Origin of the sequence: Acetobacterium wieringae (assembly GCF_026646375.1) — a bacterium.
Classification (GTDB): domain Bacteria; phylum Bacillota; class Clostridia; order Eubacteriales; family Eubacteriaceae; genus Acetobacterium; species Acetobacterium wieringae_A.
Genome location: NZ_JAIPPU010000020.1, coordinates 1 through 57,671, shown reverse-complemented (window position 1 = coordinate 57,671; position 57,671 = coordinate 1). Strand labels below are relative to the sequence as shown.

Annotated in this window: 58 protein-coding genes (1 of these 58 running past the window's edge); 55 read left to right on the top strand and 3 right to left on the bottom strand. The window is 42.8% G+C overall.

Translation table 11 applies throughout. The annotated features are described in order from the left end of the window. From Q7P33_RS15845 to Q7P33_RS15590, 53 genes are all read left to right on the top strand, one after another. Positions 1-283, top strand: partial view of a hypothetical protein gene (locus tag Q7P33_RS15845; RefSeq protein ID WP_303871715.1) — the end only. The gene continues 647 nt to the left of window position 1, outside the view; 283 of the gene's 930 nt are visible here — the last part of the coding sequence; the start codon falls outside the window, past its left edge; its stop codon occupies positions 281-283. Further along, entirely contained in the window at positions 280-624 is a 345-nt protein-coding gene (locus Q7P33_RS15840) for an HNH endonuclease (RefSeq protein ID WP_303871714.1), read from the top strand. The genes Q7P33_RS15845 and Q7P33_RS15840 overlap by 4 nt, the downstream gene beginning before the upstream one ends. A 98-nt stretch (positions 625-722) precedes the next feature. Beyond that, the gene (locus tag Q7P33_RS15835; RefSeq protein WP_303871713.1) at positions 723-1,379 is read left to right on the top strand and encodes a hypothetical protein; all 657 of its coding nucleotides are present in this window, start codon (positions 723-725) and stop codon (positions 1,377-1,379) included. 115 nt (positions 1,380-1,494) lie between these two features. Further along, the gene (locus Q7P33_RS15830; RefSeq protein WP_303871712.1) at positions 1,495-1,842 is read left to right on the top strand and encodes a hypothetical protein; all 348 of its coding nucleotides are present in this window, start codon (positions 1,495-1,497) and stop codon (positions 1,840-1,842) included. Between the two features lie 30 nt (positions 1,843-1,872). Continuing rightward, a complete protein-coding gene (gene mobC, locus Q7P33_RS15825) occupies positions 1,873-2,409 on the top strand; it encodes a plasmid mobilization relaxosome protein MobC (RefSeq protein ID WP_303871711.1) in 537 nt (178 codons plus the stop codon). 71 nt (positions 2,410-2,480) lie between these two features. Then, the gene (locus Q7P33_RS15820; protein WP_303871710.1) at positions 2,481-2,912 is read left to right on the top strand and encodes a single-stranded DNA-binding protein; all 432 of its coding nucleotides are present in this window, start codon (positions 2,481-2,483) and stop codon (positions 2,910-2,912) included. A gap of 129 nt (positions 2,913-3,041) precedes the next feature. Continuing rightward, positions 3,042-3,629, top strand: coding sequence for a DUF4406 domain-containing protein (locus Q7P33_RS15815; RefSeq protein WP_303871709.1), 588 nt, complete (start codon positions 3,042-3,044; stop codon positions 3,627-3,629). A gap of 35 nt (positions 3,630-3,664) precedes the next feature. Then, the gene (locus Q7P33_RS15810; protein WP_303871708.1) at positions 3,665-4,675 is read left to right on the top strand and encodes a DUF3991 and TOPRIM domain-containing protein; all 1,011 of its coding nucleotides are present in this window, start codon (positions 3,665-3,667) and stop codon (positions 4,673-4,675) included. A 187-nt stretch (positions 4,676-4,862) separates the two neighbouring features. Then, positions 4,863-5,543 (top strand): hypothetical protein, encoded by a 681-nt coding sequence (locus Q7P33_RS15805; protein WP_303871707.1) that lies wholly within the window; start codon positions 4,863-4,865, stop codon positions 5,541-5,543. Positions 5,544-5,554: 11 nt separating this feature from the next. After that, positions 5,555-7,498, top strand: coding sequence for a VirD4-like conjugal transfer protein, CD1115 family (locus tag Q7P33_RS15800; protein WP_303871706.1), 1,944 nt, complete (start codon positions 5,555-5,557; stop codon positions 7,496-7,498). Positions 7,499-7,536: 38 nt separating this feature from the next. Continuing rightward, entirely contained in the window at positions 7,537-7,788 is a 252-nt protein-coding gene (locus Q7P33_RS15795; RefSeq protein ID WP_303871705.1) for a hypothetical protein, read from the top strand. Positions 7,789-7,849: 61 nt separating this feature from the next. Then, a complete protein-coding gene (locus Q7P33_RS15790) occupies positions 7,850-8,107 on the top strand; it encodes a hypothetical protein (RefSeq protein WP_303871704.1) in 258 nt (85 codons plus the stop codon). 76 nt (positions 8,108-8,183) lie between these two features. Further along, positions 8,184-9,002: a conjugal transfer protein TrbL family protein gene (locus Q7P33_RS15785; RefSeq protein ID WP_303871703.1), complete on the top strand. Its 819-nt coding sequence runs from the start codon at positions 8,184-8,186 to the stop codon at positions 9,000-9,002. 16 nt (positions 9,003-9,018) lie between these two features. Next, positions 9,019-9,246, top strand: a complete 228-nt coding sequence (locus Q7P33_RS15780; RefSeq protein WP_303871702.1) for a hypothetical protein — start codon at positions 9,019-9,021, stop codon at positions 9,244-9,246. A gap of 36 nt (positions 9,247-9,282) precedes the next feature. Further along, the gene (locus Q7P33_RS15775; RefSeq protein WP_303871701.1) at positions 9,283-9,603 is read left to right on the top strand and encodes a hypothetical protein; all 321 of its coding nucleotides are present in this window, start codon (positions 9,283-9,285) and stop codon (positions 9,601-9,603) included. Positions 9,604-9,608: 5 nt separating this feature from the next. Then, positions 9,609-10,202, top strand: a complete 594-nt coding sequence (locus tag Q7P33_RS15770; protein ID WP_303871700.1) for a prepilin peptidase — start codon at positions 9,609-9,611, stop codon at positions 10,200-10,202. Positions 10,203-10,216: 14 nt separating this feature from the next. Continuing rightward, entirely contained in the window at positions 10,217-10,918 is a 702-nt protein-coding gene (gene cpaB, locus Q7P33_RS15765) for a Flp pilus assembly protein CpaB (RefSeq protein ID WP_070370348.1), read from the top strand. A 31-nt stretch (positions 10,919-10,949) separates the two neighbouring features. Beyond that, positions 10,950-11,165 (top strand): hypothetical protein, encoded by a 216-nt coding sequence (locus Q7P33_RS15760; RefSeq protein WP_303871699.1) that lies wholly within the window; start codon positions 10,950-10,952, stop codon positions 11,163-11,165. Then, a complete protein-coding gene (locus Q7P33_RS15755) occupies positions 11,156-12,037 on the top strand; it encodes a hypothetical protein (protein WP_303871698.1) in 882 nt (293 codons plus the stop codon). Before Q7P33_RS15760 ends, Q7P33_RS15755 begins: the two co-directional genes overlap by 10 nt. Then, positions 12,034-13,371 carry an ATPase, T2SS/T4P/T4SS family gene (locus tag Q7P33_RS15750; RefSeq protein WP_303871697.1) on the top strand — a complete coding sequence of 446 codons (1,338 nt, stop codon included), beginning with the start codon at positions 12,034-12,036 and terminating at the stop codon, positions 13,369-13,371. The genes Q7P33_RS15755 and Q7P33_RS15750 overlap by 4 nt, the downstream gene beginning before the upstream one ends. Then, positions 13,368-14,306 (top strand): type II secretion system F family protein, encoded by a 939-nt coding sequence (locus Q7P33_RS15745; RefSeq protein ID WP_303871696.1) that lies wholly within the window; start codon positions 13,368-13,370, stop codon positions 14,304-14,306. The genes Q7P33_RS15750 and Q7P33_RS15745 overlap by 4 nt, the downstream gene beginning before the upstream one ends. A gap of 17 nt (positions 14,307-14,323) precedes the next feature. Continuing rightward, positions 14,324-15,202 (top strand): hypothetical protein, encoded by an 879-nt coding sequence (locus Q7P33_RS15740; protein ID WP_303871695.1) that lies wholly within the window; start codon positions 14,324-14,326, stop codon positions 15,200-15,202. A gap of 14 nt (positions 15,203-15,216) precedes the next feature. Next, positions 15,217-15,636: a DUF4320 family protein gene (locus Q7P33_RS15735; RefSeq protein ID WP_303871694.1), complete on the top strand. Its 420-nt coding sequence runs from the start codon at positions 15,217-15,219 to the stop codon at positions 15,634-15,636. Further along, entirely contained in the window at positions 15,633-16,193 is a 561-nt protein-coding gene (locus Q7P33_RS15730) for a hypothetical protein (protein ID WP_303871693.1), read from the top strand. The genes Q7P33_RS15735 and Q7P33_RS15730 overlap by 4 nt, the downstream gene beginning before the upstream one ends. Positions 16,194-16,246: 53 nt before the next feature. After that, positions 16,247-16,819 carry a hypothetical protein gene (locus Q7P33_RS15725; protein ID WP_303871692.1) on the top strand — a complete coding sequence of 191 codons (573 nt, stop codon included), beginning with the start codon at positions 16,247-16,249 and terminating at the stop codon, positions 16,817-16,819. Positions 16,820-16,932: 113 nt separating this feature from the next. Beyond that, a complete protein-coding gene (locus Q7P33_RS15720) occupies positions 16,933-17,868 on the top strand; it encodes a hypothetical protein (protein ID WP_303871691.1) in 936 nt (311 codons plus the stop codon). Then, positions 17,849-18,715 (top strand): Fic family protein, encoded by an 867-nt coding sequence (locus Q7P33_RS15715; protein WP_303871690.1) that lies wholly within the window; start codon positions 17,849-17,851, stop codon positions 18,713-18,715. Before Q7P33_RS15720 ends, Q7P33_RS15715 begins: the two co-directional genes overlap by 20 nt. A gap of 124 nt (positions 18,716-18,839) precedes the next feature. Then, the gene (locus tag Q7P33_RS15710; RefSeq protein ID WP_303871689.1) at positions 18,840-18,986 is read left to right on the top strand and encodes a hypothetical protein; all 147 of its coding nucleotides are present in this window, start codon (positions 18,840-18,842) and stop codon (positions 18,984-18,986) included. 129 nt (positions 18,987-19,115) lie between these two features. Continuing rightward, positions 19,116-19,640, top strand: a complete 525-nt coding sequence (locus Q7P33_RS15705; RefSeq protein ID WP_303871688.1) for a hypothetical protein — start codon at positions 19,116-19,118, stop codon at positions 19,638-19,640. Between the two features lie 69 nt (positions 19,641-19,709). After that, positions 19,710-27,350, top strand: coding sequence for an InlB B-repeat-containing protein (locus Q7P33_RS15700; protein WP_303871687.1), 7,641 nt, complete (start codon positions 19,710-19,712; stop codon positions 27,348-27,350). 287 nt (positions 27,351-27,637) lie between these two features. After that, a complete protein-coding gene (locus Q7P33_RS15695; protein ID WP_303871686.1) occupies positions 27,638-29,767 on the top strand; it encodes an InlB B-repeat-containing protein in 2,130 nt (709 codons plus the stop codon). 29 nt (positions 29,768-29,796) lie between these two features. Continuing rightward, positions 29,797-30,774, top strand: a complete 978-nt coding sequence (locus Q7P33_RS15690) for a GBS Bsp-like repeat-containing protein (protein ID WP_303871685.1) — start codon at positions 29,797-29,799, stop codon at positions 30,772-30,774. Between the two features lie 10 nt (positions 30,775-30,784). Continuing rightward, positions 30,785-31,165: an ASCH domain-containing protein gene (locus Q7P33_RS15685; protein ID WP_303871684.1), complete on the top strand. Its 381-nt coding sequence runs from the start codon at positions 30,785-30,787 to the stop codon at positions 31,163-31,165. A gap of 42 nt (positions 31,166-31,207) precedes the next feature. Further along, positions 31,208-31,516, top strand: a complete 309-nt coding sequence (locus tag Q7P33_RS15680) for a hypothetical protein (protein ID WP_303871683.1) — start codon at positions 31,208-31,210, stop codon at positions 31,514-31,516. Next, positions 31,503-31,766 (top strand): hypothetical protein, encoded by a 264-nt coding sequence (locus tag Q7P33_RS15675; RefSeq protein ID WP_303871682.1) that lies wholly within the window; start codon positions 31,503-31,505, stop codon positions 31,764-31,766. Before Q7P33_RS15680 ends, Q7P33_RS15675 begins: the two co-directional genes overlap by 14 nt. Positions 31,767-31,768: 2 nt before the next feature. Then, on the top strand, positions 31,769-33,505 hold the full coding sequence (locus Q7P33_RS15670; protein ID WP_303871681.1) for a hypothetical protein: 1,737 nt from the start codon (positions 31,769-31,771) through the stop codon (positions 33,503-33,505). Between the two features lie 116 nt (positions 33,506-33,621). Further along, positions 33,622-34,371, top strand: coding sequence for a hypothetical protein (locus tag Q7P33_RS15665; RefSeq protein ID WP_303871680.1), 750 nt, complete (start codon positions 33,622-33,624; stop codon positions 34,369-34,371). Further along, entirely contained in the window at positions 34,364-36,379 is a 2,016-nt protein-coding gene (locus Q7P33_RS15660) for a VirB4 family type IV secretion system protein (RefSeq protein WP_303871679.1), read from the top strand. The genes Q7P33_RS15665 and Q7P33_RS15660 overlap by 8 nt, the downstream gene beginning before the upstream one ends. A gap of 2 nt (positions 36,380-36,381) precedes the next feature. After that, positions 36,382-37,440, top strand: coding sequence for a peptidoglycan DD-metalloendopeptidase family protein (locus tag Q7P33_RS15655; protein WP_303871678.1), 1,059 nt, complete (start codon positions 36,382-36,384; stop codon positions 37,438-37,440). Between the two features lie 30 nt (positions 37,441-37,470). Continuing rightward, entirely contained in the window at positions 37,471-38,403 is a 933-nt protein-coding gene (locus Q7P33_RS15650) for a hypothetical protein (RefSeq protein ID WP_303871677.1), read from the top strand. Positions 38,404-38,415: 12 nt separating this feature from the next. After that, positions 38,416-39,534 (top strand): hypothetical protein, encoded by a 1,119-nt coding sequence (locus Q7P33_RS15645; protein WP_303871676.1) that lies wholly within the window; start codon positions 38,416-38,418, stop codon positions 39,532-39,534. Next, positions 39,534-39,986 (top strand): hypothetical protein, encoded by a 453-nt coding sequence (locus Q7P33_RS15640; RefSeq protein ID WP_303871675.1) that lies wholly within the window; start codon positions 39,534-39,536, stop codon positions 39,984-39,986. Before Q7P33_RS15645 ends, Q7P33_RS15640 begins: the two co-directional genes overlap by 1 nt. Positions 39,987-40,094: 108 nt before the next feature. Beyond that, a complete protein-coding gene (locus Q7P33_RS15635) occupies positions 40,095-40,418 on the top strand; it encodes a hypothetical protein (RefSeq protein WP_303871674.1) in 324 nt (107 codons plus the stop codon). Between the two features lie 4 nt (positions 40,419-40,422). Further along, the gene (locus Q7P33_RS15630) at positions 40,423-40,887 is read left to right on the top strand and encodes a DUF6710 family protein (protein ID WP_303871673.1); all 465 of its coding nucleotides are present in this window, start codon (positions 40,423-40,425) and stop codon (positions 40,885-40,887) included. A 105-nt stretch (positions 40,888-40,992) separates the two neighbouring features. Further along, a complete protein-coding gene (locus Q7P33_RS15625) occupies positions 40,993-41,835 on the top strand; it encodes a leucine-rich repeat domain-containing protein (RefSeq protein WP_303871672.1) in 843 nt (280 codons plus the stop codon). A gap of 145 nt (positions 41,836-41,980) precedes the next feature. After that, positions 41,981-42,706: a hypothetical protein gene (locus Q7P33_RS15620; RefSeq protein WP_303871671.1), complete on the top strand. Its 726-nt coding sequence runs from the start codon at positions 41,981-41,983 to the stop codon at positions 42,704-42,706. A 76-nt stretch (positions 42,707-42,782) separates the two neighbouring features. Continuing rightward, a complete protein-coding gene (locus tag Q7P33_RS15615; RefSeq protein ID WP_070370315.1) occupies positions 42,783-42,992 on the top strand; it encodes a hypothetical protein in 210 nt (69 codons plus the stop codon). Further along, positions 42,993-44,006 carry an ImmA/IrrE family metallo-endopeptidase gene (locus tag Q7P33_RS15610; protein ID WP_303871670.1) on the top strand — a complete coding sequence of 338 codons (1,014 nt, stop codon included), beginning with the start codon at positions 42,993-42,995 and terminating at the stop codon, positions 44,004-44,006. Positions 44,007-44,166: 160 nt separating this feature from the next. Then, on the top strand, positions 44,167-44,499 hold the full coding sequence (locus Q7P33_RS15605; RefSeq protein ID WP_303871669.1) for a hypothetical protein: 333 nt from the start codon (positions 44,167-44,169) through the stop codon (positions 44,497-44,499). 234 nt (positions 44,500-44,733) lie between these two features. Next, positions 44,734-44,943: a hypothetical protein gene (locus Q7P33_RS15600; RefSeq protein ID WP_303871668.1), complete on the top strand. Its 210-nt coding sequence runs from the start codon at positions 44,734-44,736 to the stop codon at positions 44,941-44,943. A 38-nt stretch (positions 44,944-44,981) separates the two neighbouring features. After that, positions 44,982-46,135 (top strand): IS3 family transposase gene (locus Q7P33_RS15595; protein ID WP_148637246.1). Its coding sequence is split into 2 segments (ribosomal slippage): positions 44,982-45,264 and positions 45,264-46,135, totalling 1,155 coding nucleotides; the frame shifts between segments, so codons are not numbered across the junction. A gap of 641 nt (positions 46,136-46,776) precedes the next feature. Further along, positions 46,777-47,151: a TnpV protein gene (locus Q7P33_RS18075; RefSeq protein ID WP_369693323.1), complete on the top strand. Its 375-nt coding sequence runs from the start codon at positions 46,777-46,779 to the stop codon at positions 47,149-47,151. Further along, positions 47,079-53,591 carry a DEAD/DEAH box helicase family protein gene (locus Q7P33_RS15590; protein WP_369693322.1) on the top strand — a complete coding sequence of 2,171 codons (6,513 nt, stop codon included), beginning with the start codon at positions 47,079-47,081 and terminating at the stop codon, positions 53,589-53,591. The genes Q7P33_RS18075 and Q7P33_RS15590 overlap by 73 nt, the downstream gene beginning before the upstream one ends. A 632-nt stretch (positions 53,592-54,223) precedes the next feature. Here Q7P33_RS15590 and Q7P33_RS15585 read toward each other — a convergent pair. The 3 genes from Q7P33_RS15585 to Q7P33_RS15575 form a co-directional block, all read right to left on the bottom strand. Then, positions 54,224-54,526: a hypothetical protein gene (locus Q7P33_RS15585; protein ID WP_303871666.1), complete on the bottom strand. Its 303-nt coding sequence runs from the start codon at positions 54,524-54,526 to the stop codon at positions 54,224-54,226. Then, positions 54,523-54,897 (bottom strand): hypothetical protein, encoded by a 375-nt coding sequence (locus Q7P33_RS15580; RefSeq protein WP_303871665.1) that lies wholly within the window; start codon positions 54,895-54,897, stop codon positions 54,523-54,525. The genes Q7P33_RS15585 and Q7P33_RS15580 overlap by 4 nt, the downstream gene beginning before the upstream one ends. 82 nt (positions 54,898-54,979) lie before the next feature. Continuing rightward, positions 54,980-55,177, bottom strand: a complete 198-nt coding sequence (locus Q7P33_RS15575) for a hypothetical protein (protein WP_303871664.1) — start codon at positions 55,175-55,177, stop codon at positions 54,980-54,982. A 187-nt stretch (positions 55,178-55,364) separates the two neighbouring features. On the opposite strand from Q7P33_RS15575, the gene Q7P33_RS15570 reads away from it, so the two are divergent. Further along, entirely contained in the window at positions 55,365-56,027 is a 663-nt protein-coding gene (locus Q7P33_RS15570) for a helix-turn-helix domain-containing protein (RefSeq protein ID WP_303871663.1), read from the top strand. Positions 56,028-56,363: 336 nt separating this feature from the next. Then, positions 56,364-57,617 (top strand): DNA polymerase IV, encoded by a 1,254-nt coding sequence (gene dinB, locus Q7P33_RS15565; RefSeq protein ID WP_303871662.1) that lies wholly within the window; start codon positions 56,364-56,366, stop codon positions 57,615-57,617. Positions 57,618-57,671: the final 54 nt, after the last annotated feature.

Below are 57,671 nucleotides of genomic sequence, written 5' to 3'. Positions count from 1 at the left end.
ATACAACCCACCGCCAAATCCTACAAAGCTGTCCGATAGTCGTGCCACTAAATACCTTTTGGACTTTGGTCATGAATGCTGGGAGCTGGATGCGCTGGAGCCTAAAGTCATAGATGAACTTATTAAGGATAATGTACTGAATTTTCGGGATGAAAAAAAATATAATCAGATCAAAAAGCAAGAAGCATTAGGAATAGAATTTTTAGAAGAAATTGCAGAGAACTTTGATCGTATTGAACTGAATTGGAAAGAGATTAAAAGCAACTATATGGGTGATTTATGAGCAGAAAAAAGTTAAATCAATCTGAAAGAAAGAGGATTTTTAATAAAACAGATGGACATTGTGCCTATTGTGGAACGGAATTGGAATTTGGTAAGATGCAGATCGATCATATTGTCCCGATCAGTCGGGGTGGTGAGGATGATGAGAAAAACATGATAGCTGCTTGCCGATCCTGTAATCATTACAAAAGTACTTTATTTCTGGAGGAATTCAGATCCGAAATCGAAAAGTGGCATCAACGGCTCATGCGGGATAGTGTTACTTATAAAAACGCAATCCGATATGGGGTGGTTGAGCATAAGTCGAAGGAAATCGTCTTTTATTTTGAAACAATTCAATGATTTGATTTTCAAAGTTTAAAAATTGGAAGTGCCTATTCTGTTTCCTCGGGAAACAAAATACCGCTGATAATTGGATTTAATAGTGGAGGAAATAATCAATGAGTAGTGATGGGCGGAGTGAAGGCGGAGATCGGTTCATATTTTTGGTTGTTATAGTAATTGCAGCTACTGGATTAATTGGTTATATAAGCAAAAGTAATGATCTCCGATACCTAAACAAACCGGTAGTTGAAAGAATTGATGAAATTATATTTTTAAACGATTCAAATATTGAGACTTCCGACTTGTATCGAATAAAGGTGAAAGATGGGTTAATCGAAATATATCATAATAGCGAGAATTATAAAGCTGTTTATAAAGTCAAAGATGCAGACTCGCTGGAATTCCAATCGCCAGATGGTGAAATAATGGTTATCAGGTACATCGACTATACTAAGCCTGAATCAATTGAACAAATTGACATCTTTAATTATGCAATCAAAGTCTTCAAAGGAACTATTTCTTTAGATGAACAGATCAAGCTGAAGCTTTCTGGTAGTAATACGGCTGAGATTGTATTAAGTAATGAAAACATGATAAATAAACTAACTAGTGGAGTTGAAAATGACGGTGCAATAGGAAAGGCAGTATTATGGTCGCTTATAATAATTGTGGGCGTCATTATCGGAGTCGTAATTGTTTTGATCGCTGTCTCAAATTACAGGTTAAAAAAAGAGCGAAAAAAAGCCGATGATAAGTGGAAAAGTATGTTTTAGCAAAACATTGATCATCATTAATGAAGGAAAAAAGACATTCGAGAATATAAAAAAATGCCAAATCTGTTTCCTCGGGAAACAGGATTAAAAAAAAATAACATAGGAGGATAAATCAATGAATGAACTGGAATTTAAAAATACCGCGGAATTTGCAAATTGGGCAAATGACAAAGAAATTTTCAGTATGGAATATCATGCCACTTTGGGTGGCAGAAAAAGCCAAAACTGCTTCGAAGCAGATATTGAAAAGAATGGTGTCTATCTTATCTGTATTGAAAAAAGCGAAAAGGAAATCTTTTTAAAAAGTTTTGATGACTTGACAGAATGGCAAGAAAAAAATGAAGTCACAGATCTGATCAACAATGGATTAAGTGATATCTATATTGGTTTTAATCAATTTGTCGCTCAAAGCGATGGCATAGAAATTCAGATTTATATCGATGCTGTTTCCTGTTCTTTATAAAATCTTGTTTCCTCGGGAAACAGGATGGAGGTGATTGAGATAAAAAAGAAGACATTATGCAGCTTACGTCTGGATAAAGGGTTGTCCCAGGACGCTCTGGCAACGATGCTGGGAGTCTCACGAAAAAAGATTTATCGGTATGAAAATGGTTTAACCATTCCCAGTGATGAAATTAAGCAGCAGCTGGGCCTGATCTTCTACCTGAGCCGGGATGATCTGGATGAAGTTATTAAAAATACCGTTGATGCTGCCAAAGAAAAAAGCCAAACTTATCCCTTCACCATCTCGTTTCGGTGTACAGCGGATATGTATGAAAAAATAGAAGCCAACGCAAAAATGGCCAACATGACAGTGGGCCAATATGTCAGAGAAACCTATGCCGGCGGGCAGTTAGTCGTTTTAGACGGACTCAAGGATTTTTCAAAGGATCTGACCAGGATCGGCACGAATCTTAATCAATTGACCAAGCTATGCCATATGGGGAAGATCAATGCCCCTGAATTAAAATCAGTACAGAAAACACTAACGGAGATTTATATCAAGCTGAATCGAATCATCAGCAAATGAGATAGATCTTTTTTTATTGGCTCATTTCTGTTTCCTCGGGAAACAGGGAAATATAAATTAAGGAGAAGTTGATGAACAAAGTAATTCTAATTGGCAGGCTGACCAGAGATCCGGAGGTGAAAAATACCACCACCGGCAATGCCGTGGCAACATTTACTCTGGCAGCGGATCGGCGCTTTAAAAACAAAGATGGACAAAAGGAAGCGGATTTTATACCCATTGTGGTGTGGGGCAAGCAGGCCGAGTTTGTCGGACAGTATTTATCCAAGGGCAGTCAAATTGGGTTGTCGGGGCGATTACAGGTGCGGAGCTATGATGGCCAGGATGGTCAGCGCCGGTACGTGACCGAAGTGGTGGCCGATGAGGTCTATTTCATTTCCACTAAGCGAAAGGAGAATAACGGCAGTAATCAAAATGGCTTGTCAACCGGAATGGGAAATGGGGTGATGGGGCTGGATGAGGATTTTCATCTAATGGATGATGAAGACGATATTCCTTTTTGAAGCGATTCTGATTAATGGGCTGCTTAAAGAAGGAGATACTTACCAGACAGATATCATAGATGATCTGTTTTTTTATGTAACGACTCAAAGCTGTTTCCTCAGGAAACAAAAATAAGGGGGATAACTGATATGAAAATGGTCTATGTGTGTTCACCGCTCAAGGCGAATGAAGAAAGAAGCATGGAAGACAATATGAATCGGGCCAAAGAATGGTGCCGGCAGGCCAGCGAATTTAATGTACTGCCACTGGCTCCCCATACCATCTTTACCCAATACCTGGACGACACCATCCCAAGCCAGCGGGATAAGGGGCTTGAAATGGGGATCGAACTGCTTAAGCAGTGCAAAGAGATCTGGGTGCATGGTAATACATTATCTGAAGGGATGATCAGTGAGATTATTTTGGCCAAAGAAATGAATAAACCGATTATTGCGAAGGATATGGATCGGGAAACCTATAAAGATTTTATGGCCTATCAGGGGGTATTTAAAGAAGCGTTTTCAAATGAACAGTGGGAAATGATATGCATTGGACTTGATGAGGGACTGAATGTATCAAGCTATGCCCGATCCAATGTGTCAGCCGATCAGATGATGGAACGGATTGATCAGTTAAAACAGGGAATCGAAACTGAACCGGCGATTATTGATATTTCCGAAAGAAATCGCTTTGAACCGGAACTGGATTATGAAGAAGACTGGGCACAGGAAGCTTAAGTCTGTTTCCCGAGGAAACAGGAAAGGAGAGAAGGATGGGGCGTTTGCCGGAGGAAGTGTTTGAAAAGGTCAAAGCGATCAGCATCGTTGATTATGCCATGGCCAATGGTTATGAACTGGTTCAGATCGGGAATCAGGTTAAAGTCAGGAATCAGGGTGGACTATTTATCGATCCCGATTTAAATCGTTGGAATCGACTGTCCGATGATTCAAAAGAAGCGTGCGGTGGGATTATTCAGTTTGTGATGTATATGGAGGGAAAAAGCATGGGTGAAGCGATCCATGAGCTGGCAGCCTTTATCAATCATCATCCCGAACCCAGTGAAGTGGCAAAAACCTATATCAAAAAAGCCAAGGAGTATAAAAAGACCAATGATGGCATCTTCAAACCACCAGAAAAATCCGCCAATTATCGGCGGATTTTTGCGTATCTGGTAAAAACCCGCTGTATTGACCCGGAGGTTGTCAATTACTATGTCAAACAACATAAAATTTATGAAGATCAAAATCATAATTGTGCCTTTTGTGGGTTTGATGAAAATGGAGTAGTTAAGAGTATTTCCCTTCGGGGAACCTATGACGTGCCAGGAAAGGAACCGTTTAAGGGGATCGTAAAAAACTCAGACAAGCACTACCCTTTTGTCCATGAAGGTAAAGGCAATCAAGTGTTGGTGTACGAAGCACCCATTGACATGCTCTCCTATCAAACCATTAAACGGCTGATTGGGGATATTACTCAGAATAAGGATGATCACTACATTGCGCTAAATGGCGTAGCGCATATTGGTCTGATTCACTATCTGAAGACACACCCGGAGATTGAGCATATTGTGACGTGTCTGGATAATGATGAACCCGGACATAAAAATACCCTGGAGTTGATTAACGCCGTTGAAGAAGTATTTCCAGGGAAGTACTCCTTTGATCTTAAGATTCCACCAGAACCGCATAAAGACTGGAATCAACTATTAGTAAGCATTTGCCAGGAGCGAGAAAACACAGCCCTTCAAACCGAAGCAGAAGATGAGTGGGTGCAGGAAGCTTGAAGGAAATCTGTTTCCTCGGGAAACAGGAAATAGAAAAACAGATGATTTAAGTCAAACGTGTTTCCCGGGGAAACACGGAAATCAGGAAATGGAGGATAAAGAATGTTATTTTTTGATACCAGTTAACAGGGACTCAATAAAAACGAAGGGAGGATGAACAGAGATTAAAAAAATAATACTACTGATATTGTTGGTTGGTATGGTGGCTGTGGTAACCAGCGGATGTTTTATAACCGATCTGGTAACGGATATCTTTAAAAAACCGGTGCTTGCCGGCGAGTGGTACAACAAGGACAGCAATACCTACATTGCACTTAATGATGATGGAAATTTTACCATGGGGTATGGCAAAGGTAACGCCAATACGGGTGGAACCTATGATTATGACAAGAAGGAAATTACCCTACATTTGGATTACTCAATCAAGGCTGATGGAACGAAGGAGGATTGGAAGCAGAGCAGCTTAACCGGTGGAACGGGTAAAATTGTCATGCCCTATGAACTTCAAGGCGATGGCACATTGAAAATAAAATCTGAAGGGGGCAATCTCACTTATGAAAAAATTGGTGGAGAGTCGATAGATACCAATTTAGAAAATTTAGTTGGAACCTGGGACTATGAAAAAGGCGGTCTTCAATTGATTTTGTCAGACGATGGCAGCTATACCATATGTGATGACTATGCCATATCGGATGATGATACAAAAAAGGACAGTCCTGATCAGGGGAGTTATACATTTTCAGATGGAGTATTAACACTGACAATAAATGGATCATCCCACGATTTCCAGGCAGAGCTGGTGATGAAGGATCGGCTCAGGCTGGAGAATGAAACCGGAACATTTTATTATGTCCGGGTTAAGGAATAGGTGGTGATATTGTGAAATTAAAAATTGTCCGTGGAATGATGGCAGGATTCATCTTTGTGCTGCTGGCCATCGGAAGTCTGTTTTTTATACGGACCATTGATGGATTTATGACGGGACAGGGGATTTTACCCTTTAACGTTCCCTTAAAGGAAGTGTTTGACGCTGTTCTTGCAAGCGAGAATACATTTCACATGTATCTTTTGTGTCTGGCCTTTGCCCTGTTTATGGCAGTGGCTTTTTTTATTGGCCAAAGCAAGACCTATAAGAGTGAGCTAATCAGTATAACCCCAGATATTCAAACCCCCCGGCCGGCAGGACAGAATCAGCATGGTTCGGCCCGGTGGCTGGATCCCAACAAGAAGGATCGGGCCTTTGATTACGTGGTCATCCGAAAGAAGAATCCCTTTATACAATTTTTGTTACGCAGCGGAAAGGAGGAAAGAAGACAGATTAAAAAGGGAAATTACTGGTTTGAAGAAAAAAATAGAGAAAATAAAAAAACCTTTAAAATGGGTGGCCTGGTGCTTGGAAAAGATGATCAAGTGTTGGGAAATGAAAAAATCTATTTCATAGGAGAAGATGTTCACGGGTTAATGATTGGATCCACACGATGTGGAAAAACTCGAACCCTCGTCTTACAGACCATCGGGATGCTGGCATTGGCCAGAGAATCATCAATTAATTGTGATCCAAAAGGTGAGAACCACGATTACACAGCCCCCTTTCTGAAAAAATGCGGTATTGATGTATTTACACTGGATTTTAAAAATCCCCTTAAAAGTAATCACTACAACTATCTTCAATCAATAATCGATGCGGTTGAAAACGGAAATATGTCTCAGGCCATCGATTATGTCTGGGATATTACCAGTGCATTGGTTGGGGAGGCCAAGGGTGAAAAATTATGGAACAACGGCGAAGCCAGTATTATTGCCAGCTGCATTATGATTGTGGTTTTCGAAAACAAGGACAATCCGGAATATCAGAATCTGACAAACGTTTTTTATTTCATAGCCGAGATGTGTAAAGCTCCCAAACAGGGGGACGAAATGTTGTTGGCTAAATACATGAAGAAACTGAAAGTCGAAAATCCGACCCACCCGGCGTTGGGCTTAGTAGCTATTTCAGATATTGCCCCATCAAAGACCCGGGGCAGCTTCTACACCAGTGCGCTGACCACCCTTAGACTCTTTACCAATCCGCTGATCTATGAAATGACCCGTAAAACAGATTTTCGCCCCAAAGATATTGGCAGTCGACCCACGGCGGTATTTATGATTTTACCTGATGGCAAAACAACCTACTATTCACTTGCTTCGCTGTTCTGCACCCAAGTCTACAGTGCACTGTCGGATTTTGCGGATAAGCTGGGCGGACGCTTGCCGGTTCGTGTTAATTATGTACTTGATGAGTTTGGGAACTTTACCAGAATACCAGAGTTTGCCACCCAACTTTCAGTGGGTGGTGGTCGGGGAATCCGTTTTAACTTGTTTGTTCAATCATTAGCACAACTGGAAGAAAAATACGGTCGGGAGATTGCCCGGATCATCCGATCCAACTGTGAAACCTGGATTTATCTTCAGGCCGAGGATCTGGAAACGCAAAAAGAAGTTTCCGAACGACTGGGGAAATATACCACTACATCCTATTCCCTGTCATCGTCACAGCAGCATTACACTTCCAATTCCAGTCAATCGGTGAATCTGGTGGGACGGGAGCTGTTGACTGCCAATGAAGTCAGTCGGATCCGACGCCCCTACAACCTGGTCACCAGTCGGAATGATCCAGCGATTATGACATCCCCGGATATCAGCAAATGGTTATTTAATGACTTCTATGGATTAGGCAGCAAAGAACATAATAACAAACTCCGAATGATCCGCAGCGATGCCAGACCGACTCATCAGGAAAGTGGAATCCAATTATGGGGAATCTGGAAGCGCTATCAGATCTGAGTGAGCGTTTATACTTCTAAAGAAAGGAGGTGATGGCGATGTTTAAGGATTTTATATGGGTAACTGGATTAGTTAAACTTCTGACGGATATGTCATTGGCGCTGTATATTGTCTTACCAATTTTATCGTTGATTGTCATTGGCTGGAACGTAATCAAACGGCTACAGGCAGATGATCATGAAAAAATAAAGTACAAAGAGAACATGAAAACAACCCTGGTCTATCTGGTTATCGGAATGACGGTTAATGGTTTTATCACTATGCTTTTAAGCTATTTCCCGAGTTCCTGAAGGTTGTTTCCCGAGGAAACAAGGTAAAGAAATTAAAAATAAAATTAAAAGGAGTAATTTAATGGCTTTAAAATTAAAAAATGTAAAAGAAGCAGTAGTTAAACCCTTTGTGATATGGCATGCAAAGCTCGTAAACAGCGAAGTTGAAGAAATGAAGACCGATTCCGGCTCGATCATTGAGGGTGCAGGGATGTGGATTGTCGGGTTGCTTGGTGTGGCACTGTTTTTATATGGATTTCGGGATATCATTGGAAATACCATCCTACCGTCGATTACGTCAAACATTCAGGCGCTGTTTTCAAACATCCCAACATCTTAAATGCAAAGATTTAAAAAGAACGGCTATTGTTTGAACCGTTCTTTTTCTTTTTTAATCAAAGAGAGAAAGGAGAATTATGTATCCAATCTTTAAAAACTTTATCTTTGATGCAATTAACAATAGTGGCGTGATTACCGGCAGCATCAAAAGTCTGGCTGAACAGGTGTTTTACATCGATAAATATATCGGAGATGCTTCGGGACTCGATTTATCAACGGGGCTGACCCTGATTTTTTATCAACTGGCCCTTCTGTTATTGGTAATCAAGTTTTCTAAGAGTGGCTTTGAAACCTATATAACCTGGACTGGTGGCGATCCGGATAGCGATCCCATGGCGATGCTGCAACGAATGGTTAAAGCAGTCGTTATGATTGTAGCCTTCCCGATGCTCTATCAGATCTTTGCGCGGGTATGTACCGGCGTATTGTATGAAATACTCAATAGCATGAATTCAAAATTTCTGTATGAAGAAAACTATGTAGTAAGTTTGATCGAAGCCGGAACGGGGCCGTTTGCAGTGCTTTTTTTCTTTATCGGCGCACTGGTGCTCTATTTTCAGATGCTGGCCCGGGGCGTTCAAATGTGGATCATGCAGATCGGCTTTCCATTGGCCTGTGTGGGACTCATAGAAAGTGACAACGGGGTGTTTGCGCCTTTTATGATGACCTTTTTCAAGGCCGGAATTACCACCATCATTCAGCTTTCACTATTGTCACTGTCCTATATTCTGATGGCCACTGGTGATTTTATGATTGGCTTTGGTGCCCTGGCAGCGGGAATTTCCACGCCGGTCTTGCTACAACAGTTTATGGTTCATTCCGGGAATGCAAATCTATCGGGTAAGGCACTGACCATTGCCCGGGTAACGGAGGTGGCCGTGCGGTCAGTCAAATAAAAATGAAAGGAGTCGTATGGAAACCATTGATTATTTTATGGATTTAAACAATATCTATACTTTGCTTTTATATTTAATCAATGCCGGTGTTGTCTTTCGGCTGGGTTACTGTATTACCCATATGATTCATTCCCCGGATGAAAAAGGGGTTTATATAAGGCGGATCAGGAACGTTTTAATCTTCTGTGTCATTGTCAACACCCTGATCCCATTTCGGGATTTAATTCTGGCTTATATCACATAAATCTGTTTCCTCGGGAAACAGGGAAAGGAGGAATTGATGGAGTATCATGAGGAACTATATATCCCGATGGGGATTAAAGCCAACCGCCAGGTGATTGAAGGGATGGAAGTGAAGGAAATATTTTTGATGGGTGTGATGGTCTGTATCACCGTCATTCTGTGTACCCTTTACTATGTTACCTTTACCAATCCGTTTGGAACATTTTTCGGCGGTTTGGCGATCCTGTTGTCTTCCTATCTGGTGCTTAAAAAAAGCGAAAAGGATAATCAGTCCTTTCTGGATATGCTTATGCACATCATCAGCTATTACCGGGGTCGTAAGCACTATGCCTATATCCACCTAAATGAGTGGGAGTAGGAGAAATGGCATCATTCGGATTAAGTGGTGTTTTGGCTTGCTGGTTTTTAATGGGATCAGTATTAAAAAGGCAGTTTAAAAAGGCGGTTCTCCCCACAGCATTGATTGTGGCAACGCCTTTTTTATTTTTACTATTGGTGATGGATGATCCGGTGATTATTTTACGCACCGGATTATTTTGTTGTCTGATGTTTTACATCGGATACTTTGATTTTAAAACGAAGACCATTCCCCGAGTTGTCCATCCCCTGATTCTGTTTGTCGGGTGTCTTGGAATCAGCGGAGAATGGTTAGTGAGACAGGCCATCCCCGGGGCATTGACCCTGGGTATCCTGATGGCAGCTTCCGGCTGGCTGATTAAAAAAATCACCAGACAGGATCAGGCCATTGGCTTAGGAGATGTTAAGCTTGTCACCGTTTGTGGGTTTTATCTGGGCATGGATGCCGGTGTAACCGGTCTGATGATCGGATTATTTCTGAGCATCCTATGGGCTCGGGCCAGGCATCTTAAACGCAATGAAGTGTTTGCTTTTGCGCCGTTTCTATGCTCAGGCTTTATGATTGCAGTAATGTTATTAGAAAGGATGGTGTATCAGTGAAAAATGGAGGTAGAATGCTGATTGGTTTTTTTGTGGTCGTGTTTGCGTTGTTATTGGCCTTTGTGATTGTGCCTACGGGCACGGGCATGATTGGTAACACGACAACGATTGTACGGGTCAAAGAAACCATCCGGGTGGGGGATCAACTCACCGAACGGAATGTTGAGGAGGTGGAGGTTAGCGGATACAATTTACCGGCTAACGCCATCAAAAGTAAGAATGAGGTCATTGGCAAGTATTCCACCGCAAAGCTGGAATCGGGAGACTATGTACTGCAAAGCAAGCTGGTTAATGACATGATCACCAGTGGGAACTATATGAGTGCCCTGGATGGCGGAAAACAGATTGTGTCAGTGACCATTAAAGACTTTGCCAATGGCATTTCCGGAAAACTCATGCCCGGAGATGTGGTGATGATTTTAAATAATGCTGAAGCAGTGGGTAACCGCAGCACGATTTATCCGGAACTGCAATATGTCAAGGTGCTGGCAGTGACCACCCAGACCGGGGTGGATATGGGCGGAGAAAAATTATCAGATGATGCGGAGTTGCCGGCGACAGTGACCCTGCTGGTCAACAAGGCCCAGGCACAGTTGCTCACCGGCCTGGAAAAGAATGGAAACATTGTTTTTGCCCTGATGTATCGGGGGGACGAAGATACGGCCAACCAGTTTTTACAAAAACAGGAAGAAGTTTTTAAGACCGGTGGCATTTAAGCTGTTTCCCCGGGAAACAGGAAATGGAAGATTGGACGATACACAGTCTTGTTTCCTCGGGAAACAAAATGTTCAGGAAACGGAGGATTTTATGGAGCAAAGTCAGGAAAAAGCAAGTAAATATGTGGGAATGTCTTGTGATCTTGAGAGATTGAATAGATTTTTAAAAGACGAGAAGATAATTTTTATCGATCCGAAGGGCGAATATAACCCAATACCTGAAAAGGAGGTGTCGCTATGGAAGTAATCACCGTATGGGGATCCCCAGGCGGGGGGAAAACAACCCTCAGTCTGGAGCTGGCCAAGCATATCAGTGAGAAGACAAAGGAAAACGTTGTGCTGATATTCACCGAAGATCAGGCCAGTCCCTTATCCTATTTGTTTCCCAGTCTCAATAAGGAGGGTGGCTCGCTGGGAAAGATCATTACCATGGCCGGGTTTGACCAGGAAGAACTGCTAAAAACGTTGGTGAACCACCCCAAGAATAAATACCTGGCCTTTTTGGGGTATCGGAGTGAGGATTCCAAACGCAGTTATCCGGAAGTGGTGGAACCCCAGGTGATTGACCTGTTTGTCACCCTGGGCCAGAAATTCAAGTATGCCATCATCGATGGACAATCCAGCGTTCATAACGATTGGATTACCCAGTACGGCTTACGGTATGGAAAGTGTGTCATGGTTGGTGGCGGTGACTTAAAAAGCATTGCCTTTTTTAATGGAACCACCGCCATGCTTCAGGACTTTACCGGGTTTCGGGACAATGTCATCCGGGTATTGAATAACCCCTGGGATTTTGACTCCTGGCTGCTGGTGGGGGATAAATACGGGGGCGTCGATTATGCCTTTCCCTACAGTATGGATATTCAGATGGCTTATCTGGAGGAAACCTCCATCAAATCCCTTAAACAAACTAAACGGAATCGGGAGTTTGTGGATGCACTCAACCAGTTAAGCCAGGAGCTGATCAATGAAGAAGAAAGAACGGATCAAAAGAATAAAAAAAGAAAATCGGGAAATCAAAAGAAACGACCTAAAAAAGAGCGCATTAAAAAAGAAAAAACATCCAAACGTAAACTTTTTAAAATTCCTTTTAGAAAAAACAAGGAGGAAATCGAATGAACAGTCTATACAAGCGCAACCAGGAGCTGCTGGATCTGATCGGGCGGATACAACAATATATCAGCCGAACCAATTCCAAGGCGCTGGGGGATGTAAAAAAGAATGAAGCGTTGATTAAAAAAGATATCCGCAAGTACATCGAAGATCATCGGGTTTTAATCGATGGATACACCAGCATTGAGCTGCTTAACCGGATTTTTTCAGAGATGGGTGAATATGGGATCTTAACAGCTTACCTGGAAAATGAGAACAAGGAGCTGGAGGAAATAAATATCAATAGTTATGATAGCGTGGTGCTCCATTATAAAAATGGGGATGTGGTTCGTGCCCCGGAAACGTTCCTGTCAGCAGAATCAGCCAAAAACATCATGATCCGATTATTATTTCAGCAATCAGAAAAAACGTTGTCCGCTGCAACACCTGTTGTGACTGGGTACTTAAAAAATAATATTCGAATCACCGCAACCTGCCCGCCACTTATTGATGAGGAGTGCGGTGTTCAGGCTTCGATCCGTTTTGTCAATCCCAGTAAGTTAAGAAGGGATGATTTAATTAGAAAGGAAACCCTCACAGAGGAAATGTTTGATTTTATCAATCTGTGCGCTTCCAGTGGCTTGAGTGGGGTTGTGGCTGGATCGACCAGCTCCGGAAAAACGACAACCTTAGACGGAATTCTCGGAGATGTGGATAAACGCAAACGGATCATTTCCATTGAAGAAAATGTTAGAGAACTGGATTTAGTAACCCGGGATGAAAATGGGATTATCGATAATAACGTGGTTCATTGGAAAACTCACGGGACAATAAACTCGAGGGAGTTATTAAAAACAGCACTAACCTGTGATCCCGATATTATCGTCCCTCAGGAAATGAAAGGGGAAGAAGCTTATGCTGCCCAGGAAGCAGCCCGAACTGGCCATGCGGTTTTGACAACCACCCATGCTAACTCCTGCCGGGCAGCTTATACCCGGATGCTGACGCTTTGTATGCTGGATTCAACTCTGGAAGATAAGGTGCTGTACCGATTGGTATGTGAAGCCTTTACCATTGCGATATTCTGTAAACGGCTGGACGATTATTCCCGAAAGGTGATGGAGATTACCGAATGTATTGTTGATGAACACGGAGATGCAAACTTTCGGACACTGTATGACTATGAGATAGACAGCTCGGAAAAAATTTCAGATACAAAAACAATTATCAAAGGCCATTTTGTCAAGCGCAACAACATGTCAAAAAGCCTGCAACAATGGCTGATTACCAATGGCGTCCCGACTCGTACCCTGGAGCGTTTCATTGATGAGTCGTTGGGTGAGGAAGGTAAGGCGATATGAATGGGATAAGTTTTTTTATCTTTACACTGCTTCTGGTGGGCCTGTGTCTGCTATTTAATGTGTCACCCTTTGAGCTGACCAGCCGACTTATGGATCGGATCGTCAATGATAAGAGCGATATTCAATCGGTGATTAAAAAGACCGTCCGGAAAGACCGTCGAACGCCATTTCAGGGACTGACCACAACCATCCGGGAAGCCCAGATGATCTTAAAAACGACCAATCGGGAAAGTGTCTTTGCGATCCTGGTAATGGCAGCAACGATTCTTTTTATTGTGGGCCTGATTCTCGGATTACTAATGGAAAACATCCTGATATCTGCCGTTCTCGGTGTTGGAATGGCCTTGTTCCCTTTCTGGTACATCAAGCTGGCAGAAATAACCTATCGGAAGGAATTAAATGATGAACTCAACAAAACACTATCGATCATTACCACTTCCTACAGTCGATCACGCAATATTGTCAAAGCGATTGAGGAAAATTTACATCATATGAATCCACCACTGTTACCGGTGTTTGAAGCCTTTGTCTTTGATATCAGTTATATCACGGCGGATATTCCGGGAGCACTTCTGGAAATGAGTGAAAAGATCGATAACCAGATTTATAAGGAGTGGTGCCGGGCGGTGATTGCCTGCCAGGACAATCCCAACCTGATTGAAACGCTGCCGGCGATTGTCCGAAAATTTACGGATATCAAAGAAGCGAATGACGACTTTGGAACAGATATGCATACGCCTTTAAGAATTGTTCTCACCATGGTTTTTATCAATGTGGGTGTGCCGGTTCTTTTTTATTTCATCAACAGGACATGGTACCTGGCGCTTGTGGATTCATGGGGCGGTAAGATCATTCTGGCTCTTGTTTTGTTGGTTATTTTTATATCTCTCAATGCTGCCATAAAAGATATCAAACCCATTGAATACAGCAGGTAGCGAAAGGAGGTTAGATAATGAATAATACGGCCTATTTAATCAGTCTTGCCATGCTCTTTGGTTATGGGTTATTCCAGTTGGTTGGTGGTATTTTTGATGTGCCATCCCATCGTGAGATTAAAACAATCATGGCAGTTGGCAAAAAAAAGAAAGAGCGGGTCAATGTTCTGGATGCCTTTGTCTTTAAGGTATCCCACTTGATAATTCCCTATGTTCGGATCAATCCTTATAAACGTAAAAAAATGGGCAATGCCCTTAAATCCCTGGGATCACTGGATACGCCGGAAATGGTCTATAGCCGGGCTTTTGTCGAGTCGGCTATCTATGCTGGGGTTGGTTTGATTCTGGTGTTTGTTCATCCGATTTTTACCTTGATTCTGCTTTTCTATGCGATACAGCGGTTCTCGACCCAGATTGGAAAGATTGATCAGTTGATGCGGAAACGTCGTGAAAAAATCGAATGGGAATTGCCCCGGTTTGTCAATACCGTGCAACAGGAAATTAAAAAGCGACAGGATTTGCTGGCGATTCTCATTGATTTCCGCAAAAACTCTGACGGAGAACTGGGGGAAGAATTGGAAGTGACCATTGCCGATATGAAAACATCGGATTATGAAAATGCCATTTCACGACTGGATGCCCGGGTGGTCAGCTCGCTTTTATCGGATGTGACCCAGGGCTTAATCGCGGTGTTGCGGGGGGATGATATTGTTTCCTACTTTGAGCAGCTGGGGATTCAGTTGCGGTCTTTTGAAAAGAACCGGCTGAAAAAGGAAATGAACCGGCGACTGGAGAAAATTAAAAAGTACCCCTATATTTTACTTTTTACATTTCTGCTCATGGTTGTCTATGCCGTTGGTTATGACATCATGACCACACTGCCAAGTATTTTTTAGAAAGGAGGGTTCAAGTGAAAGGTAATCAGGTGAAGGTTGACAAAGGTTCAGCCATATTGGAATTTTCGATATTCTTCCTGTTGGCGATGTTTGTCTTAACCCTTATATTGGGAGTTTTACCGGTATGGACTCAATATCAGAAGCTGAACTATATCGCCCATGGAGTCTTACGGGATGCTGAGCTGGTGGGAAATACCGGGAATACAGTAATGGATACTTATGAAGATTTGCAGGCAGAAACGGGATTAAAAACAAAAGATATCAGTTTTAACGGAACAAAGTATATCGGGGGATCGAAAAATGTCCAGATTAACGATCCCATCCAGGTAACAGTGAAGTCAGATTTTGTCTGGTTCAGCAGTTTTATCGGGGGTGGTTTCACCATTGAACTGGTGGCCCCTGCCAGTGGACGTAGCGGAGTGTACTATAAATGATGGGATTGGCGAAGCTATTTAAGAAAAAAGATGCTGGGATGTCTGTTCCCATGGTTGCGGCACTACTGCTTATTTTACTGATGCTATTCTGTGCGATGTACGAGTATCTAAGGGTTGTATCCATCGTTATGCAGCTGGATCAGGCGGTGGAGCAGTCGGTTCAGGGCGTGGCGATGGAAAACTGGGACGAGGTCTATCAGGGTGTCCGGGAAGGTTATGCCGGGACATACACCAAGGCCGAGTTGACGGATGACTGGGAAGAAGTGATGAACCGGGAACAGATCCTTGCTCAAATGAAAAAAATGATCGACTTTAAAGTGGAGGGCAATACCTGGGTCAAGGAGGATGATGCTGGCAATGTGTTGTTTTCCTTAAAGCCAAAGGATACAACGGTGAAAATCACCAACACCCAGCTGGCAGCAGCGGAAGGGGATGCCCTTACCGTGGAAACCACCAATACCATCACCGTGCCCTGGCGGTTTTTGGGAGCCATGTTTAACGCTCCTCCGATTGTGGTGGAGCGGGTAACGGTATCTGGTTATACACCAAAGTTTTAGCAACGTTTTATGAATAACAAAAATCCAGAAAGGTTGGGAGGGAAATAAATGTGATGAATAATATAACGGAATTAAAGACGATGGTTCAGATAGAAGTAAATGAGGAAACACCTTGTTTACTGGCAAAAACAAAACCGCTGGTTGATATTTTAAATGAGATTCAACCCAATGATTACTGGCATACGGATTATTTTCATGCCCCATTTAACGAAAAAGACATGAAGCCGATCCTGATTAAAGGTCTGCACTACCTGGAAAGATTTCAAAAACACTACATAAAACGCTGTTACGAGGAAAAAATAATAGCCCCTTACTACACACGGGATATGATGGGACGTCAGTTTATGATGGCCTGTAAAGCTCTGATGGCCATTGAAACCGGCCAATATAAAGATGCATACCATCGTTTATGGTATTGCGTTTCGGGACACGGAATCTATCATATGGATTCATGCATCAATTTAAACGAGTATTTAATCTATCGTTCTTTAATCAGTTGTTTTATTCAATCACTGATCAATCATGAAAAGTTGATTAAAAAGGAAAAATCTGAAAAAATAAATGGTCGGAAATGGAAAGATAATCTTGTTTCCTCGGGAAACAAAATGCAAACAGGAAACAGCTAAAAAAGCAGATCGATTAATTTGGCTAAAGCGATTAAAAAAAGAAATTGAGCGAAAGGAAGTAAAAATAAATATGCTTGAATGTGTTATAATGAAGCTTAAAAAGGGGTAATGCAATGTGTGTTATTCTTGATGATCACGGGTCAACGAAGGAATCACTTCAGTTTTTTTCTGATCATATTGACGATTTTAAACCAGTAAAAAAGTTGGTCGTCTTTCGTGATAGCGAAAATTTCATTTTTACTGAATATGCAATGAAGCGATTAAATGTAAATATGGTTCTTGAAAACTGGAGTGGCGACCAGATGCATTTGAAAAATCTAAACTGTGGCTACTATGGTGATGGCCCAGGAGGAACGATTGAAGTAATATCAAAAATGGGAATTACGGACTTGAAAAGTTTTGAATATAACCACTTAGGACATCCAGGTATCGAGATTTTATTCCGGGAGGATGGAACAGTTAAGGATATAATCAATTCACAAAATGCGATTTTTTATTATCATCAGACACGAGAATATAATGAAGTTCGACTGGGTCGGAAATACATACTTGTAAATACGATTTCTCAAAAAATTTATATCCGAAACCCTCAAAAGACATGTGCTAAAGGGCTATTAACTTTGATCGATCACTCTGAATTTGAATCCATGGAATATTGGTTGGGAGATGAAAGTCCGCTTGAAGATCGCTTCAGAGCAAGTGATTATTTTGAAGGAGTAAATCAGTATAATGAGCTAACCTTTGGTGCTGACGAAGTCAATCTAGTGCTGAATGGCAAAAATTATAAGATTTGTTGTCTGGTTATTAAAAGTGAGCTAATCGATTTAATAAATTCTATCTGGCTTTATCTTAACGGAAATAAAATAATCCAGGATCATATCACTTTTAAAAAAAATAATTTTTACGATGTTAAATCAGGAGTCAGCTTTTTCGAAAAAATTGGTTGGAGTATTGGTTCAAAATTATCTAAAAACTGTGTTTACAGAAAAATTTTAAAATGTGATGAGATGAATAGAAGGTGGGGAAATCATGACGGATCAGAAATATAATGGAACTTATCAAGTGATCGAAGAAACAAAGGATCGAAGCCAAAAAGAAAAATACTGGAATATCGGTTTTGGACTGAATAAAATCGATCAGCTAAACCCTTCCGAATATCTGACCAATGAATTACTGCCGGATCATTTCAATGGGAAGCTTTCTTATCAGGAAGTGGAAAATGCCCTGGTCAATCATTATCAGACCTTACCGGAAAATGACCAGGTAAAGGGCGAGCGAGAATGCGACATTGTATCGACACGGATCGCTTCTCTGCTGGATAACGCCGGGTTTGTTCTAAGTCCGGTATCGCTTAAGGGCATTCATCGGTATCTCTTTGAAAAGATTCTGCCAGCGGAATGGGTCGGGACTTTCAGGGAGAAAAATATCTATAAAAAAGAGCCGGTTCTAGGTGGTGAGAGCGTTTCTTATGCCAACTATTTCATGATTGAAGATACCCTGGCCTATGATTTTGAGACAGAAAAAAAGAAAAATTACGTCAACATGGACAATCAACAAAAGATCAGAAGCATAAGCAGCTTTACTTCTTCCATCTGGCAGGTGCATCCCTTCCGGGAAGGAAACACCCGAACGGTGGCGGTATTTATGGTTCAGTATTTAAACGGCTTGGGTTTTCAGGTGAATAATGATCCTTTTGAAGAAAATGCGCTTTATTTCAGAAATGCCCTGGTTCGGGCCAATTATAGCAATCAAGTAAAAAACATCAGTCATACCGATGTCTATCTGGTTAAGTTCTTTGAGAATCTGCTCTTTGATCAGGATCACCCACTGCTCAATCAGGAAATGCAGCTTATTTCTGAAGATGAAAAAGAAAATGACTGGGAGCCGGAAATGTAGTTTTGTTTCCCGAGGAAACAAAATTAGAACAGGAAACAGCTTAGAAATAAAATATTGGGATTAACAGAAGGGAACAATTTACGGATTGTTCTTTTTTTATTGATTAAAAAGAAGGAGTGAAACCATGGAAATGTTATTGATCGGTTTTGGATTAATCACGGTAGTTGAAGGGTATCTCATTGTTAAGCAGCGTAGACTGCTGGATAAAAAGGAGCTGATGATTAACCGGTTGGAAACAGGGATTGAAAAAAGAAAACAGCCTGCTGGATAAATGTTTCCGATGGGAAAGAAATTTGTCGGCAATAAAAATAAATTTAAAAATATTGCAATTAAACCTTGACAGGAAGTTGATTATGGTGTATTCTGATATAATTTTTAGATGATGAAAGAGAGAGGTAAAATGATGAAAACAAATGGTGCAGCTTTAACCACCTGGTTGGCAAAAACAACGTTGAAACAGCGGATCGTTCTTGGTATTGGCGGAGTTCTGATGACTGGCATGATTGGCCTTGGCATTTATACAATTTTACCCAATAATACAGATACCTGGCAGTCCACTGCAAATGAAAAAACAGTGAAGGTACAGGATATCAATACCGAAAAGACAACGGCCGTAACCACCACCCCGGTAGAAAGCAAGGTCGTCGAAGCCCAAACCGTCACCAATGATAACAGCACCGTGGTCGAAAGCAATGTGACCACCGTTAATACCCCGGCAATTGCATCAGAGCCGGTCTACACCAGTGAAGAAACCGGTGGACATTATGAAGCTCCCCAGGACACCTATGTTGAGCCTGCTTATGAAGAACCAGCCTATGAAGCGCCGGCAGCGGAAAGCAGCGGTGGCGGATGGAATGGTGATTTAGGGGCGACACCGATTGATAGCAGTGGTGGCGAGAATGGTGGAACATTTGTCGGTAATTAATTTAATATAAGAAGCAAAAGGACAATTTACGGATTGTTCTTTTTTTATGCAGAAAATAAGGAGGAATGAATGGACGTGCGTATAAAAAGTCGCCTAAAGCCACTCTGGTTGCTGGCGTTGATTGCATTACTGACAGGTTTTTTGTGGGGAATGACACCCATGATCGCCCGGGCTGAAGATAATTCCAGTACCGTTCCCGGAAACCCGACCTATACCGAAGATGCCTTCTACTACAGCGATCAATATATGTGGAAGGTATCCTTATTCGTGGCCAAGTCGGATACGGTCAATAAGGATTCTTCCAACATGAATGAGTTTTACCGGATCGGCAATCAGGCTGTTTACATTTCACCAGTTAACAACTGGAATGGTTGGGCAGCTGGTTCCCGGCCTTCGAATATCTCCGGATTATTCTTTTCCAAGGAAAATAAAGTGGATACCTTGATGGAGCTGCAAAATAAAGGCGGGGATGTCAGTGCTCTGGATCCGGTGCAGCTTGCTTCAGGTGGTGGTGTCTATATCATGACAGATTCTGAGGTGCCATATGTTCCTCAACTAAGTGATGGTGATATTTATGATAATGGTGTTATTTATGGGGATTCAGTTGGAAATATTACAAAGGTAGCCCATTATTTCAGTGATCCTTACAAAATATTTGGCTTATTAAATTATTATGCCGGAAAACAAGGAACGACTAGAGAAGAATTAGTTAAAAATCTGGAGTTTACCATTGATGGCGAAACCCGGACCGGTTGGAACCCTGAAGGGATTTTACCAAATGTAATCAATGACAATCCCACCAATCAGGTGGAATGGCTGATCGTTTATGAGCCGGTGAGTATCGTTTATGTGAAGGATACCGCCCATCCGGGATCCTATTATGGTTATGCCTTATCAGCCACTGATTTTGCAGTTTCTCAGATCAAGCATCAGATGGACTGGCGATACGATGAAACCCGGTGGACAGCCTGGGCCGGACAACAGCCGGATGCCTGGAAGCCCAACGCCAACCGGCAGCACGTCTCCAGGTTGGCCTTTTTATTGATGGGAAACTCAGTCATTACCAATAGCACCTGGTATGGGTTGGCAGCCGGCTCCGGGGTAGACCAGAACGCTGCCATTCCTTTTAATCGCTGGTTCAGCGATCAACAGGTCAAATACGGCGGTTGGGGCATGGCTCGGGCACTTAAGCCAGCTGAATACAATAAGCCCCGGGATAACGATTTTCGGCCCAATACGGATGTTATTTTAAGTACGCCGGTTTACTCCAATATCAATGCCACCCCCGGGAGTGAGCTGACGGTGACGTACAAGATCAACGGGGAAGTGATCGGTACCGATTCACTGGTGGCTCCGATGAAAACCGAGTCCTACAGTTATTTAAAATGGCATACCCCGGACGTTAGTACAGTAACCAGTTATGATCTGGAAATGTCGATTTCACCTTATCCGGAGGGTACCATCAATTGTGGTGGGAATGAGTACACCCATCGGACGCTGACGATCCGGCCACTGGAGGAAAGCACCCCACCGGATCCGAAGGTGGGAGATACGATGCCAACCGATCTGCCGGCCAACCTGGTACCGCCAACCAGTGTACCCGGGGAAGATACGGCTGATGAAACGGTGGCGCCGGTGATCAAATCGGTCAAGGCCGTCACAGAAGCACCTTACTATAAGAATGAAACGGTCAAAATTGAAGTGGTGACCAATCGAGCCACCAAGAATCTGACCTTTACCAATACGGATAGTGGCGTCGGGAAACAATTTGGATCCGATTCCCTGGGTGACGGGATGCTGATCAGTCGGTCGGTGAATGAGCTTTCAAATGAAATCGTCTGGACGATTGAGTTTGTTCCGGCCAATCTGGGAACCAATCATTATGCGTTTAAATCCATCAATGCTGCTGCCGGCGAAAGCGAAGTGTATGCATTTGATGTGGAGGTCGTGGTGGATCCGGATCTCCCGGTTATCTATGATGTACTGATCAATCCGGTACAGGCTGTATATACCTTATACGAGGAAGTGGTTAAAACACCACTAACCTATGAGGTTTACTTTAATACCAACGGCGGGAATGAAATGGGTGCCCAGAGCGCCGAATATAACACCCTGCTGACGGAGCCGGGCCAACCGACCCGGGAAGGATATTCGTTTATAGGATGGTTTAAAGATCCTGGTTTTGCTTACCCCTGGAATTTTGAATCGGATCGGATTATGGGGGTCACCACACTCTATGCGAAGTGGGAAATAAACACCTATTTAGTCCATTTTGATCCCCAGGGAGGTTCAGATGCCTTCAGCCCGATTACGGCGGAATATGGGGCAAATATCGAGGAACCAGCACCTATTCCAACTCGCAGCAACTATACGTTTCTGGGTTGGTATAAGGATATCGGATGCAATACGCCGTGGAACTTTACCGAAGACACCATCACCGGCGATACGACCCTTTATGGGAAGTGGGATGCTACGGCCTTAACAGTTACATTTGATTCCCAGGGCGGAAGTGTGGTTGGTTCAATCAGTGCTGATTACAATATGATGATCACCAGCCCAAGCGACCCATTCAAGCCGGGCTTCACTTTTAAAGGCTGGTATCAGGACGCAGCGTGTAACACCGTTTGGACATTTGCCAGTGATCGGGTGCAGTCTGATTTAACGCTGTTTGCCAAGTGGGATGTTAATCTGTATACGGTGAGCTTTGATTCCCTGGGCGGGAGTGACGTGCCGGCACAGACAGCACAGAATGAGTCGGTCACACCAAAGCCAGTTGATCCGATCCGAAGCGGATATTCCTTCGGTGGTTGGTTTAAGGAAGATGCCTGCATAAATCCCTGGGATTTTGGGGTTGATACAGTCACCCGGGATACGACCCTATTTGCCTTATGGACAGCGGATGAAGCAGCGATTGAATTTGTCACCAATAACGGTACCGACGTACCCAAAATGGTTGGTGCCACGGATCGGGAAATTCTCGATACCAGTATGCCGATCACTGTCCGGGACGGATATACCTTTAATGGCTGGTTTGCCAGTGCTGATTTCAGTGGGGATGTTGTTACTGCACTCCCTGATAAGTATCCCATGGGTACGACGATTTATTACGCCAAGTGGACAGCAGACCCGGCTTTTATTGAGTTTGTGACCAATGGCGGTAGTGATGTTGCGACAATGACCGGTGTTACGGATCAGGCGATAGCACCGACAACCATGCCGGCAACGAGCCGAGTCGGGTATACGTTCTCCGGGTGGTTTGCGGAAGCTGACTTTAGTGGGACAGAAGTAACGGCCTTAACGGGGAAATATCCAATTGGGACGACGACTTATCACGCCAAATGGACGCCGAATCCGGCAGCGATAGAGTTTATCGTCAACGGTGGCAGCGCCGTTACTAACATGACTGGTGTAACGGATCAGGTCATTGCAGATACGACGATGCCGACAACAACCCGTGCCGGCTATACCTTTTCTGGTTGGTATCAGGAACCCGATTTCAGTGGGACAAAAGTGACTGCCTTACCAGGGCAATATCCGATTGGCATGACGACTTATTACGCCAAATGGACGCCCGATCCGGCCCATATTGAGTTTAATGTCAATGGTGGTAGTGATGTAACCACGATGACTGGGGTCACTGATCAGGTAATAGCACCGACGACAATGCCGACAACGAGCCGTGCCGGTTATATTTTTTCCGGTTGGTATCGGGAATCTGATTTTAGTGGAACGGAAGTAACGGCCTTACCAGGGCAATATCCAATTGGCACCACAACCTATTATGCCAAATGGACACCGAATCCAGCATCGATAGAGTTTGTTGTGAATGGTGGAAGTCCAGCCAGTACGATAAACGGTGTAACGGATCAGGCTATTGCAGATACGACGATGCCAACGACATCAAAAACCGGGTATACTTTTGAGAATTGGTATGAAAATGCCGATTTCAGCGGAGATCCGGTTACCGTATTACCGAGTGCATTTCCCGTGGGTACTAAAACCTACTATGCCAAATGGACTCCGATAAAATATGCAGTAAGCTTTGATTCTCAAAGTGGCAGCGCAGTGGATTCCCAGATGGTCGATTATGACACCCTGGCAGTATCACCAGCATCACCGACGCAAGCTGGATATACATTTATGGGTTGGTTCCAGGAGAGTAGCTGTACAACACCATGGAATTTCGCAACCGATAAGATCACACAGGATGTTACTTTATATGCTGGTTGGAAGCTGGGAATTCCGGATGCAAGTGTTCCGCTGGAATATTGGAGCTGGGAGCAGATTGATCAGGTGGCTGAATTGGGTCTGGGAGAGTCTTACTTTGATGTGGGAGAAGAAAAAAACATCACACTCAGCACCGGCGAAATCCTGACGCTTCAGATTTATGGGTTTAACCATGATCAACTGGCTGATGGAACGGGTAACAAGACGAATATTACGTTTGGTTTGAAGAATTTGATGGATTCTAAACGGGATATGATCAAAGCACAGTCACCAAAATCATGGCCAAATACGAATACCTACACGTGGTTAAGTGCTTCTTTAAAAAATCAATTACCAGAAAGTCTTTTAGTCATATTAAAAACGGTGAATAAGCTATCGCATTATCGAAATAGTGGAGTGACATATGAGATAGTGACACCTGATACTTTGTTTTTATTTTCAGAATCAGAATTGACAGGAAAAAGTGACAAATCTTTTGGACCGTATATTGAAGGTGAAGGCAAACAGTATCAAATTTTTAACGGAGTGACTGATTATAGAAAATTTATTGATGAAAATTGGTCTAAGACATCAAATGCTGGGTATGGCGATAATTGGTATCTAAGATCGATAGGGTCTAATTATCAAACATTTAACTTTGTTGCTGGGATGAGCGGTAACGTTTCTGATAATTATCCAATAGGTGATTCATTATTAGCTGGTATCAACTTCGGCTTTGCCATCGGCAACGCCCCCACCAATACTTATACCGTCACCTACAATAGCAACGGAGGTAGTGCCGTATCTAACGGCACCGGAACGCTTAACCAGCTCATCACAGCCCCAACCGCCCCGACTAAAACAAATATGACCTTCGGTGGCTGGTATAAAGATGCTGGATTGACCGAAAAATGGGATTTTGAGACAGATAAGATCACTGGTGCCACAACCTTGTATGCGAAGTGGCAGGCAGCAATTACCTTTGACAGCCAGGGCGGGTCGGTGGTTGCACCAGTTGTTACGGACACCTATAAGACTTTCTCAGCTCCGGCATCACCTTCCAAAGATGGTTGGGTGTTCAAAGGCTGGTTTAAAGAAGCTGGTTGCCTTTCTGCCTGGAACTTTGCTGTAGATCAGCCAACGGAAAATCGAACATTATATGCGAAGTGGGAAGCAGGATTGCCGGATGCATCGGTTCCGCTAGAGAATTGGTCATGGGATCAGATAAACCAGGTGGCGGTGTTGGGGAAGGCGCAGGATTATTTTGAGGTCGGTGAAACTAAGAATATCGTGGTGAATGGGGAGACCTTGACATTACAGATATATGGTTTTAACCATGATACGCTGGCAGATGGGACGGGTAATAAGACGAATATCACGTTTGGGTTGAAGAACTTAACCAGTACACAACGGTATATGAATCCAAACACAGTAATGAATGATTATGGCTGGAATGGATGTGATTTACGTGGATGGTTAAATGGTTGTTATACTTTGCTATCAACAGGATCATATTCATCAGAAAGCAATTCATTATTTAGTCAATTACCTATTGAGTTAAAAAGCAAGATTCAGTACGTGAAAAAAGACACTTCTGGTGGTTACAATAATCAAACAATTGTCGCTTCAACAGATAGGCTTTTTTTGTTTAGTGAAATAGAAGTATTTGGCAATAACAATAATTCTATAATGGGAGAAGGTCAAAAGTATAAAATATTTGATAACGCTTCTAATCGAAATAAAGGATGGTGGTATTTAAGATCTGCTTATGCAACGAGTAATACAAGTTTTTGTGGTTTAGATGGCAGCGGTAATCCTTATTGGTATTTCATGTACAACCAAAAGATGAATATTAACTTTGGCTTCGCCATCGGCAACGCCTCCACCAACACTTACACCGTCAATTTCGATTCACAAGGCGGTTCAGCAGTTGCCTCAACGACAGCAACTCTCAACACAACAATCACCGCACCAACAGCACCAACCAAAGCGAATGCGATTTTTGATGGGTGGTATAAGGATGCTGGTTGTACACTGAGCTGGAATTTTGCCAGTGATAAGGTAACCGGGGCTACAACGCTTTATGCGAAGTGGAAAACATTGCCGGCAGCTGGGCAACCGTTGAGTTCCTATACATGGGAACAAATTGGGATGATTGCAGATGAAGGTCTTGGGGATGTTTACTGGGATGTTGGTGATACGAAAGATTTAACGATTACTGGTACCAATGAAGTAATTACAATGCAGATTTATGGATTTGACCATGACGATTTGAGTGATGGCAATGGGAAGGCCAATATTACTTTTGGTATGAAAAATGTAATGCGTTGGAGTAATGCCTATAATACATATTTGTATCCAAATAATAATGGTGGTTGGAAGAATTGTACTATCAGAGCTAGATTAAATGGTATCGCAACCTTATATCAAGAAATTGATTACGCAGGTACATATTATAATCAATCAATATTCTACAATTTGCCTACAGCTGTTAAATCCAATATCAAGGAAGTTAAAAAATATTCTTCAAATGGAACGGGAAGTTTGTATACAACCAATGACAAATTGTTCTTATTTAGCGAAAAAGAGGTAACAGGTGGAAATACTGGCAGTTTAAATGGTGAAGGTGAACGATACGAGATATTCACAAACACGAGTTCAATGATTAAAGCAAATCCGGAAGTAAGTATTGGAAATTGCTTTTGGTTATTGAGATCACCTACTGAGAATTATTCAAATCATCTTGGTGTTATAACACCTTATGGTAGTTATTCATCGATGAGCAGTGGAGATGCTTATACATCTTTTGGTTTTTGTATGGGAAAAGCTAGAGATATTCCATTGGCCGGTACGGCATTAAAAGACTGTTCATGGCAACAGATTGCAAATGTTGCAAATGCCGGAAAAGGAGACGAATACTGGAATATTGGTGATACTAAAAACATTACGCTTTCAACCAATGAGATTTTGACCATGCAGATTTATGATTTTGATCACGACAATAAAAGTGATGGAAGCGGAAAGGCTGGAATAACGTTTGGAACGAAGAATTTGATGGGAACTCAGCAGAAAATGCGAACTGCTAATTCTAATACCGGTGGCTGGACAAATACGAATTTGAGAACATTGTTGAATGATACTGTGCTAACTAGTATGCCTGCTGATTTAAAAGAAGTAATAAAAACTGTAAATAAATTGACAACGCAAGGTGGAACAATATCAACAGCTGTTGCTACGGCTGACAAATTATTTTTGTTATCAGAGGTTGAAACCGGCTTGAATGTGCAGTCTTATAGCGGAGAAGGTACAAAATATTCGATATTTTCTGATGATTTATCCCGGTCAAAATCATTAAGTAATGGGTCAGGGCTAGAATCTGTTTACTGGTTGAGATCGCCTAAATCAAACCAGACCGCAAACTATTGTGTGATAGCAGAAGACGGCTATAGCGCTAGTCACTTACCAACATATGAGCATGGTGTGTGTTTTGCATTTTGTGTTTAGAATCTATTAATCCAGGAGGGATAAATGAATAATCGTTTAGTTGAATAGAGGGGAACGAACCATCTCAAAATTGTGATACCACGGGTTGATGGCGCTCAAAGATCGTAATCATTACGGTATAACGGCTGTTGCAAACATTGGGGTATTTTTCCAAGCAAATGGAGCTGATTTTATTTAGCAATCGCTTTTGGCTTCAAAATCTAGATAATAAAATCCAAACATTTTATGGAGTGATCAAAAAGGAATTATTGTGATCACTCCACTTTAATTTCAGAAAGGAGATATACATGAATAGTAAACGTACTATCCTTCTTGTTTCCATGGCTATCTTACTCAGCATGCCGATTTTCTCCGCAGATGTCCATGCTGAAGGTGCCAAGGCGTTTATCGGCACAGCTGGTACATCAGGAGATAATATCACCATTACGATCAGCTCCAATAAGGATGTGGATCAGATCCTGATTAACTCTGGGACGGGTGAGTTTCTTTTAACCCCACAAACCGAGTACAGTGATGAGCAGTTAAAAGGAAATAACCAGGTAATGGATTTAAATGGTGATCTTCAAGTTAATAGTGAAGATTACGACATCTTAAAGGCCCATGTTGATGGTGGCTGCAAGGATTACACCGCCAGGGAGCGGTGTCCCCATTGCGGAGCAACGGACGTGAATGATGATGGCGTCATCGATCATAAAGACCTTGAAATGCTGCAAAGCCATCTTGATGGAAACTGCCAGCTGGCGGACTGTTATTTTCATGGTACCCGGATTAATCGTAAAAATGATCCGAATGATCCAACTCGGTATATTTGGTCATTTTCCTATACCCCGACAATACGGGGAACCGATCACATGAGCTTTAAGCCACAGTCAATAACATCAACCGGCTTACGCACCGGCGAGCAAAAAGACTTGTCGGTCAAGGCCGAAGAATTTAAAAACCCGGAGATCATTCGTGCCAGCGTCTTTCCCAATCAGAATAAATACCTGATTAATACACCGGTTAAGGTCTATGCGGTTACACCGCTTGAAACGGATCAGGTCATCTTTAAAACCAACAGTGCCACCTTTATAGTCAATACTCCGGAATCCATTGATTATATAAAAGCTGAAAAAACCTGGAGTAAAACCTATAATCCGGGAACTGCCGGCAATGAAAATATTAAAATTACCGGTCAGGGACAACAGGCAGGAGGTACCTATCTGGATAGTGCGGTGTCGGTTGACTTTACCAAGCGGATCGTCGATCCCCAGGTATTGAGTACATCCAACAGTGTCCAAACCCACTCCTATTCATGGACAACCTCCAGTACCGATGCCGATGGGAAGGTGACAACCACCACCCATACCTACTACTGGTATACCATAACGGTTATGGCCACAGCCAACGCCGATACCGAGTATGTGGTATTTAACACCCCGGGAGGAGCGGTTACTGACAACAGTTATTCAGCTTCCGGCAGCAATCGGATTTTTTCAACCTCCTGGGACAGCACCAACAGCGGAGAGAGTGCATCGGCATCGGCCTATTGCTATATCAGTGAAAAACCGGTGATTAAAAACAAGTATCAGGTCAATTTTGATCCGCAAAGCGGTAGCCAGATAACCCCGATTACCACTGAGTATGATACCTTGATCACCAGGCCGGCGGATCCGGTTCGTTACGGCTATTCGTTTTCCGGATGGTACAAGGAAGCCCGATGTATCAATGCCTTTGATTTCAATCGTGACAAGATCCGGGGAACAACCACTCTTTTTGCCAAGTGGACAATCAATGATTACCAAGTCGTCTTTGACTCCCAGGGAGGCAGCGCATGTGCTTCGGTAATGACGAAATATGAGTCAACCATCAACCCACCAACTCAGCCGGCCCGAAACAATTTCGTGTTTGGAGGATGGTTCCGGGATACGAGTTTTACCAATCCCTGGAATTTTACAACCGACAAAGTTCAGGGGGACACAACACTTTATGCCAAATGGATCCCGGTCGTTTATAAAGTCACCTTTAATACCAAAGGCGGAAATGAAATCCCGGCAATCGGGGTAAATTATGACAGCACCTTGCCGGCAATTAGCCAACCGGTGCTCACCGGCTATTCATTTTCCGGTTGGTTTAAGGACAGCGGGTGTACCCAGGCATGGAACCTCGCCGGTGATCAGGTTACCGGGCCAGTGACGCTTTACGCAAAATGGTCAATCAATCAGTATCAGATCAACTTTGATTCCATGGGGGGCAGCTCAGTGGATCCGATTGTAACGAATTATAAAACCCTGATAACACCGCCCGATCCGCCAAGTCGTGACGGATTTACCTTTGTGGGCTGGTACAAGGATTTCGGGTGTACCAATCCCTGGCGGTTTGATGCCTATCCGGTATATGAAGATACGAAGCTGTATGCCAAATGGAAAGCGGATTGATTTCTTTTTCAATCACCAAGGAGGATAAAATGAATACAATGAAGCGGTTAAGCAGGGTTTTTGCCCTGCTTTATTTATTGGGATGGTTTATATTGCCAACCCCGGTTTTTGCTCACGATACCATAACAACCAATCAGATCACGGCGATTCAGGACTCGGAAAAGACCTTTACCATCACGGTTGGCCAGCTGAATGCAGCCAACGGTATTGCCGGTCTGACCTGTAAGGTCTGGAGTGCAGCCGGAAGCCAGGATGATGTGAAGACCGAAGCAATGATACAAAATGGCGATGGTTCTTATACCTATACTGTCGACATGGAAAAGGATCATAGTATTGAGGATGTGGCCAAGGTTAAGCATTATGACAAGGGCATGTATTACATTGAAATTTATGGAGTGGATAACGGCGGAGTGACCGGACTGGTGGATTCCACCTATCTTGTGATCCGATCCGATGCCAATGAATGGAAGCGCCACAGCTATGATGGCTCAAACTTTCATGTAGATACCTATCGTGCGATCCTGACAGTAACGCCAGAGATTAAAAACGGAACCCAGGAAGCCAATAGCGGGGCCAGTTTTAAATCCGGTTATGGTTATGCCCTGAATTTAAGCACAACCGTTGCCAGTAACGCCGATGTGAAAGCGGATCAGTGGTTAGCCGGGGCACAGAATGCCAGTACGGTTTTTCCGGAGTTTAATTTTAAAACCGGGGTCACGACTAACGGCAGCTTTAATCAGTTTAATCGCCTGTCCGACTGCATGGGGATTACAAATAACAGCAATCTGTCAAACTCGATGCTGGAATTAAAAACAAATCCGTTCTCGGCCAGCAGTGCCCGGGTGCATTTTACCCCGCTCTGGTTTCCGGATAATACGGAATACACGGTTTATTCAGAGATATTCGATGCCTGGACGCCGGGGGGGATGCTGGGGACTGCAACCACCAACAGCGTCAACATCAACGGAACCGTTTATGACGATTGGCAGGTTAATAATAAAAAATAAGGGGGTGCCGGTGAGAAGCAAAGAAAATGTACTCCTGTCCATAAAACCGGAGTATGCAAATGAGATTATGGACGGAAATAAGCACTATGAATACCGCAAACGGATTTTTAGAAAACCGGTCAATACCATTGTCATGTACGTGACCAGGCCGGTGGGCCTCATTACGGGGGAGTTTACCATTAAACGGATTATGGTTGATACACCGGAAAATATATGGTTGAAAACAGAAGCTTATGCAGGGATTAAAAAGAAGGATTTCGATGCCTATTTTAAGGGTCATGACAAAGCTTATGCCATTGAAATGGCGGATGTGATGGCGTATCATACCCCGATTAATCCATTTAAGGTATGGAACCATTTTGTACCACCGCAGTCATTTCGGTACATCTAAAAAAAGGGAATGTGATAAAAAAATAATTTATGGAGGGTGAGGATGAAGATAGGAACAGCAAACGACGGAAGTAAGGGGATATGTCATAGAAACCAGGTTTTTAAAGTAGGGCAAACAGTAAAAACAACCGGAACGGGACTCGATGGTGATAAATTTGATAAACACAAAAAGGTGTCAAAGCCGGGAATTGTTCTGGGCTGTTATGATTTCTTTGTCCTGGTGCAATTGCAGCATTCTAAAAAGTGTTTCTTTTATAATGAGCTGGAGGTCATTTCGATAAATGAATACCAGGATATGAGCATGAAGAAATTAAAAAATCCAATCAAGGGGCTGCACCATGGGGCGCATTAATGAAGAATATCATCGCTTTGTCGCACTGCCTTTTGTGAATGAGACATTAAAAATGGAAGTGTGTGATAAAGATCGGTGGTTATTCTATCTGGATCGAGATAATCAGAGTGTACCTTATGTAGTGATTGAAAAAGAAAAGAAAGATGATCGGGTTATTCGAACGACTCGGGATTTGATGGACGTGGAAGCGCATTTATTTTCAAACGAAAAGAATGCGCTTATTTTTATGAATAATTTTAAAGGAGAATAAAAATGGCGAATGGACAAAATCAAAGTTTGAGTGTTGGTATGGATCAGATTTTACAGCTGGGTGAGGTAACGGCCCGGATACTCTATGCCATTGTGGAATCAGAAAAAGCAAAAATGATAAAGCAGGCAGCCGGGGTGGGGCAAACAGCTGAAAAGCCTGCTGTGGGTGAAAATGGGGACGATACGAGTGCAGTCAAGTCTGAAAACCAGGTGGTTGCTGAAAATAGCAACCTTATTGATACTGATCTTCTTAACAAGCTGGATAGCGCATTTAATGAGTTTCTGCTGGTCAGCCGGCAAGTGATTAATCAAACCCTGGAACCGGTGATTGATTTAAAAAATATGGAGCAGCTGATTGACCCCAATCCGATCACCCGGGAGGAAAAAAAGTTGGCCAAAGAGATCAATGCGCTGGATCAGGCCGTGGAGCGCACCAGTAAAAGTCTGGAGCAGTTTTCCAAAGCTGCTAAGGATAGTCGGATTCCCCGGCGCACGGTGATCCGTTCCCTGGGTGAGAAGATGATCCAGCTGGATGATAAACGTATTGCAGTGGCCCAGGGGATCGAAAACTATTTTTCCAACATGACCAACCGGGCACGGATTGGTTTTGCCACCTGGATGGTCAATCAGTTTGATGGGATCAACAGCCGGTTTGAACAGATCAAAAATGTGGCCAATCAACAGATTGATGAGATTAATCGGGCCGAGAAAAATAACCCGGTTCGGGAAGCAGCAAGCGAGACCGTGGCAAATAGTCAAACGAATACCCTATCAATGGACTCCAATTCGCCGGAAATCGATAAAATCAGAGATTTGCTGCTTACCATGGAAAACACCATGTCGGATCTGATGCGGGCCATTCATGCGATTAATCAATCGCCCTCAGAAACCCGAACGGTCAGCAATGATGCCAATCCCATCATCACCAGCGAAGCAGCCAAGACCCAGGAAAATGATGAAGTAATAAAGGGGGATCAGGTATTGACTGATGCTTCGGTAACGGATCGGATCTATCATGTTGATGAGTATGGACTGATGCTTTTGGATCTTCACGACGGGTTCGATGCCGATCCCCAAAAACTGGCGGATTTCATCCAGTTTTCGACCCGGTTTCAGCAATATACCACCAAAAATCAGCAATTGATCTTTGCTCAGAATGCCAATGCCATTCAGGTAGCCAACATTCAGGATTTATTGGAAAAGGGGATACAGGTTAAGGAAGGTGTAGATCCGATAAAAGTCTTTGTTCCCAATGATGCAAAAGAAGGCCCACGGTTTGTGATGGGGTCGATTTATGATATTACTCAAACCGATTGGCCGGAAAACGACTATCCGATGATAAAAATCGGTGAGGACATGGTCGAAAATCAAAGTTTAACGGCTGGGATACTGGAATATTGCCAGGCGACGATTAAACCCAATTATGATGGTTTGGAAGGTCAACTTGAAGCCCAGGGGGTGGCTCTGATGCTGTTGGCCCACAATAACCTCAAAGCACCCGGAGAATTAAACGAAAAACTCAAAAAAACCTATCAGGCGTATCGGGAAACACTTCAAGGCTCCCCAAGCGATCAGCAGAAACGACTGGATGCGACCTTTAAATCCATGAATAAAACATTTCAGGATCATGTGGCGGAGTTGGATCAGTATTTAAGTCATCAACCGGTAACACCGGAAGAAAGCAGCCTGAAACGGGAACTGGAGGAATGGCAGGAAGAAACCTGGGAGCCGGAAATGTAATCCTGTTTCCCGAGGAAACAAAAAAATTAAGTAACGCCTGTTTCCCGAGGAAACAAAAATAGCAAAACGAATCCTGTTTCCCCGGGAAACAAAAATAGAAAGGATATGAAGACGAAATGGATAAAATCATCCCCCTTATTATTTGTTGTGCGGGTATTATCGCACTGATTGTGATGAACATCTGGAATAAAAAAAATAAGACGGTTCAGTTCAAAGGAAAGAAGAAGGAGCCGGAGCATAACAGCGTTCACGATTTTATTAACGTGAAAGACATTAAAGGAAATTTTCTTTATACCAAAGATAATAAAATCTGTGCCTATTACCGGGTGGATGCCATCTCTCTGGATTTACTGTCACAGAGTGAAAAACGCTCATTATGTAAGCAGCTGTGTGTGCAGATGGCGCCGGAATCATCCTGGCGCTTTCTTTCCGTGGAAAGGCCGGTTGATATTTTTCCGCTGGTGGAAGAATACTCCCGGATCTGGACTCAAACCACCGAGCCGGTGGTCAAGGATATTTTAGGTAAGGAAATGCTGGAGATGCATCACTTTGCCGAATCCGGCGAAATCGTTCAGCGTCAGTTCTATTTCATCATCTGGGAAGAATACGAAGATGGTATTGAACGGGATTTCCTCAAGCGGATCACCGATATTGAAAGCCGGCTGGCCAGTGGAACAATCACCGGTGAGATTTTAAAGCAGCAGGAAATTGTTAGACTGTGTAATCTGATTAATAACCCGGCCTATTGTCATCTGGAAGATATGGAATACGGAACTCAGATTACAACGATTATGGATTTATATAAAAACAGTCATGAAAGTCAATTCGTGGCAGCAGATCAAATGCAGGAGGTCGCATATGCGTAAGCACGAGAAACCAAAAGAAAGTCGGAAAGCACGGATTAAAGCCGAAAAACCGGTGAAGGACAAAGCGCCTAAAAAAGAACGGCGGTCACTTTTTGGGAATAGTGAGGAAAGTCAACCGGAACAGCCCAAGCGGGGATCTAAATTTGGGCGATCAAAAAAAGCAGCAATTACTGAAAATAAATCCCTGATGAATATTATTTCGCCCATCAACATGGAAATCAAGCCCAATGAATTGTGGATTGGCGAATACCTGGCCCGGGTGTATGGCGTGATCCAATATCCGGCGCACCGGGATTATGGGTGGTTGGGGAAACTGTCCAATATCCCCGGAACAGTCTTCTCCATTGAGTTTGATAAAATTGAGAATGCCGATTTTATTAATAATCTTAACAAGTCCGTTAATCAGCATCGGGAAAAAGCCCAGGAAGCCAATGGAAAAGATGCCCTGGCCGAGATGAATGCAATCAAGCGAGAGGAAGACTCAATCAAAATGCTCAAAAACATTGAGTTTGAACAGGAAGTGGTTGGCAGTGTGGGGATATCGGTTATGCCCATGGCCAATGACCGGGAAGTATTCAATAAGATGTGCCGAAAAGTGCAAAGCACCTTTTTAATGGAAAAAACAAAGATTCGATCCTTTCCTTATTTGCAGAAAGAAGGCTTTCGCAATCTTTTTCCAGCCTGCACCCAGGAAAAGAACGTCCAGCAGATCATTAAAACGGTCATGCCTATTTCATCCGTTCTGGGGGGCTTCCCTTTTGCCAGTTGTGGCTACAACGATCAGGAAGGGTTTCTGTATGGCAGGGACTCCACTGGAGGTCGAGTTTGTCTGAATCTCTGGAAGCGTGGTAAAGATCGCACCAACTCCAGTGTGGTGGTGCTGGGTGATGTGGGATCCGGAAAATCAACGGTTATCAAAAACATTGCTCTGATGGAGTACGCCCTGGGAACCCGGATCATTTTTATCGATCCCGAGCGGGAATACCAGGACTTATGCCGAAACCTGGGTGGTGATTGGATCAACGCCGGCGGGGATGGTAAGCACCTGATCAATCCCCTTCAAATTTTACCGTTGGAAGAAGATTTATATCTTGAGAAGGACGATGAAACAGGGAAAGATACCCAAAAAGAAAAGGATGCTCGTAAGTTTGGAGCCATGGCCCTTCACTTAAAAACGCTGGACGTCTTTTTTTCGTTGTATTTCAAAGATCTGACTGATATTACCCGAGCATTACTGAAGGACGCAGTCATTACCCTTTATAATCGCTTCAATATCTTTTGGGATACGGATGTGACCACCATGAAAAACTCCGATTTTCCGACCTTCAGGGATCTGTATGATTTATTGATTGAATTGGAAGAAGGCGAACAGGAACGGGGTATTAGCGAAAAAGCGTATACGGATTATCGGGATCTGGCCATTATCTTTAAGGATCTGGCCATTGGTGGGGATTCCTTCCTGTGGTCGGGTTACACATCCCTAAAATCGGATGCCCGGTGTGTGTGTCTGGATACCTTTGATCTAAACAACTCATCGGACACCATCAAGTCCACCCAGTATTTCAACCTGTTATCCTGGGCCTGGCAGGAAATGAGTCGGGATCGTCATGAGCGGATTCTTTTGGTTTGTGATGAATCCTATCTGATGATTGATGAACGGGTGCCGCAATCGCTGATATTTCTCAGAAATGCCATGAAGCGCTGCCGAAAATATGAGGCTGGCATTATGATTATTTCTCATGCGGTTGAGGATTTCTTAAACCCCAGCATTAAAATGTATGGCCAGGCGCTGCTGGATCAGCCCTGTTACAAGATTATGCTGGGAACCACCGGACAGAACCTTCAGGACTTGAAAAAACTCTATTTTTTAACCGAAGCCGAGCAGGAAGTCTTAACTGCCAAGCTCAGAGGAAAGGGACTCTTTATCATCGGTCGGGATCGGATCAGTATGTCCTTTGATGTGGCCGATTACAAATTTAAGTATTTTGGGGATCGGGGTGGTCGGTAGTCATGGCGATTCCAGTCATTGCCAAAGCAGCGACCGCAGTTGCATCGGACAAGAAATTAAGAAACATCGTCCTGGGAATACTGGCCGGGTTATTGGGGATGATCTTAGGACTGGTTTTAACCCTAGTATACATTCTGTCTACCCCCATCACCATGCTGACCAGTATCATTACCAATCCGGATATCCTGGCAGTTGTGCTGCAATTAAAAACCGAGTATCAATATTTATTACCGGGAAAAGCCAATGGCAATGGCCAGTTTGCCTGGCCACTGGATGCCGAATACAAACTGGATCGATCTGATGAAACAAACCTGTTCGGTGAACGGGTACATCCGATTTATGGTGATGTGCGGATGCATACCGGGATTGATATTCAAGCACCCGATGGCTCGAATTGCTATGCCATTGGTGACGGAACCGTTGTTTATGCCGGGATGAACGGCGGTTGGGGGAATACCATTATTTTAAATGTCGGAAAGGCCAAAGACGGGAAGGAAATCACCGCTTTCTACTGTCACTTAACGTCCGGATCCTGGTCAATTAATGCCGGCGATATGGTCAAACGGGGACAACAGATTGCCCTGACTGGTGCAACTGGCAGCACCCAGGGGGGACACATCCATTTTGAAATAAAAGCCGACGGTGAATATGTGGATCCGATGCTTTACATTTCCGATAGTGACGCTGCACTGTCTGGTGAAATTGATTTAAGCAAAGCAGAAATGGTAAATGCTCAGATCACGGCCTATTGTGATTATGGAACCACATCTTCCGGGACGACCACTACCGCCAACCGGACAGTTGCCGGTTATCCCAGTCTGGAATCAGGTACCCGGATTTATATTCCTGTCCGGGCCGATCAGCCAAACGGCGGGGTCTATGTGGTCGAAGATCGTGGGGGTGCTGTGGATGAAGAACGGAAGGTTATCGATATGTGGTTGCCGACCGAAGCGGAATGTCTCTCATGGGGTCGGCAATATGTGCCGATTTATGTTATACAGGAAGATAGTGCCACTAAAAAGCAAAGGATTGTTGATTTAGGGGGCTATGATTTCAGATAAGTAATTTTAAGAATAGAAAGAGGTAAAAGAATGAAAAAAGTGGAAACCAACAAGACCAAGGAAGCGAAAAGCTTCAGAGATGATATTCTCAAGTTTATGCAGACCCTCAATGGTGTAGATGATGAAAACTTAACCCCGGAAGAAGCCGAAATTCTCCGGGAATCCGTTGAGGAATTTGCATCGCAGTTCATTTATTTCCGAGAGTCCTATACCCAGAAAAATTCCCATATCCGGCACATTTCGGTGCTGATGGAAGATATCCGGGAGCTGGTTGGGGAGTCCGGAGAAAAATACGAAGAAGCTGAGGATCTGGAAGAATCCAATACGATTCTCTTTAATGCGGTTAATGAGGTCATCGGCAAGCTTAGTGAGGTGGAAAAAAATCTGGAAGAAGCTGAAAAAGAAGAAAGTGAATTCAAACGGATCGAGAGCATTGAGCGGATGTTCGTACAGGCAAACCTGAGTGTCCAGGGATCAGAAGAAACCATCAAAAAAATGGCAGATCAGATCAAAGATCAAATGGTGACGTTCCGGGAAGGCGTCGAGAGTAATGATCTTCAGCTGGCGATTATTGAAAAAAACACCATCGACTTTAAGCAGCAGTGCGATACCATCATTAAAACTTTTGAGTCGTTCAGTCAGCATTTTGACGAATCCAGAGAAGTCTCCCAAAAGAAGCTCGATGAGCTTTTTACAAATCTGGTCGAACAGGTTAATCAGACCAAGACCGATATCGTGGGAGAACGGGAAAAAGAACTGGATGCACTCACTGGCAAGTATAACGAGGCTCTGGATAAAATCGAGACAAAGAGTGATGAAGCCCTGGGAAAAATGGAAGGTTTAATGGAGCGAGTCAATACACTCTTATTTGCCGAAGGCTTTAAACAGCTCTTTTTTATGATTGGTGGTGGGTTCTCCATCATCAATTTTATCATGTTAATTGTACTGATATTCACGAAATAGGAGGAAAGAATCATGCTTTTATATGTAACCAGTAACCAGAACAATGGGATTTTTGATTTTCTGAAAAAGGAAAACGGGATGCCGATTAAAAAGTTCATCGGGGATTATGAACTTGCAGCCTTTGTGGAGAATGATCTCAGTAAATTTGCATCCTATCGCTATCTGGCGGTGGATCTGGAGTGTTTGCTTGATATTCCAGAGGGTCTATTTAAGGCAATACACGCCATTCAGGATTGGTTTGAACAGCGACTGATCATCTTTGCCCGGGAGATCACCCCGGAGCTGAAACAGGAGCTATTGAATCGGGAAGTCTATAATATCATTACCGGCGATCCCAGGGAATTTGAAGCCCAGATTCTAAAGGCAGTCAGTCGAACCGGGATCACCTACCAGGATCAGCTGCTAAATGATGAGATTCATGAAGCAGTGGCAATTGAGCAGCCGTCGATTGCAGAAATCATTAAAAGGCCGGTTGTTATCGATGACCAACCGCTGACTGAAATGCCCTTTATTGAGGCAGTTATAGCGGATCCAATGGAGCCGGAAGCACAAACGGAACCGAAGGAACAGTTTATATTTGTTGCCGGCTCCCAGCGCCGGACCGGTACCACCACCACGGCCATCCAGTTGGCCAACTATCTGGCTAATCAGGGAAAAATGGTGGCTTACATGGAAGCCAATGATCACAATCATCTCAAATCAATTATTGAAGCTTACCGCATGAAAAAAGAAGAAATCGAGGATGGGGAATGGCATCAGACCAAGGGGGTCGACTATTTCTATCGGAATGGCCTGGTCATGAAAACCTATGATTACATCATCTTTGATGTGGGGGTTTTGAATGAAGATGTGATTGAACCCTTTAGTCAGGGGCACATTAAAATTTTGTGTGGTGCTGGCAAGTGCTTTGAACGGGCAGCTTTAAATCAGGCATTGGCACACTACCAGAAGGATGAGCTGGAGGAAATCAACCTGTTATTAAATTTCACTGCCCCGGAAGAAGAAGCGACACTTAAAACCTTCTTCCCAACGGCAAAGTTTAGTCAGTATGCTCCCAATATCATGGGATGGCACGCTAATAAAGAATTGTTCAGACAGTTATTGAAAAGAAATGAGCAGGGGGTTTCGTAATGACAGCAGCCGTTAAAAAAGGGGACTTCATCCGAACCGATGGAGCCGATCAGACGGTGGTTTTGGATGTGCAGGGCAGTGATGCCCTGCTTTTTACTGGGACTCAGTTTATCAAAGCTCATGGCATCCAGATGATTGAAGGTAAATTGATCTGGGATTTCGGGAATTATTATCAGTCGATTGATCAGATACCAAAAAACTATGAAAACCTGGGTTTCCAGGATCTCAAACAGGATTTGGCCAGCATGAAGCAGACCAATGAAGCGGAAATGATTAAGGCGCTGCTGGTTGTTGAAAATCGTTTTGAGGGAACGGATCTTTTGAATCACATCCATGAGCGGTTTGAAAATGAGGGCTTTAATCTGCTAAATGATGGTTTTGATCGGGTTCATGCGGAGCTGACCCGGGAAGAAGACTATGAGCTTGACGAAGACTGGGAGCCGGAAATATAAAGGTAATCTGTTTCCCGAGGAAACAGAAAATCGGAGTGTCGAGCATTGAAGCATTTTTGTTTCCCGAGGAAACAAGAAAATCAGGAAATAAAGGAGTAATTGACAGAAATGGACACTGTTACAAAGGAATTGTTTAACACTTTCGGGAAATATAATTTTTTTACCGAACCAGAATTGAATACTGAAGCCAGAGAAGCGCTTTGCCTATTTCTCAAAAAACTCAAAAAGACAAAAAGCAGGAAGTCGTATCAAAGCGGTTATAACTACATGTTCTATTTACGATATTTGATGATCATGCGAAGGGGATTAATTGATGAAAATTACCGCATTGTGTGCAACGAACTGGGCAGTTTAATTTATCGCTTTCCACCAACGGAAACCCGAATCAAGTTAGTCATCATTGAACTGCTTGAAGAATTTCTAAAGGAGTGAGCCGATGTTTGGAAAAAAGAAACCAAAACAGCCGAAAATTTACATCGGTGGATTTAAAGAAAATTTTGACGATGCATTATTTGCCATTCAGAATGGCCTTGCCATGGAAAAGGATATTACTGGCAAAATTGCTTGTCTGGATTTTGCCCTGAAGATTTTACAGACCGACCTGAAACATTCCATTCTTTCGGAATCGATTTATAAAAAAGATATCACAGACTTAAAAGACAGTTATATCCCGTCAGTCACGCCATTAAAAACAGATGGGCAGAACTGGATCAATCAACGAACCGGTGAAATAATCAAGCCGGTTTTAGATTTTCGTATCGCCATTATGTTTGAAGTGGAAAAAATGAAATTTGAATTACAACACGAACTTGAATCCGGTTATATAAAGCCGGGAAGGCGCTGTGCTATTCCAGATGCATGGGTTTTTTTTATATGTTCAAAATGGATCGATGTCTATTAATCGTTGAATATGGGAATACAGATAATCCTGTTTCCCGAGGAAACAAAATGGCGAAAAGACTAATCCTGTTTCCCGAGGAAACAAGATATTCGAAAAGGAGAAAAAATGCAGAAAATTAAAAACGGATCATTTGCAAAGTATTTAGTTACGTTAGAAGCGCATGAAAATGACTTGCTGTTATTTAATGGGGATCAATTTATCTGGGCATTCGATGCGGAGATTGATGAAGATACCCAAAAGCCCGTGTGGGCTGCTGCCCGTTACTTTGATGATTATCGGATCGTTCCGCCATTGGCAGAAATAAAGAAGTATTACAACAATCCATTTTGTATCATAGAAGGTTTATGTTTTGCCATTGATCCAGAAAATAACCGGGCAGTGTTGCAGGGTTCAAACTTCCACGATGATGTACGACCTATTAATATTCCAATTTCACCGGTTGAGCTGGTCGAGTACCAGGGGATTTCATACCCGGTTACAGCGGTAGCGGATTGGGGATTTTACAATAATACCAGTGTAACCGATCTGATTCTACCGGATTCAATTACGGAAATCGGGAATTATGCCTTTGCCAATTCGATCATCCATGACGTGAAAATGCCGGCGGATATCAGTATGGGAAATAATATTTTTTATGGCTGTAACCATTTAAGTGAAAAAATGAAAAATTATCAGGACGGAATAAAAATTGATCAGCAACCGCAATGCAATGTATTAAGAAAAGGCGATGTTTTTCAAACCAATGCTTCCGATCAGACGGTGGTATTGGATGTAAACGGGAGCGACGCCCTGTTATTTAACGGCCGGCAATTCATTCGAGCCACCAATATTCACCAGGACGAACAGGGCTTACAGTGGGACGAAAGCCAGGTTTATGAGCAGTTTAGTGATATTTCTAAACAGCAATCGGAGCAATCGTTTGAGGATGAATGGGAGCCGGAAATGTAAATTTGTTTCCCGAGGAAACAGGAACAGAAAATAAGAGCGTGTTTCCCGAGGAAACAGGAAATGGTTGAAGATCAAAAAAGATCTCTTTTTTTATTGAAAGATTCAATGATCCGATTAAAAAATATGAATTTTCAGGAGGTAAGAAGTGGAGCGGAATGAGAGTGTAACGCAGTTCTTATGCATTGTGTATGATGGGGCCGTAGTAGAAGTGGATAGCTTGAAGGAGGGGTTGAAGCTGGCCGACGAAATGGTGTGTGAAAATGGTTCGGATATTACCATTGTGCAGAATGAGGAAGTCATCGCCAGACGGGAATGGATTGCGGAGTCAGAAGTTATTGATCCCTTTGGGGATCCGATGGATGCCGAGCGTGATCCGATTGTTTTTGAAGGGGTTGGATTTTATTCAGATTGGTTGATTGATCAAAACTACAAGGAAAATGAAATTACAAATATGACTTTTAGTGAGCTGCTAGACAGTGGTCAAATTAGAGAGAGTCAAGGCAGTCAGTATAAAACCTTTGGGGAATTACTTAACAGCAATCAAGCTTTTGACTGTGAGTTGATTATTGGGGATGTGGATATGCCGGCATCCTTTGTCTGGAATGAAGAAAGCCGCATTACTCCCTATGGCTGTGACTACTTTAAACCGTTGATGGCATGCAGTTACGAGTTGCTGGAGAATGGCAATATTTCTATTGCTGATTGTGATGAGGTAACGGGCGAAAAATTTGCTTTGGCCTGTGCCGGTTATATTTCAACTTCAGAATTTAATAAGATGTTTAGTGAAGTGGTGTTGGATGAAAAAGCGCATGATAGTACACAAGATCAAAGATATGAGGATCTTGAAGATGAGTGGGAGCCGGAAATGTAATTCTGTTTCCCGAGGAAACAAAATTAAAAAAACGAACGTCTTGTTTCCCGAGGAAACAGGCAGAAAGGAATAAAAAATGCAAGCTCTAGCAATTGAAAATGAAGTGATCGGTTATATGAATGGTAAAGCGATTGTTAAAAATGAGAATGGTGAGTGGTTTTATGTCGAAGTTCCGGAGGAATTTATTATCGCCGGCGAACAGATTGCTGATGAAGATTTAGCGCCACTGGAACTTTTACCAAAACCGGTTCAAATGGGTATTCTTAAGGAAATGGGAGATCGGTAAATGGCCAAGTATGAGAAGCGAAGTCCTGAAGATATTAAAAAAGAAATGGATCTCTATAACCAGAAAATAATTGATCTGGGTGAGTCATTCAAGCGTGATCCGGCGGTTATTGCTGAATATTTAGAGTTTTCTTCAAAGTTTTATCGTTACAGTCCCCGAAATCAGCAGCTTATTTTTTCTCAGAATGATCGGGCATCCTTTGTGGGCAGTTATCAGTTTTATAAAGAAAAAGGTTATCAGGTGCAGAAGGGTCAAAAAAGCATGAAGATCCTGGTACCGGTTAAAGCGTCTTATTTTTATCGGGATGGTGAAAATACGTCCACTCCTTTAATTAATGCGACCAAAAGTGAACGAGAGCGGATTAAGCGGGGAGAGATCGAGGTAAAATCGGTCATGCGGTTTAAACTGGGATCGGTTTTTGATATTTCTCAAACCGACTGCCCGGTAGCCGAATACCCCCGGTTAGTGAGTTTTGGAGAAGCATCTCAGGATCATGCCACCCTATATCAGCAACTTCGGAGTTATTGTGAAGATCAGGGATTTCCGGTTGAGGAAACGGCCTTACGATCGATCAAATTACGAGGTTCCTATACGCCATCTACCAATGAAATCAGATTGAATGAAAAACTCCAGGACACTCAAAAGCTCGGGACCTTTCTGCATGAAATGTCCCATGCTTTTTTAGATCATACAGTCGAAGCATTTCGTTCCGAAATAAGTGAACACCAGCATGAATTTGAAGCAGACGGCTTGACCATTATGTTTTTGAGTCGCTTTGGCCTGGAAGTCACCGAAGGAACCAAAGATCATCTGGCATCCCATTACCAGAGTTTTCTGGAACAGATCGAAGCGCTGCCGGCAGAAGAACAGAAAAAACATAGCCTGAACCTGTCCATGGACAAGATCAACAATACCTATAAAGAACATATCGGGGCGATGGAAGAACATTTGAATCAACTTAATGCCGGGGTACAGTCTGAAGACTATGAAGAAGAATGGGAGCAGGAAATGTGATTCTGTTTCCTCGGGAAACAGGATTTTAATTTATTTAATATATTTCGGCGTACAAGCATCAAAAGTTTAGCTTGACAATGATGTAAGGAGTTAAGTTGTGCAAATATAATATTTCATGCTATAATAAGAAATAATTAAAATATTTTTAAAGGAGAAAATTATGAAAATAGATATGGACATGGCTGCTGATTCGCAAATGGCGATTAATGATTATTTGCATAAAGACAGAAATAATGAGTTTCCTCACAATGCAATGGTTACAATAAAACAGGATTCAAGGGTTATCTATCATGAAACAGAATCTGTTAGGGCAAAAATCGATTCGTATAATAGTTTTGTTGATATCATTTGGAAAGAAGATGATAGAAATTTGGATGATAGATATTATTCGCATTATACAAATCAATATCAAGTAATGAAGTATGATGGTAATTTCTTGATTATTTTTGCTAAAGATCGAGAAGGAAATATGATTGAAATATCGATAGACTAAATTCAAGTCAAAATTATGTTCTTTAACTAATGAATTTAAACTCTTTTATTTTGAATAAGACCATAAAAAGATCGTATTTGTTTCGGATGAAAATGGTCTAAAAGGAGAATCCTAACAATAATCTTGTTTCCCGAGGAAACAAAATACAGGAAACACATCGCAAGGAGATCCAATCGGATCTCTTTTTTCTTTTCAATCACAATGACAAACGCATATTGACGAAAGGTGAATAGAATGAATTCAAGAGAAATACAACATTTTCCCCAAATAGCGCAAGAAAATTTTCAGACACCTGAAAACTGGATGACCTTTCTGGAACGGTCGGCCTGGCATTATAAGCATACCTTTTACAATCAGATGCTGATCGTCTTCCAACGGCCGGATGCAACCGCAGTAACCGGAATCGAGGCATGGAATAAAAAGCTCTATAATGTTCACAAATAGTTGGACACAAAATCCAGAAAATAAGATAAACTATACACATGAGTAAAAAACGACGAACCTGGACCCCTGAGGAAAAAGCAACCATCGTACTGGAAATCCTCAGAGAAGAAAATACGTTAGCTGAGATCGCAAAAAAGCATGAAGTATCTCAGCAATTGTTAAGCCGTTGGAAAACCGAATTTATCGCCAATATGTCAGCCGTCTTCAATAAGAAAAATGAAGATGTGGACAAACTCAAACAGGAGCATGAAGATGAAAAGGAGCTGCTCGTAAAGAAAATAGGCGAATTAACACTGGATGTCGATTGGCTAAAAAAAAAACAAATTCAAATCTCTCAAATGAAGAAAAAAGAGCGTTAATTGATTGGAAGCACCCTTCCTTAACCATAAAAAAACAGTGTCAACTTCTGATGCTATCGCGATCGACAGCTTATCATGTACCTGTAGATGTTTCGCCATCCAGGGATGAAATCAATATTAAAAATGCCATTGATCGTATTCATTACGAGGAACCTGCCTTTGGCGTCAGACGAATCCGGAATGAACTGCATAAACAGGGTTTTCATAACGTGGGCAGACGTCTTGTCAGACGTTATATGATGGAAATGGATATTGTCTGTTTCTATCCCGGTCCTAATCTGAGTAAGCGGGCCAAAGCTGCAAAAACCTATCCCTACCTGCTGAGAAATCTGGAAATTGACCGACCGAATCAGGTGTGGTCCATTGATATTACTTATATTGGAACTCCAAATGGATTTGTGTATTTAACCGCTATCATTGACTGGTATTCCCGCTATATTGTGGGATACACCATCAGCAACACCCTGCAAACCGATATGGTCACCCGTGTTATAAAAAATGCCGTTGAAAACTATGGCGCACCTGAGATTATTAACAGTGACCAGGGCAGTCAGTTTACGTCAAATGCCTATATTGACCTGATTAAAAGCTTCAAAACAACTAAAATCAGCATGGATGGTAAAGGCCGTGCTACCGACAATATTGCCATTGAACGGTTTTTCCGATCATATAAATGGGAACGCCTGTATTTGCTGTACCCGGAAACCGTTACTGAAGTGAAAGCTATGACAAAGGAATACATCGCTAAATATAACCACAAGCGTGGTCACCAACGATTCGATTACAAAACACCGGCAGCTGTATTCTATGAAAATATGGCATTGGCTGCCTGATCAAAATGCGAAAGGAGATTTATCTAAATATTTCTGATTTCGTGTCTTGACAAGCGTGTACATTATACTCAATCGAACGGTCAACGTCGGTGCAAAGCGAATTCTGGTGCTGGATGATCAGCTGAAGTATGAATTTAAAAACGTATTCGACGTGAGCGATACCCATAAACGCAATCCGGATGGCCCGGATTTTAAATTGTGGAGCCGGGAAAATGTGGATGAAGTCGAGATTATTAAACGAGCAACTGAACAGTATCAGGAAACACGCTCAAAGCATACGCTGCCATACTACATTATGACGGAAATGAAAGTGCGAAATAAAGATCAGTTTGAGTATTTTAAGACTGAGATCATGGATTCGAACAGACTTTATCTCAGGAATTTGGATGTGAGTGACTTTGCCACTCTGTATGATAACAGCGTAATCTATCAGATCCTTTCCCGATGTGGCTATAACCCCAGGGATTATTTTAATCCGGAAGATTTTGCACAAATAAAAAACATTAAAAACTTTAAGTCGCTGATATTTTTGGGTAATAATGTAACGAACACCACCAAACCCTTTCTCATTGAAATGGGAAAACTGGTGCAAACCATTGAAATGGAACAACTGAAAAATCAAATAGAAGGAGAACTAAAAAATGAGCAAGAACCAGGAAACATTCAAACCTATGGAATTGACCTATCACCAGGAAGGGGAGTTTCTGACCCCGGATATCAAACCCCTGACTCCACCCAGTCAGGAAATCGGGAAGTACGGGAACTTAAGGAACCAGTATCTGAAGGAATTCAAGCCGGATCTGTTGATGGAACTGATCTTCGACGACAAGATCAACGAACACCTGGTGGAAGTGGATCAGGCAGCCCAGCGCCGACTGGAGCTGATCATGGCGGGGATGATGAAAAATCATCCGGCTCCGGACAAGAAAACCCAGCCCCTGGAATGGGCGGGTTATATGAACAACCTTCAGAACCTGGCCAACGAGATCGTTCTGTCGGAACTCATTTACAACTAAGCCTGTTTAAGCCGGAACAGGAGCCAATAAAACCAAACCAACAAGCGGAGAGCCTTAAGCCCTCCGCTTTTTCTATGCCCCAGCATGATATTGATGTGATCCTTCGCAGCGCCGGCAATAAGAAAAACAGTCAATTACGCATTGTCGCCCAATACAAGAAGCAGCTGCCGGCAGAAGACAATGTGGCTTTTCTACAAGCAGAATACCGCACCGGTGGCAAAGGGTTTTACATTGATGAAAAAGAAGTGGCGGTCTGGTTTGATAAAAACGGCATTCAGATCGCCAGGGGGAACACGGTACAAAGTAATTTCATGAAAACCACCCTGTCCTGGGAACAGGTTGAAAAGCGGATCGGGGAACTCTTAGAAAATGGCCTTTATATGGGCCAGGAACAGCTTGATCAGGTCGATGGCCACGAACGCAAAGAACTGGCAGATAAACTCTGGCATCTGCATCAGGATCGATCCGGGGAATTTTTTATGGAGGATGACATTTTTCGTGGGGGTCATCCGGATAGTTCAGCTCGGATTGCTGAACTTTACACTGATCCGGAAAAATTGGATGAAATTATTAACGGACTAGACGGGTTTGTCAAAAAATATAAGGTTGACCGATCCATTTTACGTTTTCACTTCCACAAGCCGGATGAGTTATTAAGCCGACTCCGTGATTTAAAGCGGGAGCGCCGGGAGTATCAGGCGAACGGGTTTGATTACCAGGAACCGGCGATGTTTATTACTGAGGATGAAGTGGATGCGGTTTTAGGTAGTGGTAGCAGTATGTCTGGAGGAAAACAGCGGATCATCAACTATTTCACAGAAAACCACTCATCCCAGGAGAAAGCGGATTTTCTCAAAAATGAATATGGCCAGGGGGGACGATCTCATGCGCTTTCCGGAGCGGATCACAGCTGGTTAGATTACAGTGCCAAAGGGATGCTGTTACGCCGGGATGAAGCAGAAAAAAGCATCCTTTTATCCTGGCCAAAAGTGGCAAAGCGTATCGAAGAATTGATGACCCAGGGGCGCTATGTGCTTGATGAACCAAAACGGGTTAAATCAGCAGAGCAGAAACCGGAAAAACCGACAATTCCGATGGCCGATATTCATGATCTGCTAATCAACGTGACCCCGGACGACTACACCCGGCCCGTGATCTATGATTTATTATCCGAAACCAAAAATAATGCAGAGTTTGGCGAAGTGATTAAAAACACCTATTTATTCAGCGAAGTCCCGGTGCTCGGGAATCTCACGGATACCTACCGACAGCATCTTGATCAGAATGGGATTCGCTTTGAAAAGACTGCCGATCCGTCGATTGATTATTTCTTGTCCTGGTCAGAGATTGCCGGGGAAGTCAGAGAACTCATTGAAGCCGGCCAATACGTCGTGCCGGGAGCCTATCAGGAAGTGGATCCGGAACCGTATGTTGAAAGCTATGGAGAAACCAAATCATTTATAAGCTTTGATCGGGATCCGGAAGATGCTAAAGATCGGGAATTGATTGCTGTATCCGCAGCGGATCAGGATGAAGGGGATCATAGCGACCAGAAAAAAACGGAGATTAATACCCCTAAACCGGAAAACTATAAAATAACTGCTGATGTCCTGGGAGAAGGCTCACCACGACAAAAGTTCAAAGCCAATGTTTTGGCAATTCAAACCCTGCAAGCGATTGAAAAAGAAAAGCGAATGGCCACGCCGGCAGAACAGGAAATTTTATCCCGATATGTGGGTTGGGGTGGGCTGCCACAGGCATTCGATCCGGATAACATCCATTGGAAACCGGAAGTTCAGGAGTTAAAAGAATTGTTATCCGAGGATGAATACAGTTCGGCCAAGGGATCGACACTAAATGCCCATTATACAGCGCCGGTTATTATCAAAGCCATGTATGACGCACTGGAGCAGATGGGGTATTATAAAGGGAATATTCTGGAACCAGGGATGGGTGTGGGCCATTTCTTTGGCTTATTGCCGGACGCCATGAAGGATTCGAAGCTTTATGGCGTGGAGCTGGATGAGATTACCGGTCGGATCGCCAAAGCCCTTTATCCGGAAGCAAACATATCCGTGTGCGGGTTTGAGAAAACCCAATTCTCCAACAGTTTTTTTGATGTGGCCATCGGGAATGTCCCCTTTGGTGATTATCAGGTTTATGATAAAGCCTATGACAAACACAGTTTTATGATCCATGATTATTTCTTAGCCAAATCGCTGGATAAGCTACGGGATGGGGGCGTGTTAGCCTTTATCACCAGCAAAGGAACAATGGATAAGAAGTCGCCCATGGTCAGGCAGTATCTGGCTGAACGGGCGGAATTAATCGGCGCCGTGCGCCTGCCGAATAATGCCTTTAAAGCGAATGCCGGCACCGAAGTCACATCGGACATCATCTTCATGAAGAAGCGGGATCGGAAGGTTCTAGCAGCGGATGAACCCTGGGTACATCTGGGAATGGATGAAAATGGGATCCCCATGAATCAGTATTTCATTGATCATCCGGAAATGATCCTAGGGGAGATGCAAATGGTATCCGGACGGTTTGGTGATGAATCGGCCTGTTTGCCGATCCCCGGGAACGACCTGAAGCTTGCACTGGAAAAAGCCCTGGGCAATCTGGATTATCAATTTCCACAAGTGGAAATTGAAGCTGAAAACCTTATGGAAGATGACCAGGCTACCATCCCCGCCGATCCGGATGTGGCCAATTACAGTTATACCATCGTTAATGATGAACTTTACTACCGGGAAAATTCTGTAATGAACCGGATGGATAAACCCGCAGCCACAACGAGCCGGATTATGGGATTGATCGGTCTCCGGGACTGCACCCGGGAACTGATTGCCCTGCAACTTGAAAATGGTAGTAATGAGGAGATTGAAAAGAAACAGGAAGAACTACACACCTTATACGATGCCTTTTCCAAGAAACACGGTCTGATTAACGCCACCGGGAACCGTCGGGCCTTTGATGAGGATGGATCCTATTGGCTTTTATGCGCTCTGGAAGTTCTAAATGAAGATGGTACCTTCAAAGAAAAATCGGACTTCTTCTATAAGCGCACCATTCGCACCAATGAGGTGGTTACAGCCGTAGACACCTCCAATGAAGCGCTGCTGGTTTCCATCAGCGAAAAAGCCAAGGTCGATCTGGACTATATGAGCAGTTTAACCGGAAAACCCAGGGACGTTATCATTAACGATCTGGAAGGATTAATCTTCCGGGATTTTGGAAATCTTGATCCGGAGCAGCTCCCCCAAAACCTTTTCGATGCCACGGACGTTCCCTTTGTCACTGCCGATGAATACCTGTCCGGAAATGTCCGAAAGAAGCTGGATCATGTCCGTCAGCTGTTTGAAAACCTACCCAACGATCAGTCTCAAACCCTTTTACCAAACATCACTGCACTGGAAGCTGCCCAGCCCCGGGATCTGGAAGCATCGGAAATCGAAGTGCGGTTGGGAGCAACCTGGATCGATCCTTGCTATATCCAGGATTTCATGGTTGATACCTTTAAGCCGGCAACCTATCTGGTTAACAGCGGATCCATCAAGATCCATTATTCCCCCTATACCGGGGTCTGGAACGTACAAGGCAAGAATGCCGATACCTATGATAATGTCCTGGCAAATGTCACCTTTGGCACTAAACGGGCCAATGCTTATCGCATCCTGGAGGATTCCCTTAACCTGAAGGATATCCGGATTTATGACACAATCCAGAACGCTGATGGCAATGATGTCCGTGTTCTTAATAAAAACGAAACCATTCTGGCCAATCAGAAGCAGGAGCTGATTAAAGAAGCGTTCCGGGATTGGATCTTTCAGGATCCACAACGCCGGGAGGTTTTAACCAGGAAATATAATATCCTGTTTAACAGCATCAGGCCCCGGGAATACGAAGGAAGCCATGTCGTCCTTCACGGTATTTCGCCGGAGATCCGTTTGCGGGATTATCAGCTTAATGCCATTGCCCGGGGGCTGTACGGCGGAAATACCCTGCTTGGTCATTGCGTCGGTGCCGGCAAGACCTTTGAGATGACCGCCATTGCCATGGAAAGCAAGTACCTGGGTTTGTCCAACAAAGCCCTGTTCGTGGTTCCCAATCATTTAATCGGACAATGGGGAGCTGAGTTTCTGGCACTCTATCCCGGAGCCAATGTCCTGGTTGCCCGGAAAAAGGATTTTGAACCGGATAACCGCAAGAAGTTCTGTTCCCGGATCGCCACCGGTGATTATGATGCCATAATTATTGGCCATTCTCAATTCGAAAAAATCCCCCTGTCCAAAGAATTTCAGGAACAGGCCCTGGACAGTCAGATTGAGGATGTGCTAATGGCCATCGATGATGCCAAACGCAATAATGAGGAACAGTTCACCATCAAACAACTGGAAAGAACCCGGAAGTCACTGGAATTACGTCTGAACCGACTCAATGATGACACCCGAAAAGATGGCGTCATTACCTTTGAGGAATTGGGGGTTGACCGCCTGTTTGTGGACGAGGCACATTCGTACAAAAATCTCTTTTTATATACTAAGATGCGAAACGTGGCCGGCATCGGGCAGAGTGAAGCCCAAAAAGCCACCGATATGTTTAACAAATGCCAGTATCTGGATCAATTAACCCAGAACAAAGGGGTGGTCTTTGCCACCGGCACACCAATTTCGAACAGTATTACCGAATTATATACGATGATGCGTTATCTCCAGTACGACACCCTGATGGACATGGATTTAGGTCACTTCGATGCCTGGGCGTCGACCTATGCTGAAGCCATTACCGCCATCGAATTATCCCCGGAAGGAACCGGATACCGATCCAAAACCCGTCTGGCCCGGTTTTATAATCTGCCGGAGCTGATGGCTGTTTTTAAGGAGGTAGCTGATATTCAAACCCCGGATATGTTAAAACTCCCGGTACCAAAGGCCATCTATGAAGATGTGGTGATTAAACCGTCCGAACATCAGAAGGAGATGCTCATGGAGCTGGTCGCCCGGGCCGAACGGGTCCGGAATCATCAGGTGGAACCCTATGAGGATAACATGCTGAAGATAACCAATGACGGACGTAAGCTGGCTCTGGATCAGCGACTGATTAACCCGCTGCTGCCCGATCCGGAAGAATCAAAGGTGAATAAGAGTGTCGAAAATATTGTCAAAGTCTGGCAGGACAGCATGGATCAGCGTTCAGCTCAATTGGTATTTTGTGATTTATCCACGCCCAATAAAGATGGCCGGTTTAATGTCTATCAGGAGATTAAAAATAAAGCTGTTGCTAAAGGGATCCCGGAAGATGAGATTGCCTTTATCCACGATGCCGACACCGATGTGAAGAAAACGGCACTTTTTTCAAAGGTAAGAAGCGGATCCGTGCGGGTGCTGATTGGATCAACGCCAAAAATGGGCGCTGGAACCAACGTCCAAGATAAACTGATTGCCCTCCATCATTTGGATGTACCTTGGCGTCCGGCGGATATTGAACAACAGGAGGGTCGCATCCTAAGACAGGGAAACGAAAATCCGGAAGTGAAGATTTTTCGTTATATCACCGAGCAAACTTTTGACAGCTACTCGTGGCAGTTGATCGAGAATAAACAGAAATTTATCGGTCAGATCATGACCAGTAAACTTCCCGGGCGATCCTGTGAGGATGTGGATGAGCAGGCGTTATCCTATGCCGAAGTCAAAGCCCTGGCCACCGGTAATCCACTCATTAAGGAGAAGATGGATCTCGATGTAAAAGTCACCAAGCTGAAGCTGATCAAAGCCAATTTTGTCAGCCAACGTTATCGTCTGGAGGACAATATCTTAAAAGCCTATCCAAGAGATATCAGTATCCAAACCGAGCAGAAAAACGCCTTAATTGAGGATCAGAAGCTCTTTGAATCGAAACGGCCAGCCAAGGATCATTTTGAAATGACCATCGGCAATGTCTTTTATACCGATAAGAAGGAAGCCGGCACCGCCATTCTGGAGGTAATTAAAAAGCTGGAAGATTATAAACCACGGTTAATCGGCCAGTATGCCGGATTTAAAATGGCAGCCAAGTATGGCGGTTTCGATGGGGTCGATCTTTTATTCAAAAATCAGGCCACCCATACCGTCCATTTGGGCACCGATCCCCTGGGAAATATCACCCGAATCGGTCATGTCCTGGAAAGCATCCCGGATCAGATCAAAAAATGTGAAATGAATATCCAGGATACCATGGAACGGCTGGAAAACGCCAGAGATGAGGTTAAAAAGCCTTTTCCCCAGGAGCAGGAACTAAACGACTACCTGCTACGATTAAACGAGCTAAATACAATTCTCAGCGTCGAACAATCCGACCATTCCCAGGAAACCCCGGACAATGATGCAAGTATGGCGGATCATCTGGAGTATATGGAAATGTGTGCCATCGACGAAGGGGAATGGGAGCCAGAGCAATAATTTGAATCAAGCAATGATCTTAATAGAAAGGAATCGAAGAAACCGGATGGGAAAATCGACTAGTCAAGAAGTAGCAAAACCGTCAACCAGCTCCTGCATGAGCAAGCTGGTTGGATCCGATAGTAAAAGTAGAATCATTGAAATTTTTCGCAAGCTGAATATTTCTTTTCAATAACAAGGGTGTGTGTAGTAGTCACTTGATTGCTGCACACCTTTTTTGTTGTGCTTAAAATTTGATTTAAGAAGGATCTGACAGATAAATAATGAGGGTGGGGACAACGTTAGACCACCGAAAAAAGAAGCGTGGTGTGGTAGAGCCTAAATAATAAATCTATTCGGCCTTTTAATGTGCTGCTGCATTAAAATGTCGTCATTGGGGATGAGAACGTAAACCCAAGTAAAATAATCACGGTTCGGGGGAAACTTCGGGAGAGATTTTGGATTCGTTAAGGTGATAGTCACCTTTGTAGTTTGGACGAAGGATAATGAGAATCCAGTGGTCATGAAAAAACCACCTATCCAGCAGACTTTTTATTTAAGACGTAGAAATGACAAGCTTTATGCTTTTTTGCATTCAGGATTTCTACGCCCTTTTTTAGTGATTGAAAAAGAAATTTAGAGGGTTCTCTGAATTATTGGAATATAGTTTTCTTCATTTCACCGGCCCAAAAGATATAATCAATCGCTTGATAAATTAACAGCCCTTGATCAGCAAAATTAGCAATATCTTGACTACCATCAAAATAAGAGGTTTCTTTGAAATCTTTATAATCATGGATAAAATTGTTCGATAATAGATTGATAACAACGTCATTTTTTTTGTTGTTGTACTGCACCTTAGAAATTTCTTCAGCAATCTCCCATGCTTTTGTTCCTTTTTCGATTTCTTCGGTACTCAAGCGTTCCAATTTTCTCACTAATTCACATCCGTTCATTTTTCTTTTCCCGCTTTTTCAATATAATTTTTTATGAAATTTCTTAATTCAGTTACTGGTTTGGTACCGTTTTTTTCACACGCTTCCCGATAGGCTTCGAATGTTTCAACTGGAATTTTTAAGGGGATCTGCTTTAGTTTTGCCAGGTATTTTTTTTGTGCCTCATATTTAGGCAGAGTCTCTGTGTAGATTACATGCAATTCGCCATCGTCAATATCCCAATTCCAATGCTCATCCAATTGATCGCTTTCTTCTAAAAATTCTAATCGTTCTACTTCGGTTATTTTTAACAAAATGCTGACATTTTCTGTACCCATTGCGCCTGTCTGCATTGCTTTTTTTTCGATTGCGTCTTTAATTTTTTCGATCATCTTTTTCACCTTTAAATTTAATTGGCAGTTTGGGATGCCAGCCCTTAATTTGATAAGATTTATTTAGATAATAGTCTCTATTTTATCTGAAAACTGTTGGACTTCCCCAAGTACCATGAATGTTACTATACCAAACAACATCACCATTTTTATAAACTACTTTTAATCCAGCATATCCCATGTCCCATAATGTCTCAATTTCTTTGAAACGAGAAATTCCTTTGCACCATTCTTCGTCGACTTCTTCCCATTGTACACCATTCCAATATTCTTTCAACATTGTTTTCTCTCTCCTTATAAATTATTTTCGAACAACATCTTAACTTACCATAATTATATCATATAGGTACCTATATGTAAAGGGTTTTATGCGTTTCTGACTAAAAATGTATAAAATATATTATACAAAAGTATTGTTTTTATTATACTTTTGTATTATTATAAAGACATAAATTCGAGGTGATTAAATGAACAATTTACAGATGGTTGAAGCGAATGGTTTCGTCGGTATTAGGATTAAATTATTTCTCAAAGAAAAAGGGTTTAAGCAGCAAGTGTTAGTAGATTTGTTAGGGATATCGAAACATTCGGTTTCCATGGCATTAAGGGGAGAACGGATCTTTAGCTATACAGAATATCAATTAATATGCGCATGTTTAAACGTTCCGACAGATTATTTTCTAGATGATCAGAGAGAAAATTTAGAGAAAGTGGGTAATAAAATGAACGCATATCCTGAAAGAGAAGCATTAAGAGAAAAAATTAATACCGCTATGGAGACTGGCAATTCAAGTGAATTCTGCTTTAATAATGATAATGAGTATTTTTTAGCTGTTGGTATGATTGGAATGTTTTTCGGAAGGTTTGTAAGCCCAAAAATGGCGAAGTATTACCAAAGTAGATTAATTAACGCTAAAAACGATCAGGAAATTAAAGATTACCTTACAATGCTGTTTTTAAAACACTCACATGAAATCGCTCAAGGGAATAAATTTGATTTTCTTATGTCAAACATTATGTCTTGGGGACTGGATGATCAAAAAATTGATTCTGAGGCTATTACAATTGGAATCTTGACATCAATCTCAATAAGTAATCAAAAAAGAAATAAGTTCAGAGAATGGCAGTAATTTAGCCACAACAGAAGCTGTTTTTAAATTGTGTTATTAGAGTGTATATCTTACTCAAATGACCCTGCCGAACCATAACATGCAATGTTTTTAAATAGGTTATTGGCTAACTGCCATGCCGCCGAACCGTAACATAAGATGTCTTTAAATTCATGTTTGATTGAATTTAACAGTATAACCACAAACGAAGCAAATAGAAAGACAGCTGGCCACTTCCGAGTGGTCTTTTTTATTCCCAAGAAACATTGTCCATTTTTTTCTTGACGAAATAGATTAACCGGTATATCATAATAGAACGAACGTTCGTTTCATTTGGTGATTTAGTGGGGTGAAGAAATGGATCGAGTTATTTTACACAGTGATATGAATTCGTTCTATGCAGCTGTTGAATGCTTGTATAATCCAGAGATTAGAGATAAGCCGGTGGCCGTTGGTGGTAATCCGGAAAAACGTCACGGGATAATCCTGGCCAAGAATGAGAAAGCCAAAAAAGCAGGTGTTAAGACCGGAGAAGCCTTATGGCAAGCGATGGGGAAATGTCCTGGGCTTATCATTGTACCGCCGAATTATGAACGGTATCTCCGATATTCAAAGTTATCCAGGCAGATTTATAACCGCTACTCGGATCAGGTGGAGCCTTATGGTTTGGACGAATCCTGGGTCGATTGTACGAATAGTGTGAAAATACACGGATCAGGCGAAGAAATTGCCCGAAAGATCAGTGCGGAAATTAAAGATGAGCTGGGAGTGACGGTATCAATCGGAGTATCCTGGAACAAGATTTTTGCAAAGTATGGATCGGATTACAAGAAGCCGGATGCGATCACAGTAATCACCCGAGATAATTATAGAAAAATTGTCTGGGAACAGGAAGCTGGAGATCTGCTTTATGTGGGACGATCTACCAAAAAGAAATTACTGAAATATGGTATTTATACCATCGGCCAATTAGCAGAAAGTAATCTTGATTTTCTGGTTCATGTGTTTGGTAAGATGGGGGTGGTTCTATGGCGGTTTGCCAATGGTCTGGACGATAGCCCGGTTAAAAGTTTTGATGAGCATTATAATGGCAATGAACGGCTGATTAAAAGCATTGGCAACAGCATTACCACACCCAGGGACTTGACTAATTTGAAAGACGTCAAGATCATAATTTATATGCTGACCGAAAGCGTGGCCATGCGTTTAAGAGAAACCGGCTGTTATTGTCAAACTGTGGCCATTCATGTTCGAAATAAAGAGCTGCACAGCTTTACCAGGCAAATGAAGCTCCAGAAGCCATCGGATCTGACCAATGAAATTGCCAGAGCTGCTATTGATCTCTTTGTAAGAAACTATGATTTCAGTTCAGACATCCGCTCCATGGGCGTGAGGGTTACGGATATGGTACCGGATTCAACACCCATTCAACTGGATTTATTTGGCAATGAGGAATTACGGGTACGACAGGCAAGATTGGATGATACCGTGGATGGCTTGAAAAAACGCTTTGGTAATCTGGCGGTGCGACGGGCTGTGACGATTGATGATCCGATGGGGTGCCTGGATGCTAAGAAAGATCATGTTATCTATCCCATTTCATATTTTTAAAAGCTTCCTGTATAATTTAAATAGGTCAAGAGATTGACAATAAAAAATACCTCA

What these genes read in the sequence shown, in the direction of transcription:
- Q7P33_RS15840 (WP_303871714.1), top strand. Translation starts at nt 280, where the DNA reads ATGAGCAGAAAAAAGTTAAATCAATCTGAAAGAAAGAGGATTTTTAAT.
- Q7P33_RS15835 (WP_303871713.1), top strand. Translation starts at nt 723, where the DNA reads ATGAGTAGTGATGGGCGGAGTGAAGGCGGAGATCGGTTCATATTTTTG.
- Q7P33_RS15830 (WP_303871712.1), top strand. Translation starts at nt 1,495, where the DNA reads ATGAATGAACTGGAATTTAAAAATACCGCGGAATTTGCAAATTGGGCA.
- Q7P33_RS15820 (WP_303871710.1), top strand. Translation starts at nt 2,481, where the DNA reads ATGAACAAAGTAATTCTAATTGGCAGGCTGACCAGAGATCCGGAGGTG.
- Q7P33_RS15815 (WP_303871709.1), top strand. Translation starts at nt 3,042, where the DNA reads ATGAAAATGGTCTATGTGTGTTCACCGCTCAAGGCGAATGAAGAAAGA.
- Q7P33_RS15810 (WP_303871708.1), top strand. Translation starts at nt 3,665, where the DNA reads ATGGGGCGTTTGCCGGAGGAAGTGTTTGAAAAGGTCAAAGCGATCAGC.
- Q7P33_RS15795 (WP_303871705.1), top strand. Translation starts at nt 7,537, where the DNA reads ATGTTTAAGGATTTTATATGGGTAACTGGATTAGTTAAACTTCTGACG.
- Q7P33_RS15790 (WP_303871704.1), top strand. Translation starts at nt 7,850, where the DNA reads ATGGCTTTAAAATTAAAAAATGTAAAAGAAGCAGTAGTTAAACCCTTT.
- Q7P33_RS15785 (WP_303871703.1), top strand. Translation starts at nt 8,184, where the DNA reads ATGTATCCAATCTTTAAAAACTTTATCTTTGATGCAATTAACAATAGT.
- Q7P33_RS15780 (WP_303871702.1), top strand. Translation starts at nt 9,019, where the DNA reads ATGGAAACCATTGATTATTTTATGGATTTAAACAATATCTATACTTTG.
- Q7P33_RS15775 (WP_303871701.1), top strand. Translation starts at nt 9,283, where the DNA reads ATGGAGTATCATGAGGAACTATATATCCCGATGGGGATTAAAGCCAAC.
- Q7P33_RS15770 (WP_303871700.1), top strand. Translation starts at nt 9,609, where the DNA reads ATGGCATCATTCGGATTAAGTGGTGTTTTGGCTTGCTGGTTTTTAATG.
- cpaB (WP_070370348.1), top strand. Translation starts at nt 10,217, where the DNA reads ATGCTGATTGGTTTTTTTGTGGTCGTGTTTGCGTTGTTATTGGCCTTT.
- Q7P33_RS15755 (WP_303871698.1), top strand. Translation starts at nt 11,156, where the DNA reads ATGGAAGTAATCACCGTATGGGGATCCCCAGGCGGGGGGAAAACAACC.
- Q7P33_RS15750 (WP_303871697.1), top strand. Translation starts at nt 12,034, where the DNA reads ATGAACAGTCTATACAAGCGCAACCAGGAGCTGCTGGATCTGATCGGG.
- Q7P33_RS15745 (WP_303871696.1), top strand. Translation starts at nt 13,368, where the DNA reads ATGAATGGGATAAGTTTTTTTATCTTTACACTGCTTCTGGTGGGCCTG.
- Q7P33_RS15740 (WP_303871695.1), top strand. Translation starts at nt 14,324, where the DNA reads ATGAATAATACGGCCTATTTAATCAGTCTTGCCATGCTCTTTGGTTAT.
- Q7P33_RS15730 (WP_303871693.1), top strand. Translation starts at nt 15,633, where the DNA reads ATGATGGGATTGGCGAAGCTATTTAAGAAAAAAGATGCTGGGATGTCT.
- Q7P33_RS15725 (WP_303871692.1), top strand. Translation starts at nt 16,247, where the DNA reads ATGAATAATATAACGGAATTAAAGACGATGGTTCAGATAGAAGTAAAT.
- Q7P33_RS15720 (WP_303871691.1), top strand. Translation starts at nt 16,933, where the DNA reads ATGTGTGTTATTCTTGATGATCACGGGTCAACGAAGGAATCACTTCAG.
- Q7P33_RS15715 (WP_303871690.1), top strand. Translation starts at nt 17,849, where the DNA reads ATGACGGATCAGAAATATAATGGAACTTATCAAGTGATCGAAGAAACA.
- Q7P33_RS15710 (WP_303871689.1), top strand. Translation starts at nt 18,840, where the DNA reads ATGGAAATGTTATTGATCGGTTTTGGATTAATCACGGTAGTTGAAGGG.
- Q7P33_RS15705 (WP_303871688.1), top strand. Translation starts at nt 19,116, where the DNA reads ATGATGAAAACAAATGGTGCAGCTTTAACCACCTGGTTGGCAAAAACA.
- Q7P33_RS15700 (WP_303871687.1), top strand. Translation starts at nt 19,710, where the DNA reads ATGGACGTGCGTATAAAAAGTCGCCTAAAGCCACTCTGGTTGCTGGCG.
- Q7P33_RS15695 (WP_303871686.1), top strand. Translation starts at nt 27,638, where the DNA reads ATGAATAGTAAACGTACTATCCTTCTTGTTTCCATGGCTATCTTACTC.
- Q7P33_RS15690 (WP_303871685.1), top strand. Translation starts at nt 29,797, where the DNA reads ATGAATACAATGAAGCGGTTAAGCAGGGTTTTTGCCCTGCTTTATTTA.
- Q7P33_RS15680 (WP_303871683.1), top strand. Translation starts at nt 31,208, where the DNA reads ATGAAGATAGGAACAGCAAACGACGGAAGTAAGGGGATATGTCATAGA.
- Q7P33_RS15675 (WP_303871682.1), top strand. Translation starts at nt 31,503, where the DNA reads ATGGGGCGCATTAATGAAGAATATCATCGCTTTGTCGCACTGCCTTTT.
- Q7P33_RS15670 (WP_303871681.1), top strand. Translation starts at nt 31,769, where the DNA reads ATGGCGAATGGACAAAATCAAAGTTTGAGTGTTGGTATGGATCAGATT.
- Q7P33_RS15665 (WP_303871680.1), top strand. Translation starts at nt 33,622, where the DNA reads ATGGATAAAATCATCCCCCTTATTATTTGTTGTGCGGGTATTATCGCA.
- Q7P33_RS15660 (WP_303871679.1), top strand. Translation starts at nt 34,364, where the DNA reads ATGCGTAAGCACGAGAAACCAAAAGAAAGTCGGAAAGCACGGATTAAA.
- Q7P33_RS15655 (WP_303871678.1), top strand. Translation starts at nt 36,382, where the DNA reads ATGGCGATTCCAGTCATTGCCAAAGCAGCGACCGCAGTTGCATCGGAC.
- Q7P33_RS15650 (WP_303871677.1), top strand. Translation starts at nt 37,471, where the DNA reads ATGAAAAAAGTGGAAACCAACAAGACCAAGGAAGCGAAAAGCTTCAGA.
- Q7P33_RS15645 (WP_303871676.1), top strand. Translation starts at nt 38,416, where the DNA reads ATGCTTTTATATGTAACCAGTAACCAGAACAATGGGATTTTTGATTTT.
- Q7P33_RS15640 (WP_303871675.1), top strand. Translation starts at nt 39,534, where the DNA reads ATGACAGCAGCCGTTAAAAAAGGGGACTTCATCCGAACCGATGGAGCC.
- Q7P33_RS15635 (WP_303871674.1), top strand. Translation starts at nt 40,095, where the DNA reads ATGGACACTGTTACAAAGGAATTGTTTAACACTTTCGGGAAATATAAT.
- Q7P33_RS15630 (WP_303871673.1), top strand. Translation starts at nt 40,423, where the DNA reads ATGTTTGGAAAAAAGAAACCAAAACAGCCGAAAATTTACATCGGTGGA.
- Q7P33_RS15625 (WP_303871672.1), top strand. Translation starts at nt 40,993, where the DNA reads ATGCAGAAAATTAAAAACGGATCATTTGCAAAGTATTTAGTTACGTTA.
- Q7P33_RS15615 (WP_070370315.1), top strand. Translation starts at nt 42,783, where the DNA reads ATGCAAGCTCTAGCAATTGAAAATGAAGTGATCGGTTATATGAATGGT.
- Q7P33_RS15610 (WP_303871670.1), top strand. Translation starts at nt 42,993, where the DNA reads ATGGCCAAGTATGAGAAGCGAAGTCCTGAAGATATTAAAAAAGAAATG.
- Q7P33_RS15605 (WP_303871669.1), top strand. Translation starts at nt 44,167, where the DNA reads ATGAAAATAGATATGGACATGGCTGCTGATTCGCAAATGGCGATTAAT.
- Q7P33_RS15600 (WP_303871668.1), top strand. Translation starts at nt 44,734, where the DNA reads ATGAATTCAAGAGAAATACAACATTTTCCCCAAATAGCGCAAGAAAAT.
- Q7P33_RS18075 (WP_369693323.1), top strand. Translation starts at nt 46,777, where the DNA reads ATGAGCAAGAACCAGGAAACATTCAAACCTATGGAATTGACCTATCAC.
- Q7P33_RS15590 (WP_369693322.1), top strand. Translation starts at nt 47,079, where the DNA reads ATGGGCGGGTTATATGAACAACCTTCAGAACCTGGCCAACGAGATCGT.
- Q7P33_RS15585 (WP_303871666.1), bottom strand. Translation starts at nt 54,526, where the DNA reads ATGAACGGATGTGAATTAGTGAGAAAATTGGAACGCTTGAGTACCGAA.
- Q7P33_RS15580 (WP_303871665.1), bottom strand. Translation starts at nt 54,897, where the DNA reads ATGATCGAAAAAATTAAAGACGCAATCGAAAAAAAAGCAATGCAGACA.
- Q7P33_RS15575 (WP_303871664.1), bottom strand. Translation starts at nt 55,177, where the DNA reads ATGTTGAAAGAATATTGGAATGGTGTACAATGGGAAGAAGTCGACGAA.
- Q7P33_RS15570 (WP_303871663.1), top strand. Translation starts at nt 55,365, where the DNA reads ATGAACAATTTACAGATGGTTGAAGCGAATGGTTTCGTCGGTATTAGG.
- dinB (WP_303871662.1), top strand. Translation starts at nt 56,364, where the DNA reads ATGGATCGAGTTATTTTACACAGTGATATGAATTCGTTCTATGCAGCT.